Here is a 56232-nt window from a genome sequence, read left to right as displayed (position 1 = left end):
CGTGCTGGAGGCGCCGCTGCTGATCGCGCAAAAGGCGCGGGACATGATGTGGCACTTTGCCAAGGTGATCCTGTCGGAGGGCTACAAGGCCCAGGTGGTCGCCGCCAGCCGGCTCGCCGCGGTGCGCTACCAACAGGCGCTGTGCGAGGCGCGCGACGCGCTGGTGGCGGAGTTGGAGCAGCTGCCCGCGGCCCTGCTCGATCTGTCCGAGGACGCGATCGAGGCACTGGAGGCATCCCAACGCGAGCTGGTGCGACTGCATCCACAGCTGCCAAGGCTGCGGGCGCTGGAGGTGGCCGCGATTATCTCGCCGGATCACAACGATCCGGAGTCCTGGAAGCAGTGGTCGGACAAGGGCAAGCAGGCGGCGCTGATCCAGCGCTTCAAGCGCCGCTTCGATTCACGGCAGACCGACAAGACCGATCCGCTTGGGATGCTGGTGGTCTTCAACATGCTGCTGACCGGTTTCGACGCGCCTGTCGAGCAGGTGCTCTATCTGGATCGCAAGCTGGTCGCGCACGACTTGCTGCAAGCGATCGCGCGGGTCAATCGCACCGCGGGCGCCAAGCCTTGCGGCTATGTGGTCGATTACATCGGTGTTGCCCGGCATTTGAACAAGGCGCTCGAGGAGTACGACGAAGTCGACGTTGCCGGCTCGATGCTGGACATCGCCGTGGAGCTGCCGAAGCTCCTGGATCGTCGCAACCGAGCCGTCGAAGTCTTCCGATCGCGCGGCATCAGGGATCTGTTCGCGCAGGTTCAGCAGTGCGTCCAGCTCTTGGCGGAGCTGCGCATCCGGGCGGAATTCATCAACGCGCTTCGCCAGTTCTACGAGACGCTAAACCTCTTGGAACATCGCCCCGAGGTGCCGCCGGATGTGTTTCGCGATGCCAAGCTGCTGGGCTTCATCAACAAGGTTGCGGCCAATCTGTATCGCGATCCAATGCTCAACCTGGTTGGTGTCGCCGAGAAGGTGAAGAGCCTGATCGACACCCACGTCTCGGCGCGGGGCGTCGACCCCAAGATCCCGCCCACCACCATCACCGATGCCGCCTTCGAGCAGGTGCTGGCCAATGAGCCGAATGGGCGCGCGCGGGCCGCGCAGATGCAGCACGCGGCGCGCTTTCATATTACCGGCTTCACGAGTCAGAATCCCAGCTACGCCCGCCAGATGAGCGAGAAGCTCGAGGCCATCCTGAAACGGTTCAAGGACGACTGGGACGCGCTGGAGCGCGAGCTGAGCCGCTTCATCGAGGAGCTGAAGCGCGGTGACTCCGCCGATTTCCCTGGGCTAGAGCCGAAGACGCAGGTTCCCTTCGTGCGCCTGATGCTCGAGTTCTGTTATACGAATGCCGATGCCGACGATAGCCAGCGACAAGCCCTGATTACGGCAACGCTCGACCTGGTCGAACGCATACGACGCGAGGTCCGCCTGGTCGGTTTTTGGCGCAATGCCGATGCCCGCGAGCGTCTGACCAAGGTGCTGGTGCGCGATATCGATGAAACCGGGCTCTGCCCGCCCGGACAGGAGCGGGATCTCGCCCAACGTCTGGTGGCGCTCGCCAAAGAGAATCACGAGGCGCTGACCCACACGCCAGCCTCATCGCGCACATGAGCGAAACACTGGAACTGGATGGCCTGACCTTCGAGGTGCGACGCAGCGCGAGGCGTCGGACGCTCGGCTTGACCGTTGATCGCGGTGGTCAACTGGTGATGCATGCCCCTGAGACGATCGCCCGCGAGGCGCTCACCCAGTGGGCCGGTCAGCGACTGCTGTGGGTCCATCGGACACTCGCGCGCAAGCAACAAAGCCGTCCCCAACAGGTCGAGCCGGAGTATGTCGCGGGGGAAACCTTTCGTTACCTGGGCAAGCCCTATCCATTGGTGCTGTTGGCCGAGCAGGACAGGCCCCTGGTGTTCGACGGGCATCGCTTCTTGCTGCATCGCCCCCGACGCGCCATGGCCGAGCAGGCCTTTCGGCGCTGGTATATCGATGCTGGCAAGACCTGGGTACCTGAGCGGATCGAGCGTTTGGTACCTCGCGTGGGCCGAGCCCCGAGCAAGGTCGTCGTCCGCGATCTGGGCTTCCGCTGGGGCTCATGCGGACGGACCGGTACCATCAATCTCAACTGGCGGGCGCTGCAGCTACCCGCCCAGTTGATCGACTACCTGCTGATCCATGAGCTGTGTCATCTTATCGAGGCCAAACACAATCAGGCATTCTGGCAGGCCGTCGAGCGCGCCTTGCCCGATTGGCAAGCCCGACAGCAAGCGCTCGACGCCCAGGCTGCTCATGTGTTTTGGTGTCATACCAAGGCAGTCACCACCTATTTCCCAACCACTGCAGGGCGGTAAGTGTCACCTGGTATCAGGTTTGCCTAATTGAGCCGGGAAGTCGCCCTGAGCGTTTTGGCCAACCCCGGTTCGCGGCTGACTGCCGCCTTTGGCGTGGGCCACAATCGGCTCCGCCCAATTGCCTCCAATGGCGATCCCAACCCATCAGTCTCTCCGATACCTGATCCTTCCGTGCTGTTCCACCTGAACATGAGCGACATCCATTTCGGGCTCGAGGATCCGAGCGCGCTCGCTTGGGCGAGGCAGGAATCGCCGATCAGCGTCCTGATGCGTTGGCGATCACCGGCGATCTGACCATGCGCGCCAGGCAGCACGAATTCGACGCGGCCTTTGCCTGGATCCGCGCGCTCGAGGCTCCGGTCACAGTCGAGGTGGACAATCACGATCTTCCGTATTTCAACCCAATCCAGCGTTTCTTTGATCCGTACCAGCGGCATGAATACAAAGCAAATCCGAATATGGTTGACCGTCGCTTTTTTCATCGCTACGGTGGCGTCCGTCAGTATCCTGGAATTGGCGCGCTCCTATCGCACGGCTTTTGACGTGGCCTTTACCGAAGCCGAGCTGTCGGGCTATCTGGTGTCGGAGTGGATCTCCGAGTCCTTCTCCGGAATCGACTATATCCTGAAAGACGCCTTATACGGGTTCGATCAGCACAATATCCTCTCCGCCTCACGCACGGCCGATGAACGTGCGCGGATCAATGAGCGGCTGGTGCGGATGGCCGCGTACCGTGAGGACATGATTTTTCTTGGCCTGTTCGACACCGACTGTGTGATTCAGTATGGCTCGATCCAAGAGATTATTGGCGACAGCAGCGCGGAGCTTCAGCGCGCCTATTGCGACGCGGTGCTGGAAGCGCCGATCCAGCAAATGAAGCTCAGCGGCTTTTTCATTTCCAGCACTGGGGATATGAATGTCTCGGCAACCTACCCGCTGGTGGTTGATGACAATGAGGTCGCTGGCTTTTCCCTGGCCGCGCTCGATCTCTCCTTTTTTCAGCGCTGGCTGAATAGTCTGAGCAATCCCGCCATCACCATCAGCATCATGGACGCGAATCAGATTTTATTGGCTCGAAAACCGAAGTCCAATCAAGTCGGTGAACAGGTCGAGGATGACAGGCTGGCTAAATTCTTACAGACCGGCGATGACTCGGTGTTGTTCAGGCGCGCTTCACCCGTCGACAGGATTGAGCGACTCTGGAGCATTCGCCGAACGCGTAACCTCCCATTCGTGGTCGCCGTGGGCTACGCCTTGGATGATGTCCTGGCCGCCTGGCGGACAAAAATCCTCGCCTATCTCATCGGCAACCTCTTGGTCGCCACGATTTCTCTGTTTCTCGCCTTGGCCTACCACCGCAACCGCGCGAATGCGCAAGCCATGGAAACCTTGGCGATGACTGACCCACTGACTGGCCAGATGAATCGCCGCAGCTTTACAAAAGCCGTCAAGGCCAGGCTGAAAGAGGTTCCCTCCAAACAACAAGGCGACGCCGCTTTGATCATGATTGATGTGGACCATTTCAAGACCATCAATGACAGCCTCGGCCATGATGCGGGGGACAGCATTCTGACGCAGCTCGCCGATGAGCTGAAGGCCTGCTTCCGCTCGTCCGATCTGATCTGCCGCTGGGGCGGAGAAGAGTTTCTTGCCTTCGTGGCCGATGCTGACCTGGAGACCGCCAAAACGCTGGCGGCGCGACTCCAGGCTCGCCTGGCGAAACGGCAATTCCTGGACGGGCTCACCGTCAGCGTCAGTCAGGGCATCGCTACCCTGGAAGCGCAAGACAGCTTCGAGTTGGCCATCAAGCGCGCGGATGACCGGCTCTACGCGGCAAAGGCGAGCGGTCGCAACTGCTTTCGGTTCGCCTAATCATGAGGAGTCCCTTATGTTCGTGAAGGACATCTCCAGCGATCAACTCGTCGAGGTTCTCGCCCTGCGGGATCTGTTCAACCCGATGCAGCCGCGCGTGATCGAGCGGCCAAGCGTTTGGGCAAATCGTCAGCTTCGCTCGGGCCGATGATGGCCAGCAAGGCTCAGGCGGACGTCTTTAGCCCGTATTTGCGCACCCGATAGCGCAGCGTCTCGCGCGTGGTGCCGAGCATGCGCGCGGCGGCGGTGACATTGCGGTCGCTGCGTTCAAGCGCGGTCTGGATGATGGTGCGGTCCATGTCCTCCAGCGCCAAGGAGCCATCGAGCGGGATGATCAGCCGGTCGCCCTCGACGCCGGGGCCGGCGCTGACTGGAGTCTCCGCCACCCCTTGCCCGAGCTGCATCCATTCGAGCGGGAAGACCTCGCCGGTGGCGAGCAGCACAGCGCGCTCGACCACATTGCGCAACTCGCGCACATTGCCGGGCCAAGAGTAAGCGCGCATGCGGGCATAGACTTCGTCGGGAATCTCGCGCACCTGGCGCCCGGAGTGGGCGTTGTTCTCGGCCACCAGAGCCGGAACCAGATCGGGCAGATCGTCGAGGCGCTCGCGTAGCGGCGGCAAATCAAGGCGGAAAACGCTCAGGCGGTGATAGAGATCGCTGCGGAACTCTCCAGTGCGCACTTGCTCAGCCAGGTCGCGGTTGCTGGCGGTAATCAGTTGCAGGTCGACCGGAATGCTCTTTTCGCCACCGAGGCGGCGTACCTGGCGGTCTTCGAGCACGGCGAGCAGCTTGGCTTGCAGATCGAGGTCCATTTCACCGATCTCATCGAGGAACAGGGTGCCTTCGTGCGCCTGTTCCAGATAGCCGCGATGACGGCCTTTGGCACCGGTGAAGGCACCGGCCTCGTGGCCGAAGAGTTCGGATTCGAGCAATTCGCGCGGCAGCGCGGCGCAATTGACTTCGACCATGGGACCGGCGGCGCGCGGGCCGCCGTGGTGCAGAATGCGTGCGACCAGACCCTTGCCGGTGCCGGTCTCGCCGCCGAGGATCAGGGCGCTGAAGGGCACCTCAGCCAATCGTTCGATCAGCGCCCGGGTTTGGGCCGTGACGCTACTGGAACCAAGATAGCTGGCGGGGCTGTATTTGCGGCGCTGGTTGTGGGCCTCCTGGTACAGCCGGCGTTGCGCCAGAGCCGCGCGTTTGGCACCGCCGACCACCAGGGCGAGGCGGTCGAGCGGACAGGGTTTTTCGAGAAAATCATAGGCGCCCAAGCGCAGGGCGCGCACCGAGTCGGTGACCCCGCCATAGCCGGTGAGCAGTATCCACTCGCCCGGCACGCCGCGCCCGCGTACCTCTTCGAACAGGTCCAGCGCATTGCCATCGGGCAGGCTCATGTCGGCGAGAATGACCAGGGGCTCGAAGGTGTCGCCGAGCAGGATGGCGCGCGCCTCGGCCAGGGTGTTGGCGGTGCGCGTGTCCCAGTCCTGACGGGTGAAGTAGCGCTTTAGCTCGTTGGCGAGCAGGGTTTCGTCTTCGAGGATCAGCAGTGGGCTGGACATGCTATTTCGCGATTAGACCTAAGGTGTGTCCGCAGCGGCCTGATTTCATCCGGGGGCGACGGTGCGCAAACGCAACAGCAGCCGACTTGGTTCGATGACCACTTCGCCGCCCTGCTCGGCGGCAAAGCGCCGCAGCCGTTTCAGGCGCAGAAACGCGAGGCCCTGATTCAACATTTCGCCATCCAGGCGCTGGTCGAGCGCTCCAAGCGGATGCTTTGGCGTCAACGACAGCTCGGCAATGGGTGCGGTTTCGGCACCTGCCGGCGTCCCTGTTTTCGCCCCTGTCTCCGCCCCCGTCTCCACCAATCCGAGGCGCACCTGTCCATCGCGGCTTCCGAGCCGGGCGAGCGACAGGGCTTGCCAGAGCGCCATCTCGCAATCGGGTGGCGCGGCGGCAATCCGGACCGACGCTTGGGCGTTATGCGCCCAGTCGAGGCCGTCGGTGTCGGCCAAGCGCTTGCAGGCGTGGGTCAAATCCATCGGCTCGCGGGTCGGCCAACGCGGCACTGCGGCGCCGACGGTCTCATTCAGGGCCTGCTTGAGCTTGGCGCTCGCGCGCAAAACGACCTGCATCCGCTCGGCGATCTCGGAATCCGGTTGTTCCATCACCAGGCTTTCACACACCAGATCAATGGCACCAAGCGGACTGCGCAGCCGGTGCGCCAGCTCCCGCGCCTGCTCTGCCAGCAGCGTCTGGCATTCAAGATCCGCCAGGCATTCAAGATCAGCGAGACCGCCTTGCGTCTTCCGCCTATGACATTCGTGCGCGTCATCGACCCATGCGCCGGTTGACTGTGGTGACGGGTCGGCGTCATCACCTTTTGATTTGGTTCTCGTCTCCATCGGTTCGACTCCCGACCGGTCAGACACCGGCGCGCTGATCTAGGATGCGTTCTAACTGCGCGCTGATCGCATCGCATTTTGCTCTCAAGAATGCAGCAAAGACAATGCCAGAACGGCCCGCGGGCTTGACCCTCGGCCCAGGAAACCGCCTCAGCGCGGTTTTCAGCCACGGCGAGTAGCTGACCCCTTGCACAGGCGGCCTAATCGACTGGATCAGATCGGTTCAAATGCACCGTAACTGGGGCTTATACACCATTGCCGCGACCCCTGCGGCCCAGATCTCCGCTCAAGCGCCCACGTCAGCGTCTAGCAGGAACTGGCACAGCGCATGCAGCATGCGATTGCGACGACGGTCGATCCGACCTGCTCACGTCCGTGACATTCAGAAAACCAACCCATTCAATGGAGATGATCATGACCATTCGAGCATTCCAAATCCTTAGCATCGCCACCCTGATCGCTTTGCCCACTTGGGTGGCGGCCAGTTCGGCGCCTCAATTCGACCCGGACTACTTCAGCCAAGGCCAGTCTCAAGGGCATGCCTGGGTCAGCGGTGGCATTGGTACCCATGAGCGCGAACTGCTCAGCCAGCACTTGGGGCAGGACTACAATCTCAAGCTGGAGTTCGCCCGCGTCAGCGGCCATTACCTGGGCAAGGTCGCGGTCACTATCACCGATGTGCAAGGCAACCCGGTGCTGTCGGCCTCTTCTCCGGGGCCCTGGTTTCTGGCGGAACTGCCCGCAGGTGACTATCGGGTGATCGCTATAGCCGATGAGCGCGCCTTCGAGCACCCCGTGTCCATCCCGGAACAGGGCTCACGCACGCTGATTTTTAACCAATGGCGTCGCGACCAGTAATCATGCGCCGGCCACCGCCGCCCAGCGGCGGCGGTGTGCGTCATGGAGATTTCCCGTTGACCGAAATCCGACTCGATCGACGCCATTTCCTTATCCAGTTGCCTCTGGGGTATCGATCACTTTGATCCCCTGCAAGTCCACAATCTGCTGAGCTGGCAGACGCATCTGGAGACCCTCAAGGAGATGAAGGCGGAGGACCGGGTTCGCTACACCGGTGTGACCACTTCGCACGGGCGGTTTGCGCTTGCTTTCGCGCCGCAAAGCGGGCTGATGCTGGCAAGCGCGGCCTGCGCCGAGGAGTTGACGCTGCCACTGGCGAGCGAGCGGCGTCAGCTCGGCCGCTCCATTGGATACGGGATGCTCGCCTTTGCCGTGGTGTTGCTTCCATTCATCGAGCTTGCTGCTGGGCGCTCTCGGTCGGGACTGTCACTCTTTGGCAGCGCGCCCGTCCCGACTGCCATTGGCACACTCGGCATTGTGGCGATGCTCAGTCCGCAACCCGCCAGGCTCATTGGCCGCTGTTTCGTTCTTGATGGGAGCATGAAGGTGCAATATCGTCTATATTCATATTTGCTAGGAACGAATATTTGGGCCCAATTATGGCAACCACCAGTCTGAGCCTAGGTCGGCAAGTCTCGTGAGGACATTAAGGATGGTTATCGCGGCTACTCGCAAGGGTCGCACGTTATCTTCTACCTTATTCGTGAGTCTTGTATAGGCATCATCGGTGTTCTGCATCAGCGCATGGATGCCTCGAGCCACCTTGATCCGTCGGACCAATAGTTTTGCGCAACCAATTCTGTGGATAATTACCGGCTTGGTAAGGTGCGGTTTTTCTTTGCGAGCAGTCGTTTCAAAAGAGCCGCACCCAAAGAGTTTTAGCGGAAGCCGCATACCCCTGCGTCCCGACGTCATGTCATGTACGCACCCACCTTCGGCTCAAGCCAGCTGAGTTCGCTGCCCCGAAATGACGCAAGTATTCAACCTCATCCTGATCAAGCCAACTCACTATGACGATGATGGGTACGTTATCCAGTGGTTGCGCTCGGCCATGCCGGCCAATAGCCTTGCGGCGCTTTACGCCCTCGCCCGCGACTGCGCCGAGCGCCGGGTGCTCGGGGATAACGTCGACATCCGTATCTGGGCCGCCGACGAGACCAACACGCGCATCCAACCCAAGAAACTAGCCGCGAAGATTCAGCGTGGAGGTGGGCAAGGAATGGTTGCACTGGTGGGGGTGCAGAGCAATCAGTATCCACGGGCGCTGGATTTGGCCAAAGCCTTCCGCAAACTTGGGGTGGCGGTGTGCATCGGCGGCTTTCATGTCAGCGGCTGTCTTGCCATGCTGCCGGATCTTACTCCGGAGCTGCGACATGCGCTGGATCTGGGCGTGTCGCTCTTTGCCGGCGAGGCCGAAGAGAGTCTGGAGAGCTTGTTGCAGGACGCCTGGGCAGGCCAGTTGAAGTCCATCTACAACTTTATGGCGCAGTTACCCGCGCTTGAAAACGTCCCGGCACCCTTTCTGACCCGACAGCAGGTCAAGCATACCGCCGGCCGCCAGACCAGCTTCGACGCCGGGCGGGGCTGTCCCTTCCTCTGCAGCTTCTGCACCATCATCAACGTGCAGGGACGCAAATCCAGGCACCGTGGTGCTGATGATGTTGAGCGCATCATTCTCAGCAATCTGTCCCAGGGCGTTGATCGGTTTTTCATCACCGATGATAACTTCGCCCGCAATCGCAACTGGGAAGCCATCCTTGACCGCCTGATTGCATTACGTCAGCAGCGCCATTTCAACCTGTTCATCCAGGTGGACACCATGTGCCACCGCATTCCGCGCTTTATCGACAAGGCTGCGGCGGCCGGAGTAAAACGGGTGTTTATCGGGCTCGAAAACATCGATGAGGAGAATCTGCAAGCCATCAACAAGAAGCAGAATCGGCTCGCGGAATATCGCGCTACCTTCCTGGCCTGGAAAACAGCGCGGGTGTTTACGCTTGCTGGCTATATCGTCGGGCTCCCCATGGACACACCTGAGTCGGTTATTCGCTGCGTCGAAATTATCAAGCGGGAGCTTCCGGTGGATCTCCTGGAGTTTTTCTTTCTGACACCCCTGCCCGGGTCCGAGGATCATAAAACCCTGTATGCGCGGGGTACCCCGATGGATGCGGATTTGAACAAATACGATCTTAGTCACGCGGTGACCAAACACGACCGTATGTCGGCCGCCGAATGGGAAGCGACCTACCGCAAATGCTGGGATATCTATTACAGTGACGAGCATGTGAACACCTTAATGCGGCGTGCCCATGCCTGCGGTATTAGCCCAAAACGTATTATGGAAAGCGCGGCCTGGTTCTATGGGAGCGTTCTGGCCGAGGGGGTGCATCCGCTGGAAGCCGGCATCCTGCGGCGCAAGTTTCGCGAAGACCGCCGTCCGGGGTTGCCAATCGAAAATCCGATTGTTTTTTATCCCCGTCGCGTGCGGGAGTTTTTCTACACACACTGGACGATAGGGCGCCTGTTGCTGAAGTATCACCGCATGCAGAAAGCGATTCGCTCGCAACCGCACAGTCGTAATTATCAGGATAACGCCATCACGCCAATACCGAGGGCGGGTCCAGGAGAGGGAGGTTGATCCACGAAGGCGGCGGCACCACCGATCAGGCTGCCTTTGTTATCAGCATGTCTATGTTTGCAGGGGGCATCGGCGTCATTGTTCAATCTTTGCGTAAAGGTCCGGTGGGTATCGTGTAGACACGAAGAAAATCGCTATGATACTAGGGCGTGCTACAAGCGCAGGCGTGTTGCCTGAGAACATTTGCCTATTGTTGGGTTGCAGCAAATTGGGCTTTTGGGGGCGCCATTAGTGCCGATTTCGGGTCGTGGTCGATCCGATTGGGCGTGACGGGCCGCTGGGCGGTCTTATGACGCTGCGGCGACCACCTTGTCCAGCGTCTCGGTCAGGGCCTGGATGTTGATCGGTTTGGACAAGTAGTCATTCATCCCCGCAGCCAGGTACTTCTCCCGATCCCCGGCAAGCGCGCGGGCGGTCAGCGCGATGATGGGGATCGACGGATTCAAGTCGCCTGTGGTGTTCTCCCGGATTAGACGGGTGGCCTCGACGCCATCCATCTCGGGCATTTGCACGTCCATGAGCACCAGATCGAACATTTGGCTTCCGAGCAACGCCAATGCCTTGCGACCGTTGCTCGCTATCTGTACTTGATGGCCCAGCTTTTCCAGCAATTTCTGCACGACTTTGGCGTTGGTCGGTTCGTCCTCGGCCACCAGGATGCGCAGGGCCTTGGCCGGTGGCTCTGCCACCTTGAGATCTGTCGCTCCCAGCTCGCTCGTGGCGGTCTCTTCAGCCGATTCGGTTCCCACCATGATCGTGAATTGGACGTGGGTTCCCTCGCCCAGGGTGCTGTCCATCTCGACCTGGCCGCCCATCAGGCCCACCAGTCGCTTGACGATGGACAGGCCCAGACCGGTGCCCTGAAAGCGACGCGTGGGGGAACCGTCGGCCTGGGTGAAGGGCTCGAACAGGAAGTCGATCATGTCCTCCGCGACGCCAATGCCGGTGTCGCGAATGGAGCAGCGCAGGCGGACGTGTTCGGCATCGATCTGCTCCAGCACATCGGCTTGGACGATCACCTCTCCATGCTCGGTGAACTTAACCGCGTTACCCACCAGGTTGAACAGCACTTGGCGCAGCCGCGCCGGGTCTCCAATCAGGATGGTGGGAATCGTGGGGGCAATGCGCGCATGCAGGGCGATCCCTTTGGCAGTGGCTTGATTGGCCAAGGCGGCCATGACCGGTTCCAGCTCGGTGGCGAGCGCGAAGGGCTCTTCCAGGAGGGTCATTCGCTCGGCTTCGAGCTTGGAGAAGTCGAGGATGTCGTTGATCACCCGCAGCAGGAGTTGGGAGGACTTCATGGCCAGATCGACGGACTCGGCCTGTTCCGGCTCGAGTTCCGACATCTCAAGGAGCTGGAGAAAGCCCTGGACCCCATTGAGCGGTGTGCGCAGCTCGTGGCTCATGTTGGCCAGGAATTCGGACTTGGACCGGCTCGCAGCCTCAGCTTGATCTTTGGCCTCGATGAGCTGCGCCTGAACCTGCTTGATGAGCGTCAGATCCAGGGTCTGGGCCACGGAGTACAAAAACTTTCCGTCCGCGTCCCTCACCTTGGAGACGGTGACCAGTGCCCAGCGGATTTCACCGTCCTGGCGCAGATAGCGCGTTTCCAGCTCGTAGCTATTCTGGTCGCCATTGAGGTAGTGCTGATACAGCGCTTTGGAACTCTTTAGATCCTCAGGGTAGGTAATGTCCTTGAAGGTCCTGACGAGCAGCTCCTGCCGGCTGTATCCATACAGCTGACAGGCCTTGTCGTTGACTTCCAGGAAATGGCCGCCCAGGCTGATGAGAGCCATGCCCACGCCGCTGTTGTGGAAGGCGCGGACGAACCGCGCTTCGTTCTCCTTGCGGGCGGCCTCGGTTCTCTTGAGCTGCGAGATGTCGCGCAGGATCAGGACATGCCGGTCGGGCAGGTCATTGGCCAACGCGCTGTATTCCGCGATAACCCGGACGCCGTTCTTGCGGAACAGGATGAATTCTCCCGACAGGCGCCCCGACGCGATAAACCGCGCCCATTCACCAGCAGCCTGAGGGCCAAATCCTTGTGGCGCGAGATCCGATGGCGCGAGGGCGCGTAATTCCTCGCGCGTATAGCCGGTCAGATCGCAGGCTGCCTGATTGACGTCGATGAAACGCCCTTGTGCGTCGGTGACGAAAATGGCTTCCTGAACGTTCTCAAACAAGGTGCGGTACTTGATTTCGCTCTGGCGCAGGGCCGCTTCGGTCTGCTCAGCGGTCTTGCGCTCGGGAATGTCCGCGCATTGGTCCAGCTTGCCCATAGCGTCACGGCCTTCCACCTCGGCGATACGCCGGCGCAGCTGGTCCAGCTTCTCAATCAGTTCCTGTTTGGTTTTGTGCTGGTCGCCAGTCATGGTGTTCAAGGTCTTTGGGAGCGGCGAGGGCGCGATTTGGATCGGCGGGACGCTGTTGGGAAGTCAGGAGGTAGCAAGCGTGCAGGGTACAACTAGATCACAGTGGCTGGCACCTGATGAATGGCGGGCGGCTTTCTTCATCCGCCCTCGGCAGCCCTGCAATCCAGCACCACCCGCAGGGCCTTTGCATCAACAGGCTTGGACAAGTAGTCGTCCATGCCGGCGGCGAGGAACCTTTCCCGGTCTCCCTTCATGGCGTGGGCGGTCAGGGCGACGATCGGGACCGACGGATCCAAGTCGCCGTCCTGATTGTCCCGGATGTGTCGGGTGGCCTCAAGACCGTCCATCTCGGGCATGGATGCATCCATGAACACCAGGTCGAACGCCTGGCTTCTGAGCCTGTCCAGAGCCTGGCGGCCGTTCGCGGCTGTCTGCACCTGGTGACCCAGCCTATTGAGCATCATGCTTAGGACCTTGGTGTTGGTTGGTTCGTCATCGACCACTAGGACCTGCAACGCCTTGGTCGGTGCCAGCCCAGTCCGCAGTCCCGCTCGGACTGGCTCGTGGGGAGCCAGCTCGTCTTCGGCAGCGGTTTCCACTCTGATGTCAAACCGGACCTCAGTGCCCTGGCCCAGGGTACTTGCGATGGTCACCTGGCCGTCCATCAGACCGACCAGTCGCCTGACAATCGCCAGACCCAGGCCGGAGCCCTGGAAGCGCCGGGTGTTGGAGCTGTCCACCTGGGTGAAGGACTCGAAGATGTCGGCGAGCCGGTCCTCGGGGATACCGATGCCGGTGTCGCTGATCGCGAACTCCAGGCGCATCCGCGCCGGATCCTTTCCGGACAGAACACGGGTGTCCAGGCGGACCTCGCCGCGCTCGGTGAACTTGATGGCATTGCCGAGCAAATTGAACAGTACCTGGCGCAGTCGGGCGGCGTCGCCGAGCACCCGCGCGGGCAGGTCCGGGGCCAAGCCGGAGCGCAGGGCCACGCCCTTGTTTGCTGCCTGCTGGCCAAAAGCCGCGATGACCGATGGCAGCAGGGCATTGAGGTCGAAGGGTTCGTGGGCGATGGACAACTTGCCCGCTTCAATTTTCGAGAAGTCGAGAATGTCGTTAATCACGGTGAGCAGGGTCTGGGATGAGCCCATGGCGATGCTCACGGCTTCTTTGAACTGCGTCTCCAGCTCGGCATCGTCGAGCACCTGGAGCATGCCCATCACCCCGTTGAGTGGCGTGCGGATCTCATGGCTCATGTTGGCCAGGAACTCAGATCTGGCCTGGCTGGCGGCCTCGGCTCGCTCTTTGGCCTCGATCAGTTCTTGCTCGAGCGCTTTCTGATTGGTGATATCGATATGCGAGCCGATGATCCGGATGGGGTTTCCCGTGGAATCTTGGTGGATGAAGGCTTGGGCCAGCACCCAGATGTAATGGCCGTCCTTGTGGCGAAAGCGGAAAACGAGCTCATATCGGTCGGCCTTTGTGTTGATTGCCTGATCGAAATGCGCGAGGGCCTTGTCCAAATCATCCGGATGAACCCGGCTTTGCCATTCCTCGAAAGCATCGCCGATCTCGTCGTCGGCGTAGCCGATTTGTCCTTTCCATTCCTCGGAATAGCGGACTTTGTTGGTGATGAAGTCCCAGTCCCACAGGCCAACATTGGCGAATCGAACCGCTTGCTCCAGGTCGTCTTTGGTCTCTTGGAGCGCGAGTTCGGCCTGTTTTCGCGCGGTGATGTCCTGAAAGGCGCCGGTGAGCTTGACCACTTCACCGTCTTTCAGAACTGGCTTGCCGATGGAGCGAGTCCACAGTGCCTGGCCCTTGGCCGTGATAAAGCGGACTTCGATGTCGTAGGGCTGAGCCTGCTCCAGGGCCGCCTGGACAACCGCCGCAATCTTGGGCCGATCTTCGGGGTGATAGAAATCGATGGCCTCTTGGACGGAGGGCATCTGGCCGACGGGAAGCTCATGAATCGCGTACGTCTGCTCGGTCCAGGTCATCTCCAGAGTGCGGGCGTCGAGCTCCCAGCCGCCGACCTTCGCCATGGCTCCGGTCTGCTGGAGCAAGGTCTTTAGTTGCTCCTCGGCCAGCGCTTGGCCGGTCATGTCGCGGGCAAGGTTCACCAAGCCGGTGACCCGGCCCTCTGGGTCGCGCAGCGGCTGATAGGTGACATCCATGTGCCGCCGGCCCAGGACAGGGAACTCGAACCAGCCTGAATACCTGACGACCTCCCCGGCCAAGCAGCGGTCGAGGCGGTCTTTGAGCTGGCTGGAAAAAAACGCTTCTCCAAAAAGATCGGTCACGGAGCGGCCGATAATTTCTTCCTTGGACAGGCCCCACAAGCGCTCGTAAGCCGGGTTGACGCGCTGGTAGACGTAACTTTTGTCCAACACCCCCAGTGCATCCTCGGTGAGCTGCGCCAGCGGGGAACACCAGCGCAATTCTTCCAGCCGCAGCCACTCATCGCCCCCCTCGCTGACACCGCCGCATCTCTCCAGCTCAGCGATACGCCGGCGAGCTTGGTTCAGCTCGTCGATAAGCGCCTGCTTGGTCTTGTGCTGATCGGAAGACATGGCGTTTGCTTCCCTCGAGCGGTGGTCGCTTCATGCAGATTGGTAAGGTGCCGAGTTTACAGGGAAAGCTAGCGGATGAGCCAAAAAAAGGGCAGTGAAATATGCCGGATGATGTTGCCGCGAATTCGCGAATGCCGAGGTTGTCATGTGGTAGGTCATCGAGGCTAATCAAGCAGCCCGAGGATTGCGCTCAGAGGCGTTGCCAACGGACAGCAGAGCAGCGCGCTTGGGATCTTCCAATAATTGGCAGGCGACCAGGTAGCCCGCCGCGCTCCAGGTCTGTTGCCGACGCGCCTGCTGGCCCACCAGGCGGCCGCGACGTCCGTCGTAATATTCCGGCCAGTCGTCGCAACCTCATTGGTCCGGCAGCCTGCCGTGGAGCAGGTGCCGGCAGAGGATCAGGGGCGATTTGTAGAGGTCGCGGAAACAGAGATGATGAGCCTTCATGAAGGCAACATCGCGCGCTATCGCCTGCGGCCTGCTGAGTACCATGCCTGGCGGAAAGGCTGGCTTTGACGGAGTTTGCGCATGCCGCAACCCAGAGAGCACAAGACCGTCCAAGCCCAGATCCTCGACTACGCCCAGGCCTGCGCTCTGCTTCGGGATGTGGCCCGCTGGGAAACAGGCTGCTTCACGGCTCCTTCGGCATCACCGCTAGGCTGCGGTGCGCGACCACCTAGCGCGCATCCTGGCCGATTGGAGCCTCAACCGTAGCCGCAAAGCCTCTTGGAGAACTGCTGCAGCGCGATCACGCGGCTCGTCTCGGCTTGCTGGAGCCAACTTTCCAGTTGCTCGACCAACTGCTCGCGCGAGGCGTTGGAGCGGCCCCAGAGGGCGACCAGTTCCTGGCGCATCGCGTAGAGCATGCGCAACAGCGGACTGGCCGCGAGCGCCTGCTCCAGGATCACGCGTTGCGTTGCGGGCAGATTCTCCACGCCCCGCTGCAAGCCGCTCTGCACGGCTCGCAGCGTCTTCTTGTCGCCAAGACCGAGGGCCGCGCCAACCTGTCTTTGTCGAACCTCTTGCTTGACCGCCGGCTTCAGACTGTCGACAAACCTGGCCAGCACCGCATAGCGATGGGTAATGACGGCCTGCAAAGTGCCGGCATCGCAGTGCTGCTTGGTCGGGTCGATGCGCAACTTGGGCGCCACCCGCCGAACCTTGGCCAGCCCCAAGACCTCGAGGAGGCGGATATACAGCCAGCCGAGGTCGATCTCCCACCACTGATTGGAGAGCTTGGCCGAGGTGGCGTAGGCGTGGTGATTGTTGTGCAGCTCCTCGCCTGCGACCAGGATGCCCCAGGGCACAATGTTTCTGGAGGCGTCATTGGGTGCAAAGCGCCGATAGCCCCAGTAATGGCCGATGCCATTGATCACCCCGGCGGCGAAGAACGGAATCCACAGCATCTGCACCGCCCAGACGGTGAGCCCGATGGGGCCGAACAGCACCAGATCGATCAGCAGCATGAGACCGAGGCCAAGGTTGCTGTGCCGCGTGTAGAGGTGGCGTTCGATTGCGTCATCGGGCGTGCCCTGTCCATAGCGCTCCAGCGTCGCAGCCACCGCAGATTCGCGTCGATAGAGATCGACGCCATCAAACAGAACCTTCTTGATCCCATAGACCTGCGGACTGTGCGGATCATCCGGGGTCTCGCACTTGGCATGGTGTTTACGATGAATGGCGACCCATTCGCGCGTGACGATGCCCGTGGTGAGCCACAGCCAGGCGCGGAAGAAATGGCTGGCGAGCGGGTGCAGGTCCAGGGCGTGGTGGGCCTGATGCCGGTGCAGGAAGATGGTGACGGAGGCGATGGTCACATGGGTCAAGCCCAGGATGACCAGCACAATCCCCCACCAGGGCAGTTCGATGAGGCCAAGCGGCATGGGTGCGGACTCCAAGTCGTGATAGATCGAAATAGATCGTGACAGAAAGAGTTTGACCTCAGCGGCCGCCGGTGTCGGTACGGTAGCGCACATTATGAGAGGCCGCACAGGCGGGCGCGATTAGCTGCATCAGCACTCCCACCACCAGGCGTTGAGCATCGTTGCCACGGCCGCGCAGGAGACCGTCGCCGCCGCAGATCATCTGTTCTCCGATGCCAAAATTCATGATCAGTGCTCCAGTCAGCGCGCTGGTGCGTCGATCAAGATGACATTCGGGAGCATATCCAAAAACGCGCAACTCGCGGCCCTTGCAACGCTCGCGATCTCCGTTCAGCCCCACCGCTGCATGTTGACGGCGCATCTCGCCCTCGCTAGCCTCCTGTCTCAAGCCGCACCTAAACTCGTAAGGGTTGCTCGGTTTTCCTGTCCATATAATCTAACTGACAAATCTTCAGAAAAAATCTCCAGGAGCACCCTATGACCGAGTTCCGTGCCGAAACCGACAGCATTGGGGAGGTCCAGGTCCCTGCCGACAAGCTCTGGGGCGCTCAGACCCAGCGCTCGCTTGAGCATTTCAGCATCGGCGACGACCTCATGCCGCGGGAGATGATCGGCGCCTATGCCACGCTGAAGAAGGCTGCGGCAACGGTCAATCACGCCGGCGGGCGACTGGGCGAGCAGCAGCATGCGCTCATCGTGCAGGCCTGCGACGAGATCTTGGCCGGTCAGCACCAAGACCAATTCCCTTTGCATGTCTGGATGACCGGCAGCGGCACCCAGTTCAACATGAATGTGAACGAGGTGATCTCCAACCGCTGCTGCCAGCTCGCCGGCAGTCCGCTCGGGGCCAAGACCCCGGTGCACCCCAACGATCACGTCAACATGTCGCAGTCGTCGAACGATTCCTTTCCCTCGGCGATGAGCATCGCCGCAGCAGTGGCGACGACCGCAAAGCTTCTGCCCTCTGTGCGCGCGCTGCGTGACGCGCTCGATGCCAAGGCCAAAGCATGGGACGGACTCGTCAAGATCGGTCGTACCCACATGCAGGACGCCACGCCGCTGACGCTGGGCCAAGAGGTTTCCGGCTACGTCGGCATGTTGGATGAAGCCGCCGGATGGATCGAGCAGGCGCTGTCGGGCGTCTACCGCCTCGCCCTCGGGGGGACCGCTGTGGGCACCGGCCTCAACGCGGCACCCAACTTCGACACCGAGGCCGCCACGGAGATCGCCAAGCTGACTGGCCTGCCGTTCGTGACCGCGCCGAACAAGTTCACGGTGCAGGGCGCCCACGACGCCCTCGTGCAGTTGCACGGCAGCTTCAAGACGCTGGCCGTATCGTTGTTCAAGATCGCCAACGACATCCGGCTGCTGTCCTGCGGACCGCGTTGCGGACTCGGGGAGCTCAATATTCCCTCCAACGAGCCGGGCTCCTCCATCATGCCGGGCAAGGTCAACCCGACCCAGTGCGAGGCGCTGGCGATGCTGGCTGCCCAGGTCATGGGCAACGATGTGGCGGTCGGTATCGGCGGTGCCAGCGGCTATCTCGAGATGAACGTCTATAAGCCGCTGATCATCTTTAACGTCGCCAAATCCGCGCGGCTGATCGCCGATGGCTGTCACAACTTCCGCGTCTTCCTAGTCGAGGGCACCGAGCCCAACGAGAAGCGGATCGCAGACTTTGTCGAGCGCTCGCTGATGCTGGTGACGGCCCTGAGCCCAGTGATCGGTTACGACAAGGCATCGCAGGTCGCCCACTATGCCCTGGACCATGACATGACCCTGCGCGAGGCCGCATTGAAGCTCGGCTTCGTCGCTGCAGACGAATTTGACCGGGTGGTGGACCCGAAGAAGATGACCCATCCCTCCATCGCCTAAGCCACCGACGAGGTCAGCGGCATCAGTTAAACGCGCCGCCGATTTTGATGCTCGTTGTCGGCCCCTCGGCTCCGTTCGCTCCTATCAACACGAGAGAGACAGACCATGCCCATGACGACCATCTCCAAGCGCGGTTCAGAGCTGCTTCAAGATCCGTCCTTGAACAAATCCACCGCCTTCACCGAGGCCGAAAGGCAGGCCCTGGGCCTTGTGGGTCTGGTACCCGATGTGACCGAGACCGAGGATCAGCAACTGCGCCGAGTGATGCTGCAGCTCAGCCATAAGCACACCGACCTCGATCGCTACATCTTTCTGGTTAATTTGCTCGACCACGATGAAACCCTGTTTTACCGGACCATCATGTCCGACCCGGCCCGCTTCCTGCCGATCATCTACGACCCGACAATCGGCGAGGTCTGTCTCAAGTTCGGTCACATTTACCGCCAAAGCCGGGGAATGTATGTCTCGATCGAGCGGCGAGGGCAGGTTCGGGACATCCTTGGAAACTGGCCCCAGAAGGACATCCGCTTCATCTGCGTAACCGACGGTGGACGCATCCTCGGCCTCGGTGACCTTGGTGCCAACGGCATGGGCATCCCGATTGGTAAGCTCCAGCTCTACACTGCCGCAGCCGGGGTGCCCCCTCAGTACCTACTCCCGATGTATCTGGACGCGGGCACCAACAACGAGCAATACCGCAATGACCCGCTCTATCTCGGGCTGCGCAAAGCGCGTCCGCCGACGGACGAGCTTTTTTCGTTCGTCGACGAGCTGGTTGAGGCGGTGCAGGAGGTGTTTCCGCGTTGCTGCATCCATTTCGAGGACTGGACGGGGGTGGATGCAGTGCATTTGCTCGAGCGCTACCGCGACCGATACTGCGTCTACAACGACGATGTTCAGGGTACAGCCGGTATCACCCTGGCCGGGATGATCAACGCCGTGAATCTCAAGGGCACCCAGCTCAAGGACGAGAGCTACCTCTTCCTCGGCGCCGGATCGGCGGGCATTGGCCTTGCCAACCTGCTGTGCTCGGCGCTGGTCGCCCAAGGCATGTCGCTCGCCGACGCGCAGGCCAAGGTGCACATGTTTGACGTCAATGGCCTGCTGGAGCCGAGCCGCACGGACCTAGTAGACTTCCAGCGACCCTATGCGCACCCGAACGAGCCCTGCACGGACTTCGCCGCTGCGATCAAGCGCCTGAAGCCGACGACGCTTATCGGGGTCAGCACGGTCGGCGGCGCCTTCACCCAAGAGGTCGTCGAGGCGATGTCGCGGGTGAACGAGCGCCCGGTGATCCTCGCCCTGTCGAACCCGACCGATCACGCAGAATGCACCGCGGAGCAGGCCTACACCTGGTCCAAGGGCAAGGTGATCTATGCCGCGGGCGTCCAGTTCGATCCCGTCCATTATGAGGGGCAGGTCTTTCTGCCGGGACAAGCCAACAATTTTTACATCTTCCCGGCGGTGGGCATGGCGATTTACGCGACCCAAGCCAGTCGCGTCGCCGACGAAATGTTCATCGAGGCAGCAGCGGCGGTCGCGGATCAGGTGCCGCCCGAGATGCTCAAGCAGGGGCTGCTTTATCCGCCTCAGTCGAACATCTTGGAGACCGAAATCCAAACCGCCGCTCGGGTCGCGCAACTCGTTTTCGACCTGGGCCTCGCGCGCGTCGAGCGTCCGACTGATATGGTCGATTTCATTCGCGCCCATGTCTATCGGCCCGAATATCCGACGCTCGTCTGAGCCGTGCAGCAGCCACCGGCGAAATCAGGAATTGGCCTGCCGCAAGTGCATCATTTTGGAATGCGCTCGCGGCGCGCTGAGGCGATGCCTAACAGCGTGATGGTCCCCTTCTTTGGTATGCTCGCTATTTAGTCCGCTCCGTTGCCTTGGTTGAGGATGTTCGATGACATCGCTCATTGTGCCCGCCCAAGGCAGGTTGGAGGAGCGGGGCTGACTGTCCCGTTTTTTAGTGTGTTTGTGTGATAATTCGTGTTTTCCGCAAAGAAAATCCAAGGCTGCGGAATTTCATAAAAATAATATCTTTTCCAAAGGTTATATGCCTTTGAAATGCCATGCCCTTCTACAGCGCTCCATCCACGAGGTGCAAATTGAACTCGAAGAACCTAGCATTCGCGACCATTGGCTCTTTGCTGCTGGTTTCCGCTTTTTCTGCCTCGGCTGAGGAGGAAGTTATCACCAATGGGCTTGATGTCGACGTCCGTCAAACCATCGATGAGTCCCCGCACGGCCAGATTGATCCTGGCGCGGACCAGGGCGTTGCGGATGTCCAGGATTTCGGCGACGGGAGCACCAACGAGGGCGGGCCGCCGGATGGCTATTTCGACTTGCGCGACGCGGCCCTCGACCACGAGCAGAACCTTGGACCTAATGCCCCCGGCTATATCCCCTGACCGGCGAACTTTGATTTCGGTCCGCTAAGGCAGGCGAGCAGAGCTAGTCCCTGGGCTCATGGGCAGTGACGGCTATGGAGATTGACGGCTTGGCCCGGCGAGAAGCAGCGGCTTCGAATTGGCAGTGAGCTTATACCAATCGCAAACTGGTTATCGGTTTTGGGTCGGGTGACGGCCACGGGGGTCTCGGCGGCCCTTGATCGGATCAGGGGCTGCTGGTAATGGCAGCTGCGTCTTCGATGTCCAGCTCAAGACTGGCTAGCAGCATTTCGTCGCCGCTGATCAGTTCGGTCTGGTAGCTGCCGCAGTCTGCGCACAGCAGCCGATTGGGAGTGGCTTCACTCTCAGCGCCGCAGGCGCGACAGCGCACGCGGATGGCGCCTGAGTCGATTTCTAGGTGCGCATGCTCGGCAATGGTTCCGGCGGCAGCGAGTGGGTAGGCATTGGCGAGCAATTGCGGCTCTACACCAGAGAGCGGGCCGATGCGCAGGCGGATGAGGGTCACCCCGCGCGCTTCGTGCTCGGCGGCAATGGCTTTGACCTGGTCAAGCAGCGACAGACAGATAGAGAGTTCGTGCATAGGCTTGGATACGAAATGCTAAAGACTGCCGAGATAGGTGTAACCAAAGAGCCCTACTTTTAGTTCCAGGTAAAAGGCCTCGCGCGTGGCGGGGTCAAGATCGGCTTGTTGCAACAGCCGCTGGTAGCGCGAGAGTAATGCGCGTGGCTCAAAATGCACATAGCGCAGCAGTTCTTCGGTCGAGTCGCCGCGTTCGAGATCGCCCAAGCGATATCCGTCCGGCGCATTGGGGTCGAGTTCGATGTTGACCGCATCGGTATCACCGAACAGATTGTGAATATCGCCGAGAATTTCCTGATAGGCACCGACCATAAAAAAGCCAATCAGGTACTGGTCTTGTCTGGGGTCGAATGCATGCAGCGGCAGACTGGCCTCGATCCCGTCCTGATCGACATACTGGCCGATGCAGCCGTCGGAATCGCAGGTGAGATCATGCAGCAGGGCGCGTTCGCTCGGGGGCTCGTGCAGCCGTTGTAAAGGCAAAATAGGGAAAATCTGATCGATGGCCCAGACATCCGGCAGGGACTGAAACAGCGAGAAGTTGCAGAATACCTTGTCTGCCAGCGCGGCATTGATGGCATCGAGCAGTTCGCGCTGGCGCCTGTTGCTGTGCGACAGACGCGGGCGCAGCGCGCGACCGGTGGCGGCATGGAGTTCATCGGCGCGCGCGCGCACCGCAAGTGGCAGTTCGCCGCGCGCAAACTGCTGCTGCACCCCGGCGCGCAACTCCTGCGCGCGTTCATAGACTTCAAGCGGCGGCTCGCTGCTGGCAGCGGCGAGATTAGCCGCGAGTGCGGCGAGTGGCGGATGCGCGTCATCGAGCGGGTCGCTAGCCGGGCAGTCCCGCCCGGGCGCCTGTTCGCGGTCGACCACATCGGTGATCAGCACTGCATGATGGGCACTGAGCGCCCGACCAGACTCGGTAATCAGATCGGGCTCGGGCAAGTCGCGTGCGCGGCAGCTTGAAGCCACAGCAGCGACAATGGTCTCGGCGTATTGGTCCGGGCTGTAGTTGACCGAACAATAGGCGCGGGTGCGCGTGCCTTCGTAGTCCACGCCCAGACCGCCGCCCACGTCTAGGGTGTCGAGCGCGGCACCCGCCTCGCGCAGCTCGCCGTAAAATTGCGCCAGTTCGCGCACGCCGGTGGCAATGTCCTGCAAGTTGGGAATCTGCGAGCCAAGATGCGCGTGCAGCAGTCGCAACCAGCCCAATGCCTGCTTGGCCCGCAGCCGCTCGACCAGCGCCAGAATCTGGCTCGCCGATAGTCCGAACTTGGCTTTTTCGCCACCGCTGTTCTGCCAGTTGCCAGCGGCCGCTGCGGCCAGGCGCACGCGCACGCCAAGCAGGGGTTCAACCTCAAGCCGCTGTGCTTCCTCAATCACCAGATCAAGCTCGGACGGCTTTTCGATCACAATGAAAATTCGCCGGCCTAAGCGCCGCCCGAGCAGCGCCAGGCGCACATATTCGCGGTCTTTGTAGCCGTTGCAGACGATGGTCTCGTCATCCGGCGTTAGTGCCAGCACTGCGAGCAACTCCGGCTTGCTGCCGGCCTCCAGCCCCAGGCCACCGCCGGCGAGCAGCGCGCGCACCACGCTGTGTTGCTGATTGACCTTGATCGGATAGACCGGTCGGTAGCTGCCCTGGTAGCAGTGTGCCGAAATGGCGGCAGCGAAGGCCCGGTGCAGCCGACGCACGCGGTCGCGCAGGATGTCGTCGAAGCGTACCAGCACTGGCAGAGACAGCCCCTGCTCGCGCAGGCGCTCGGTCAGTGCCGGAAGATCGATGCGGGTGGCGCCTTGCGGGTCGGGGCGCACGGCAAGATGGCCGTTGTCGGCCACCTCGAAATAGCCTTCACCCCAGCGGCTGATGGCATAGATGGAGTCGCCAATGGCGGGTGCCGGGGGCATGTTGCTAGGCGTTCTTGCTCAGGGTGAAGAAGGACATGGACTCCTGTAGCTGCTGCGCCTGGGCGCTCAGTTCCTCGGAGGTGGCCGCGAGCTCTTCCGAGGCGGCAGCGTTCTGCTGCGTGGCCTGGTCGAGCTGGCTCATGGCCTCGTTGATCTGCCTGACGCCGCCGGCCTGCTCGCGCGATGCGCTGGCAATCTCGCCGATCAGCTCGGCGGTTTGGACGATTTTGGGCACGGTGGCCTCGAGTAGTTTGCCGGCATCCTCGGCAATCTGCACGCTACTGCCGGCCAGGTCGTTGATCTCGCGCGCGGTCTCGCCGCTCGATTCGGCGAGCTTGCGCACCTCGGCGGCCACCACGGTAAAGCCCTTGCCATGCTGACCGGCCCGTGCCGCCTCGATCGCGGCATTGAGCGCGAGCAGATTGGTCTTGTAGGCAATTTCCTCAATCATGCCGATTTTGCTCGCAATGTCTTTCATCGCCGCGACAGTGCGATTGACCGCATCGCCGCCCTGACGCGCTTCCTCGGCGGCGGTGCGCGCCATCTCATCGGTGCGCCGCGCATTGTCGCTGTTCTGCCCGACACTGGCATTGAGCTGCTCGATGCCAGCGGAGGTTTCCTCCACGCTGGCAGCCTGCTCGGTTGCGCCCTGGCTAAGCGACTGGGCGGTGGAGCTGACCTGACTCGATGCGCTGGACAGGCTGTCCGCGCCCGAGCGCACTTCGCCGACAATTGTTTTCAGTTCCTCGACCATGCTCGCCATGCCGGCGGCCAGGCTGCTGGAATCACCGCTTTTGAGCTTGAGTGCTTGGCTCAGATCGCCCCGGCCCAGACGCTGGGCGAGCAGTTTCAGGTCAGCCGGCTCGCCGCCGAGTTGCTTAAGGATGCTGGCGGTGATGCCGAGCGCCAGCACGGCGGCCACCAGGACAGAGACAATGGTCACGCCCACCTGGACGCCCTGGGTTGTCTGACCGTCGGCAACCAGCTTTGTCTGGTATTGCTTGGAGTCGCTGTTCACAATCTCGGCCATTTCTGAGAGATCCTTCTGCACCTTGCGCAATTCCGGCAGAGTCGCGTTGTTATAGATGTCGCGCGCCGCGCGCGTGCCAGCAACCTGTGCGCCGGCCATGCTCTGGACCTGATCGAGTCCGGCGCGCACCTTGGCCAGGGAAGGCAGAGTGTCGTCGTTAAAAATCTGCTTGGCGCTGTCAAAATCGCCGATCAGCAACGGCCGTTGCATGGATGCGGCGCTCTCATGCAGGCGCTGGTGCGGGTCTTCAATCGAGGTAAAAACCGCATCGATATCCGGGTGGGCTGTATGAAAGGCCGCGCGTTGCGGACCGTAGAGAAACTTCCCGAGTGCGCATTGGGTGTGGTCGAGCTGGACATCAAGCTGGCGCGCCTGCGTGATGAGCGCGGATTGCACCTCGGACGCCCACTCGATATGGCCGAGTTCAAGTTCTTGAGCGCGCTCGGACAATTGCGGGTCTGCGGGTTGGTAGGTGTCGCGGATGCTGCTTGCGGTTTCATGCAGGGCTGCGTGCGGGGCCTCGATGGACGCGAGCAGGGGCTTGATTGAGGGGAAGAGCGCCTCGGCCTTCTTGCGCCCTTCGCCATAGTACCAGCGCCCGAAGGCGCATTGGCGCGGGTCGAGCTGGAGATCAAGCTTGTCCGAGTCGTCGTTGAAAACGTAACGACTGAGCGTGCTGGCCCAGTTCAGATGATCGATTTCGCGCTGGGCCAGGTCGGTGCGCAAATTATCCGCCTCCACCACCTTGTCGCTCAGACCGAGGATGCTTGACAATCCGAGGTAGCTCCAGCCAGCGGACAGAATCATCAGCACCAGAAGAGTGCCGAAGCCGAGAAGAATCTTGGTGCGCAGCCGCATGCTGCCGCCGCTCCAGGATGCGCCGTTTTTCTGGGTCTTTCCCGTCTTGCTCATGACTGCCTGCCCTTGTGCCAACACTATTGTTTCCAGAGGTCAAATTCCAAGGCTTATCGCGGAGATTTGACTTCCAGTCTCAATCCCAGTCTCAAGCATAGTCGAGAACGGCCGCTGCAACTGCCGAAATTCGCACAATCAGGTGGCCGTTTGCGGATACTGCTATGCTGAAAGACAAGCGTTCTTGCAATATTAGCGGTTGATGATAAAGGAATTGTCGGTAATGCGCTCACCCCCAATGGGTCTTGGCCTTTTTCTGCTTGGCGCCGGGTTGACGGTGGCCTTCTACTTCTTTGCCTCGTCTGAGCTGCGACAAACGCGCACGGGTGCACTCAAGGAGCTTGAAGTGATCGCTGCGCGCGATGCCCAGGCGCTGGAACAATGGCGCGGCGAACGACTGGCTGATGGCAAGACCTTCACTGCCGGTTTGCCGGCTCGGCTGGCCCGCTGGCGCGAGGGGGACTTCTTAGCTGGGCCGACCATCCCGGAGCTGAAAGATCGGCTACAGACCACGCTCGAGGCTTACAATTACGCGGGTGTGCGCCTTTTTGGTGCCAATGGCCAACTCTTGCTCGGTGAGGTCGCGGACGGCATTGCACCAGAGGTGCTCGAGCCGCTGAATCCGCTCAGCGCAACCGATCTTAACGGGCGGCAGCCGATGCTCTCGCTGCTGCGAATCGATGCCACCGGTCCGGCCAGTATGGTGCTCGATATTCCGCTTTGGTACCAGGACCAACTGGGGGGGCATCTGCGCTTTTTGATTCAGCCGCAGGCTTTTCTGACCAAACTGCTTGGGCCCGATATGACCACAGCGACGGGCAGCCATGCCATGTTGCTGCAAACTTCCGATCATGAACTCTTGTGGTTCGCGCCTGAACCGGCATTTGTGGTGCAGGCTGACGCGCTGAAATCCAGCCAGCCCGAACGCCAGCCTGCACTGAAGTGGCGCATGCGCCCGGCACCAGAGGTCGTCGCCCAGGTGCTGGCCCAATGGCAAGAAGATCCCAAGGATGCGCCTGAAATCTTCAAGTACGAGGATGGCGGACGTTTTTTCGTGAATTTTTCCGCGGTCTCCAATAGCTCCTGGTTGGTGATGGCCACCTCCAATCGCATGGCCGTTTGCGGCCCCTGCATCAAGCGACAGATCACCATCGGGCTGGTGTTGTTGCTGTTTTATTCTCTGGCTGCGGCAACCTTTTGGAATTGGCGGCGGGCGCAACAGGGTCGAGAGATCGCGCGACGCAATGAGGTGCTGGGCGCGGCGGCGACGGCGATGCCGGGGGCTCTGTACGTGGCTGAGCCGGACTCATTCAGTACCCTGTTCATTAGCGCGGGTATTCAGCGTCTGCTTGGCTTCGAGCCACAGGATGTTCTGGCAACCCCAGGTTTCTTTATCGATTCCATGCATGAGGATGATCGCGAGGCGGCGGTGTCGGCGCTGCGCACGCTAGTGGCGTCGGAGAACAGCCTTGGCGTGCTCAATTATCGTGTCTGGCGCCAGGACCGTTCTGGTTGGGTGTGGGTTGAAGATCGGATATTTGTCGAGCGCAGCGACAAGAGCAAGGCAAAGCTGCTCTATGGGGTGATGTTCGACATCACCAAGCGCAAACTGGTCGAGCAGCAGTTGGAAGAGAAAAACCGCAGGCTTGAATCCCTGAATGCCGACCTCCAGGAGGCCAACGAGCGTGAGAAAGGACTCGCCGAAAAGGCCTCGGCCGCCAATCTGGCCAAAAGCGAGTTTCTGGCCAATATGAGCCATGAGATCCGTACCCCGCTCAACGCCATTATCGGCATCACCGATCTGCTGTCTGAAGCCGGGCTTGATGAAGAGCAACGCCAGTATGCGGAGACTCTGCGCGGCGCCAGTCGCAGTCTCTTGGCGTTGATTAACGACATTCTCGATTTCTCCAAGATCGAAAAAGGCCGTCTGACGCTGGAATGCATCGCCTTCGGGCTCGATCCGCTGATCGAGGAAGTTGTCACAGTGGCCGCAGTGCAGGCCGAGGCCAAGGGACTTGAGTTTCTGGTCGATGTCGATCAGCGCATTCCGGCCTGGCTGCTCGGCGATTCGCTGCGACTGCGCCAGGTGCTGATTAACCTGCTGGGTAACGCGGTCAAGTTTACCTCCAGCGGCGATGTCACCCTGGCCGTGGAGCTGATCCAAGCCAAGGCGGAGCGCGTGGTTGTGGAGTTTTCGGTGCGGGATACCGGCATCGGTATCGCGCCGGATCGCCAGCAGGCCCTGTTCGATGCCTTCACGCAGGCGGACAGTTCCACCACGCGCAAATTCGGCGGCACCGGGCTTGGGCTGAGCATTGCCGCAGAACTGGTGACGCTCATGGGTGGCTCTCTGCGGGTCGACTCCCAGCCTGAGGCCGGCAGCCGGTTTTATTTCACCCTGCACCTGGATCTGCCCAACCCGGCTGAATCGCCGCAAGATTCGCTCCAGACCCTGGCTGGCAGGCGCGCGCTGGTCGTGGCGGACTATCAACCGCTGCGCGAGCTTCTGCCACGTCATCTGCGGGCCTTGGGTCTGCGGGTTCAAGCGGCGGCGGATGTGGGTGGCGCAGCCTCCTTGCTGGCGAAGGACGGGCCGACAGACCTGGCCATGATCGACTACCACTTTCCCGGTTCTGAGCCGCGTGAGCAGATTCAGGCTTTGCGCGAACGGGCAACGCCTGGCGCCACGCGCATCCTGTTGATGGCCTCCAGCAGGGACTTCGGTGAAGCAGTGGCGCTTCGGACTGCGGGCTTGGCCGATACTGTCATCAGCAAACCCCTGACGCGCGGTGCGCTACGGCGGACGCTCAGCGATTTCGTCCAGGGTGTCTCTAAAGACGCGGGGCAAGACACCCAAACACAGGGCAGCCGTGATCAGAGCAGGGCGAGTGGCGGCATCGGGAACGCCGCCGGTGGCATTAAGGACGCCTGTATTCTGGTGGCAGATGACGAGCCGACCAATCAGATCGTGTTGAAAAAGATACTCGCGAAGCTTGGGCACCGGGTGCTGGTTGCTGCCAATGGTCGCGAGGCGCTCGAGGTGTTATCGCAGCACCCCTGTGATCTGGTGTTGATGGATGTGCGCATGCCCGAAATGAACGGGCATCAGGCTACTCGCGCGATCCGCGCAGCGGACTCGACTGCGCTGAACCCAAAGATCCCCATTATTGCCTTGACTGCCGAGGCGGTAACCGGAGAACGCGAATCCGCCCTGGCGTCGGGGATGGATGATTTTCTGACCAAGCCAATTGAGATTTCGGCACTCAACGAGGCCATTCAGCGTTGGCTGGCGCGGGCAGGCTGATATGAAAAGACCGGGGTGAAAACCCCGGTCTGTCGTTGCGGTTGCGCCCATCATGGGCGGAACCTTTTGGTGCTGAAGCTGGCTTTTGAGGCTGGCTTTTAGCCGGGGCGCCAGGATGACGCCACGGCTGGGATTAGCCCGTCAGCTTCTGCTCCAGTTAGGCCGCTTTGGCGTGCTCAGATTCGATAAAGCCGCGCGGGCTGGCCTGATCGCGACGAATCTCGATCTTGCGTGGCTTCATCGCCTCGGGCACCTCGCGTTCGAGGTCGATGTGCAGCAGGCCGTTCTCCAGCCGGGCGTCGACCACTTTCACATAGTCGGCGAGCTGGAACTTGCGCTCGAAGCTGCGGTTGGCAATGCCCCGATACAGGAACTGCCGATCCTTTGTCTCCTCGCGGCGCTGGCCAGTGACGCTCAGCACGTTTTCTTTGACCTCAAGCCCCAGCTCATCTTCGCTGAAGCCAGCGACGGCCAGGCTGATGCGGTAGTTGTTCTCGCTTTCCAGCTCCACATTGTAGGGCGGATAGCCGCCAGGCTCGCTGCGATAGGCGTTCTCCAGCGAGGAGGCCAGGCGATCAAAGCCGATCATGGAGCGGAACAGTGGTGAGAAGTCGAGAGTGGTCATGTCATATTCTCCATTGAGCAATACGTTTGAGGTTTGGCGTTCGAAATCGAACCGCCGTTTGGACGCTATTGGCCTTTGGTCCTCCGACCGTCACCATCGCTTGATGGCTTCAGGCCAGATCGCCAGCTGTTCGGGTGGCCTTTGGCGCCGCAGCCCCTTTCGGCGACTGCGTTATGTAAAGTAGCAACGAGTTAGCACTCTGTCAAGGGGAGTGCTAACAAAATTTTTTTGCGACCATGTTGTCAGCGGGTAACAGCGGTTTCTCCGTTGTTCGGACAGCGAAGTCATCGACCCCGTCTGTTCTTACTTCAGGTATCATTTTTTTGCCTGGTATGCTGCCAGGCGTGGGCTGAAGCTGGGTGCGCGAGCCTTTGCGTCAGCGGTACCTGTGCAGTAAGAGGGTTGTCATGTCGGATACTATCGCCTGGCTGGCGGGCGCTTTTGTCGGTGGGCTGATCGCACGTCAGCTTGGTTTGCCGCCGCTGGTTGGCTATCTGATTGCCGGCTTCGGGTTGCGGGCGACGGGCGCGGAAGCCACCGAGATGATCGAGCGCTTCGCGGATCTGGGTGTGACCCTGCTGCTGTTTACCATCGGGCTCAAGCTGCGTCTGACCAGCCTGACCGAACCCCATGTCTGGGGCGCGGCTGGCGCTCATGCGTTCATCTTCTTCCTGCTGAGCCTGTCGACCCTGCTAGGACTGGGCTGGCTTGATCTGCCCTATGTGCGCGACATCTCCCCGGTCAGCGCCATGGTCGTGGCCTTCGCGCTAAGTTTTTCAAGCACCGTCTTCGCGGTCAAGGTGCTGGAGGACAAGGGCGAGATGGCGTCCCTCTATGGCACCCTGGCCATCGGTATCCTGATCGTGCAGGATTTGGCGGCAGTGCTCTTTCTGGAGGCCTCGCTGGGCAAGGCGCCAACACTCTGGGCGCTGTTGCTGCTGGCGTTACTGCCGTTGCGACGGGCGCTGCTGTGGCTGCTGGAGCAGTCCGGGCACGGCGAGCTGCTGCTCTTGTTTGGTATCAGCTTCGCACTCGGCGGGGCGCAGCTGTTCGAGTTGGTGCACATCAAGGGTGATCTCGGCGCCCTGTTGCTCGGGGTGCTGATTGCCTCTCATCCCAAGGCAAGTGAGTTGGCCAAGGCGTTGCTTGGACTCAAGGATTTATTCCTGGTCGGGTTCTTTCTCAGCATTGGACTGAGCGCTGCGCCCAACCTGGATATGCTGCCGCTGGTGGCTGCCCTGCTTGCACTGTTGCTGGTCAAGGCATTTTTGTTCGAGCAGCTCTTGCTGGACTTCCGCTTGCGCGCGCGCACCGCGCTGCTCTGTGGCCTGTCGCTGGCCAGTTACAGCGAGTTTGGCCTCATCGTGGCGGCGCTGGCGGTCAAAATGGGCTGGTTGTCGGCCGACTGGCTGGCCATCATCGGCATCACCCTGGCGTTGTCGCTGATCATTGCCTCGGCGCTGAATGCACGCTCGCACAGCCTGTATGAACTCTTCAGCGCCCGACTGCGTCGCCAGGAGCGCCCCCAACGCATTCCCGTTGAGCGTGAGATCGACCCCGGCAATGCCAACGCCATGGTCATTGGTATGGGGCGGGTTGGCACCGGCGCCTATGACAGCCTGGCGCAGGATCGCGGCATGCAGCCCGTGGGTGTGGATGCCGACCCGCAGACGGTGGCGCGCCATAATGCCGTCGGACGCCATCTGGTGCAGGGCAGCGCCACCGATGCCGACTTCTGGCACCGCCTGCATCTCGATGACGGCCATGTAAAACTGGTGCTGCTGGCCATGCCAGCGTTATCAGAAAACGTCTTTGCCGCCGAGCATCTGCGCAAGGAGGGCTATACCGGCACCATTGGCGCCATCGCCAAGTTCCCGGATGACGAGGCCGTGCTGCGTGCCGCCGGCGTTGGGCAGGTGTTTAACCTTTACGCCGAGGCTGGATCAGGCTTTGCGCAGCATGTGTGCGAGGCTCGGCAGGCGGTGGCCAAGGCAGCCGCTTGATCCCGCCGCGAGCGCGGCCAGGCTGATCGCTTGGTGTTGGATCGATCAGCTCTGGATCACGTGGCGGGATCGGTCATTTCTGGCGCATTTGCTCCCGCAGCAGCTCGCCAAGAGTGCCCATCGCAGGTTCTTGCCCCGCTCCGGATGCCTTCTCGCGCGCGGACTTGGCCGCCGCAGACGACACGGGGTCCGGGCTTGCCGTATCGGCAGGCTCGGCGCCTTCGTTTGCCAGTGCGAGCGAGATCCGCCGCCGTTCGGTATCCACCCCCAGCACCCGGACTTCGACTAGTTGATCGCTATTGACTACCTCTTGCGGATGGGCAATGCGCCGACCGCCGCCGAACTCGCTGATGTGAATCAGCCCCTCCAGTCCGGGTGCCAGTTCGACAAAAGCACCGAAGGGCTGCAAGCGGGTGACCTTGCCCGAAATCTGGGTGCCGACCGGGAAACGGCTGTGCGCATCGCTCCAAGGGTCTTGCGCCAGGGCGCGAATTGACAGGGCGATTTTCTCCGGGCGTTTGGGGTTATTGGTCTGCTCGATGCGCAACACCTGCACCTCGATTTGCTGACCCGTGCGCAGCATGTCCTCGGGGTGGCGCACATGGCCAAAGGCCAGTTCGCTGATATGCACCATGCCCTCGACGCCGCCAAGATCAACGAAGGCGCCAAAGTCTTTAAGCTGGGTGACAGTGCCGTATAGCACCGCGCCAACCTCAAGCTTGGCGCGGGTTTCCTCCGCTGCGGCGGCTTGGGCTTCTTCGAGCAAGGCGCGGCGGGAGACCACCAGATCAAGCTTACGCCCGCCGGAGAACTTGGTGATGCGAAACTCGTGGCGCTCACCGACAAGCGTCGAGAGATCCTCGATAAAGCGCAATTCGACCTGAGAGGCTGGGCAGAAGGCGCGATGACCGGCAATCTGCACCTCCACGCCGCCCTTGATAACGCCGGTGATCTGCCCCTCGACCGGCTGACCGGAGTGGAAGGCGGCCTCGAGTTCCTCGCTGCCATGCAGGGCGCGCCCATGGCGCTGGCCGAGGCGCGGCGCGCCGGTGTCGGCATCGATGCTGGTGATCCGCGCATCAATGGTGTCGCCGATCTGCGCCTTGAGGCTGCCATCCTCGGCGGTGAGATTGATGATATCCATCAGCGCCTCGGTCTTGCCGCCGATGGCGACGAAGACCTGATCGGCATCAATGGCGACAATCTCGCCACGCACCTGGTCGCCGACCTTGGGTTCGTGCTGCGCGCGCTTGGCCTTGGGCTCACTTTCCGCGAGCATCGCAGCGAAACTGGTCTCTTCAGTCATGGATAGAATGTCCGTCGCTTGATAGCCGCGAACCGGTCTGGTGGTCGCCGCCTGCAAAGAGGCGAATTGTACCCTTGCGCGGGCACAAAGGCTCGCGCCAGCTTGAATTAGCATTTCCTGATACCACGTCCGGACGATAACCGACTTGGCTGCGACTGGCTGTCTTATGATGGCGAGAAGTGACGACGAAACGCAGGCCGTCAAATTTTTTTAGTTTTTGCGAGCGATAACGGAGCAACCCATGTCCGACCTGACCAAAGAAGTCATCGAAGAAGCCATGAAAGGCTATACAGAACCCCATTTGGGCCGTGACCTGGTGTCCACCAAGTTGATCAAGGCTATTGAGATCGAAGGCGATCAGGTCAAGGTCAAAGTCACTCTTGGCTTTCCAGCTCAAGGTGTTTGTCATGCCATCGCGGCCATTTTGCGCGAGCACATCGAAGCCGTTCCCGGCGTCAGCGCGGCTAAGGTCGATGTCGACTGGGAGATCAAGGCCCACTCGGTGCAGAAGTCACTCAAGCCCATCGGTCAGGTGAAAAACATCATCGCCGTGGCCTCCGGCAAGGGCGGGGTGGGAAAATCGACCACGGCGGTCAATCTGGCGCTGGCGCTGGCGGCTGAGGGTGGGCAAGTCGGCATTCTGGACGCGGACATCTACGGCCCCTCGCAGCCACGCATGCTTGGCATCACCGGCAAGCCGGAATCCAAAGACGGCAACAGCCTGGAACCCATGACCAGCCATGGCCTACAGGCCATGTCCATTGGTTTCCTGATCGACGAGGAAACCCCGATGATCTGGCGTGGCCCCATGGTCACCCAGGCGTTGGAGCAACTGCTCAACGACACCAATTGGGGCGAACTCGACTATTTGGTCATCGACCTGCCGCCTGGCACTGGCGACACCCAACTCACTTTGGCGCAGAAGGTACCGGTCTCGGGCGCCATCATTGTGACTACACCTCAGGACATCGCGCTTCTCGACGCGCGCAAGGGCCTGAAGATGTTCCAGAAGGTGGAAGTGCCTGTGCTTGGCATTGTGGAGAACATGAGCATCCACATCTGCTCCAAGTGTGGCCATGAAGAACACATCTTCGGCCAGGGTGGCGGTGCGTCTATGTCCGAACAATACGGCGTGCAACTCCTCGGCTCTCTCCCGCTGGACATCCACATTCGCGAGGAAGCCGACAGCGGCAAGCCCACAGTGGTGGCGCAGCCAGAATCGCGCATCTCCGAGATCTATCGCGAAATCGCGCGCAAGACGGCTGCCAAGCTGTCGTTGCAGGCCAAAGACTACGCGGCCAAGTTCCCGCGCATTGTGATCGAGAACAACTGATCCCCCACCCTCTGGGCGGCTGTCAATGAGTCGTTTTGGTGTCGACGCAGACGCTGCCGCCCGGACGGGAGTGAAGATCGCTCTGTGGCAAGGACGCTTCAGCCGAGTGTTTCATCCAGCCAGTCCAGCAACACGGCATTGGACAAGGGCAAGTTGCCCAGCTGGCAATGGGCGTCAGCACCTTCTTGAGCCGTAAATTGCCGACTGGTGACAGGCCCGGCTGCTCCCGCGATAAACGCCTCAGTTTGGGCCAATGGGCCGACGCCTTCGCCCTCGCTGACCATGGCCAGCCCCGGCACCTTGATGCGGTCAAGATCAGCGGCAAGGTTGAACTGCTTGAGATAAGTAAACACACCTTTGGCTGTCTCCCGACCGTAGCGGCGGCACATGTTGCCGAGGCTGCGCCTGGCTTCGCGCGGACTGAACCCGCCCGATTCCTGACCCTGGTCAGGGCCTGGTTCGGGAATCTCGATGTCCTCGGGCCGGAAGTCCTCTTCGTCGGGCAGTTCGGCCGGATCGAAAGGCATGAAACCGCACAGGTAGGCGTGTAGGTCCAGTATGGGGGAGTTGGCGGCCACCGCGCGAATGCGGGGCTCGAATGCGGCGGCGCGCAGGACGAAGTAGCCGCCAAGGCTGATGCCGTAGAGGGCCAGTCGCTCAAGATCGACCTCTGGGAATTGGGCTAGTCTGTCAATTACCGCAGCGACGGGTGCTTCGTAATCCGGTCTAAAAGTCAGGTCCGCATAGGCGCGCATGCTATCCACTTGGCCCGGTCCGGCGAATAGGCAGACCGCGTGCCCACGCTCCAGCGCAGCTCGACCGCACTGGAACCACATCTCCTCGCAGGTGCCGTCGAAGCCGGACATGGCCATTAGGGTCACGCCGCTTGGACGGCTGCCGAGTTGACCGGGTGGAAAATAGTACCCAGGCAAACGACACCCCTCGAAAGGGGCGTCGAGAGGCTGGTACTGAATACCGGCGAGACTGAGCGCTCGCTGTAGGCAATCTCTGGAGGCTTGACCGGCCTGCTTGTGCTGCGCAGTCGTCGGGTCGCCGTAGTATTCTGTCGCTCGGTAGCTATTGGCGGCCGCGAACAGGCGCTCGGAGGCGCTGAGCGCACACCCGGTCTGTTCGAGATCGACCGCGTTTTGTTCTTGAGCCCGAGCCAATGTCGCGAATTCGCGCGCCCAGGAATCCGGGTCGCCGTCTGTGATACGCGCAGCAACAGCGATGCATTCCCCCGCCGACGCACCGCCATAAGCCGCGCTGCCAAGATGGCGCAGCAACTGAAAATCCATCTCAGGGCTCTGAAAGCCCGCTATCCGAGTCGCGCCACGTTCAGTCGAATCCGCCATGATTGCCTCCGTTAGTTAGGTCGAGTTAGCTGCATCGCCATGCGCCCCCGCGCTTAGGCTCGTGCGGCAACCGTCGCCGCTGCGGTGCCCTTGCTGGATATTTTGCGCAGATCCGGCAAAAAGACCGCGAGCAGGCCGATTAGTGGCAGAAAGGAGCAGATCTGGTAGACCCTGACGATGCCCCAGAGATCGGCGAGCTGTCCCAGCAGCGCCGCACCGATGCCGCCCAGTCCGAAGGCGAGCCCAAAGAAGAGCCCGGAGACAGTGCCAATGCGCCCTGGGATCAGCTCCTGGGCATAGACCACCATGGCCGGAAAGGCCGAGGCCAATAAGAAGCCGATGATCAGGGTCAGCCCTACCGAGGCGCCCAGCCCGACGTAGGGCAGCGCCAGAGTGAAGGGTGCGACCCCGAGGATCGAAATCCAGATCACCCGTTTGCGTCCGATGCGATCCCCGATCGGCCCACCCAGCAGGGTCCCGGCGGCGACCGCGAACAGGAAGAAAAAGAGGTGATATTGCGCCGTCTGGGTGTCGATCTTGTACTGGTGCATCAAATAGAAGATCAGATAGCTGCTGATGCTGGCCAGGTAGAAGAACTTGGAGAACATGAGTGCGAGCAGAACGGCAAGCGTGCGCGCGACCCGTCCCCGCGGCAGCCCGTGGTGCTCGACAGGGGCTGTGCGTTTCGGGTTGCGGTGCTGGTGGCGATACCAGAAGCCCACGCCTGTCAGCACCAGCATGGCCAGGAGCGCGATCAGCGAGAAGAATGCGATGCTGCCCTGTCCATTGGGCAGCACGATCCAGGCAGCGAGCAGGGGGCCGACCGCGGTGCCAGCATTGCCTCCGACCTGGAAGATCGATTGCGCCAGACCGTGGCGTCCGCCCGAGGCCAGGCGTGCCACGCGTGAGGACTCGGGATGGAAGATCGAGGAGCCCGAGCCCACCAAGGCGGCAGCCATCAGCACCATCGGAAAGCTGGATGCTTGCGACAGGAGCAGCAGTCCGCTCAGGGTACAGCCCATGCCGAACGCCAGCGAGAAAGGCTGGGGATGGCGGTCGGTGTAGTAGCCGACCAGTGGTTGCAGCAAGGATGCGGTGAACTGAAAGGTCAGGGTGATGAGCCCGATCTGGCCGAAGCTCAGGTGCAGTCCGGATTTGAACAGCGGATAGATGGCCAGCATCAGCGACTGCATGGTGTCGTTGAGAAAATGCGCGAAGCTGATGGCGCCAAGCACCCGAAAAGCGGTGCGATCAGCCGAGTCGGCGGAGTGAGTGCGGTCGTTCATAGCCTGGTCGAGGGCGGCAGTAACCCAGGTCCTTTTCGCTACCAATCAATCTCCCGATGCTTGGCGTCGCAGAAGGGTTTGTTTTCTGAGGCGCCGCAGCGGCACAGAGCGACTTTCTCTCCCGCCCAGGCGATGCGGCCACTGGCGGCGCGGATTTTGAAGTTGCCTTTTACCAGCAGGGGGCCGTGGTCGATGGCTTTGAGTTCCAGCGGGCCGCCTTCGGTTTCCAATCCTGGGCCTGAGTCGCCGACGGCGCCATAGTCGCAAAACTTGGCCGCGCGGTGGGAGTTGTCGCAGAAGGGTTTGTTTTGCGACTTGCCGCAGCGGCACAGGGCTGCGCGGGTTTTCAGTCCGGGTTTCTCCGCTGGCGCGCCTTCGATGTGCAGGTCGCCAGTGGCGTACAGGGGGCCGTCGGAGATCACTGTGATGCGATTCTCGGACGGTGGCGTTTCCGGGCCGCCGGTTTTGTCGCTGTAGCTCAGGGCGCCACTCGGACAGCGTTCGACAATCTCGCGTACCTCGGCCGGGGTGCTGGCGTCGGGCATGCACCAGGGGGTGCGGCCTTGTTGGAACAGATCGCCGGTCGCGCGCCCGCATTCGCCGATGCCGATGCACAGGCTTTGGTCGAAGTGGACCTCAATGTCATTGCCGGGGAAATCCGATATTTGGTCGTCTGCCATGGTTGCGGTCCTCAATGAAACTGTTGTTGTTGCCGACGCGGGTGCGGTTCAGGCGCGGTCGTCGGAGTCTGGAATCTCGGCGCCAAGCGCCCGGGCGCTTTGGAGTCCGGCCGCCAAATCTCGGGTGCGCAAAATGGCGATGCGGTCTTTCGTGTGCCTGTCTGGTTGGACCGTGACGCCCTGGTCTTTTGCTGCTTGCATGGCCTCTGGCTCAGGCTCGCCCTCGCCAAAGACCGAGATCACATAGCCGCCGGGGATGGCCGGAGGTGGGCTGAAGCGCTGGCCGTCGACCAAAGCAACCCAGGCGCGCATGAACTCAGCGCCGTAGAGGTCAAAAAAACCATTGGAGCCGCGCAGATGCATTTCAACCGGCTGGCCGCCGATTAGCTCGATGTTGCACAGGCCGGTGTAGCCGGGCAGATGCTTGCGCACCATGCTGCGGAGGATGGGTTCCAGATGCGGCATTTCGGCGCCGACCTCCCAGTAGAGCGGCCTTGCACCATCGCGCACGTCCGAGGCGCGGGTGTGGGCGAACCAACGTGCCTCGCCCTGGTCGACCAGGCAATCGCTGCTGCTCTGCTCGCCTGTGAGTTGTTCGCACCAGAAGCTGCCGGGTTCGTCCGGCACCTGCTCGGCGCGCAGAGCGCGGGCGCCCTTGGCCATGCCGGCCAGGTTGATGATGGGTTTGACGAACAACGAAACCTGGGGACCAATGCCGAAGTCCGCCGGTGGCAGGCCGCAAGGGGCCGCGCGCAGTCCGGCAGCGAGGGCCAGGCTCAGGCGGTCGTAGATCTGGTGATGGGAGGGATTTAAGCGCCAGGCGTTGGTGTCGTTGACCGCCACATCGCGTTGTGGCTGAGGCTTAAAGATTGCCTCGCGTCCCGGCTGAATCCCGATGAAAGCCATGCTCAGGCGGCGGCGGGAAGAGCCGCCTTGACCGTCGTCCCGGCCGCCGGCGCAGGCGCTGCCTGCTGACCAGCCGCCCTGTCCTTCTCAACCTGACATAGGCTCGACTTAAAGGGCGGAAAGCCGCTGATGGGATCGAGCGTGCGATCATCGGTTAGCTCATTGATATTGGCGCCACGCCAAGCATGGGTGCAATGGACCACGCCGGGTTTGACCCGGTCGGTGATCTTGGCGATAAAACCGACCTGACCGCGCGGGGAGCGGACCACGACGGCATCGCCATCCTGAATACCGCGCGCGGCGGCGTCCTGCGGGTGGAGTTCCGCCAGCGGGTTGGGGACGGCGCGACGCATGCGCTCGAGGCGCTGGTGCTGCGAATGGGTGTCGAATTTGGTGCGTGCGCCACTGGTCAGCACCAGCGGATAGTCTTTGAACACCTCGGGTTGCGAGCGCGGACTTTCAGCCGGTTCGCGATACACCGGCAGGCCATCATGGCCGGCTTCCTTCAACTCTTCGGCGTCGAACTCAACCTTGCCGCTGCGGGTGTTGATGCCCTTTAGGCGATAGCTGCGGTCGGCGTCGAGAAAGCCGTGCTCGACCAGCTCCTCAATGATGTCGGCATAAACGGTCACGCCATCGGGGTTGGTGAAGACCTCGGTGCGGATCTCATCCGGGATGCCCTCGCCGGCTTCGGCCCAGGAGGCTTCCAGGTCGCCGTTCCAGAATTGCTCACCCATACCTAAGCGCACGCCAAGCTCCAGAAAGATTTGCGCATCCGGCTTGGCCTCGCCTTTGGGCGCCACCACCGCGCGGCGATAGCGCAACTCGCCTTGATAGGCGCAGCCGGGGTAGGCGATCAGCGCCGGGCGCTCCAGGTTGGTCGCCGCTGGCAGCACAATGTCGGCCTGGAGGGTGGCCTCGTTATGGAAGAAGTCGGTCGCGGCGAAGAAATCCAGTGCGCCCAGGGCTTGCTCCATGCGCTTGGAATTGGGCCACATGGCGGTGTTGATGCCCATTGCCAGCAGGCTATGCACCCGCTGGGGCTCACCGTCGAGAATGCAGTTGGGCAGCAGCATGCTTTGCCCCGCCGGCCAGTAGCGCGTCCAGACGGGGAAGACCTCGTCGCCGATGCGCGGTGGCAGATCGTTCAGACAATGCTCGAACAGCTCAATCGGCTTGGGGCTGACCTTGGTGCTGAAAAAACGGTTGCCGCCTTCGCGATCCAGATTGCCGGTGACGGCGCTGAGCAGAATCAGGGCGCGGTGATTCTGAAACCCATTGGAATGTTGCACTGTGGCGGTGGGCGACAGGGTGATCTGCGCAGGTCGGGTGGTGGCGAAGATCTCCACCGCGCGGCGAAGATCGCTTACCTCAATGCCACAGATGTCGGCGACCCGTTCGGGCGCAAAATCTTTGACGTAGTCGCGGAAGGCGTTGACCCCATTGCACCATTCATCGAGAAAGCCCTGATCCTGCCAGCCGTTGGCGAAAATCAGATGATGGAAGCCGAGCGCCAGCGCGCCATCGGTGCCGGGGCGCAGTTGCAGGTGCACATCGGCCTGTTCGGCCAGCGGTGTGCGGCGCGGGTCGACCACCACCAGTGCGAGCCCCGGCTTGCGATTGGCCAGCGGATGGGTGTCGAACGGCGGAATCGAGCCGCGCGGGTTGGTCGACCAGTTGAGAATGCATTTGGTCTTGGACGAGGCCACGGTGGAGGTGGTCTTCACGCGCGCGCCGAAGGTGACTTTCTCCGCCACCAGGGTGGCCGAGAAGCAGCAGCCGCTTTCGGTCAGGTAATTGGGCGAGCCGAAGGCGTGGGCGAGGCGCTGTAATTGCGGGCGCGCTTCTTTCGTATAACCGGCGAAGAAAGCCACCGCCGGAGCCCCATGCTGCTGACGGGTCTGATCGAGCCGGGTGGCGATGGTGTCGAGCGCCTCGTCCCAGCTGATGCGCTCGAACTGGCCGCTGCCTTTAGGGCCTGTGCGTTTTAGCGGATAGAGCAGGCGATCGGGGTGATTGCGCCGGTCGATCTGCACATAGCAGCGCGGGCAATCCGGGCCTTTCACACCGATGGGTTCGCCGCTGTTGTCGAGCTCGACCGCAATGGCGCAGTTGGCGTCGCATTCGTAGCAGGTGCTGGGGACGTTTGGCATGGGGCGCGGTGCTCGTGGGGGCAAATGGATTTGCCCCGGGTGAAAGACTGATCGCTGACTGGGCGAATCAATTCGCCCCTCCAAATCTTAACTGGCCGGAACTCTTAACTGGCCGGAAAGTCCAGCACGCCGTAGTGGCAAGCGCCTTCGATCACGCCGCTGGTGTAGTAGCCCGACAAGCCCTGGAAGCCGCCCTGGGCGAAATACACCTTGAGATCCGGACTCGCTGCTTGCGCCTGCTTGACGCTGCTGACCAGTTGCTCGTCGGCGTTGCGAACCAGAACGCCGGAAAAGCCGGCGGTGAGCGGGAAAACATCGTTGCCGCTGTCGCCGCAGAAAACCACCGCTGACTTCTCGAGCCCGAGTTTGGCGGCGACGAATTCCAGTGCTGTCTGCTTATTGGCGCTCTTGGGCAGAAAGTCAAGCAGCCCCTCGCCGCTTTGGGAGTCGAAGCTATAGATGGCACTTTCGTCGAAGTGGCCCTTCACGCGCTCATCGACCAGCTCGAGGATCGCATCACTGCGGTCATGATCGACAAAGTAGCTCTGCTTGAAGGGGTTGAGATTCTCAGGTGGCTGTTCGCTCAGGCCGTCAATTTCGGTCACGGCATTCTTGATGCCGGCGACATCCCAGCGCGGGCTTTGCGCGCGCACATGGGCAATCCAGTCATCGTCGAAGCTCCAGTGTCCGTCCCGATACTCGCGGATGGTGGTGCCGACATCGCCGATTAACACATGCGGGTGGCGGATGCCGAATTCGGCGATTGCCTGCTCGGTCAGCGCGAGGCTGCGACCGGTCACATAGATCACATAGGTGTCCTGTTCCCGAGTCAGGCGGTTGAAGAGCTCAATCGCCTGGGGGTCGGCTTCCCAGCGGCCATTGGGTAGCAGGGTGCGGTCAAGGTCAGTGGCCAGTGCCTTCATGGTGTCGTCCTCCTCCGGTAAAAACAGGCTAGCTAAAGGTTACAGATAGGATTTGGACTCTTCTCGCCCGTCTGCATCGGTATAGCGCACATGAAAGGTTAGGTCGCTTAAGTTGGCTTCCAAGTCTGCAGTGAACTCGTCTTTTTGCCAGTGCAGGGAGAGCTGGTTGGCCTCGGTTTTCTCAATGCTCAACTGGCCCCGAAAGGCCGGAGCGCAGTTGCGCATGCGGATTAAATCAAGCTGGTCGAGCACCACGGGTTGGTTTAGCCCTTCTTCAATATCGGCCGTGGTCAAATTGGTGCGGTTGATCTCCTTGTGTCCGGCCGGGCCACCCTGATCGGCCGCCGCGTAGTTATTGCGCCCGGCGAACAGATCCAAATACCAAACCTGCGGAATGCCGGGGATGAACATTTGAATGGCTCGGGCCAGGCGCAGTTTGCGCTCATCCTCGCCGAGTGCACTAAAGAAGGTGGCATTGAGCTGATAGTAGGCAATCTTCTTGCCATCGGCCCCATAGAGATTCTTCACCCGGCCACCGCGTTCGATTAACCGCTCCATGGCGGCCTCGATGTGCGCGTCGTCGAGCAGTCCTGGACGCAAGCCGCCATCAACCTCGACCCCGCGCAGGTCCAGCATCGGGATGCCATCATGGCAGCCGAGCATGTTGATGGTCTGGAACCCTTTGCTGTTGGCCTCTTTAATCCAGTTGATCAGGGCGCGGTTGTCGCCACGATCAAGCGCGTCTATAACCAGTCCGGGAAAGAAAAAGTCGTAGATCGGGAAACCCTTGCCGGCCACATCCGCGTGCAGGCCGCGCCCGTATTCGGTGTGAATTTCGGGGAAAACAATCAGCCCATAATCCAGCGCCAAGTGCTTGAGGCGTTCGAGATAGTCCCAGGTGCCGGGAGTGTTGAAGAAGTTCGCTTCGCCCGGAGCTTTGTGCAGATAGGCAAAGGCGTCGAGGCGAATAATGCGCGCGCCATAGGCCTTGAGTTTGGCGAAAGTCTCGGCATAAAAATCCCATACCTTCTCAGAGCGTGCATTCAGATCCATCTGGCCGAGGTACTCGCGCTTGCTCTCCACAAGGTCGATAATTTGTTGGCGATAGTCACCAAAGGCGCCAAAGTTGATATGATCAATGTGCGACTCGGCGCGAATCGCATGATTGATCATAGTCAATACCTGTTGCCGGGCATCTGCGTCCAGGCCGGGGATGGACTCGAGATCAGCCAGTTCCAGCTCACGATACAGAATCTTCTGATAAAAAGTATTCCAGTAAGGCCGTAGCGAGCCATCCGGAAAGCGCACCATTAAAATCGGCAGCCCGGGTTTGCGCATGAAGAGTTTCTGAAGGCACCAGTCATCCGGGATCATATAGCCATCCGGGCCCATCTGACCGTGGTCTTCCCAGAACTGATTCCAGTCGACAAAAAATTCCCGATACTCCGAGGCATCGCCACGGGCGAGCATGTCCTGAAACTGCGGCGAATTAACCGACAGATGATTCAGCACCAGGTCGAATTTGAACTCGATATTCAGCGCCTTGAGCGCCTCGATATCCTCGGGCTGAACCAACACCCGGTTGATGTCATAGTCGATCACGGAAAAGCCGCGATCAAGATCGCTGTTAAAGAAGGTCGGTAGCAGATAGAGCAGCGAGAAAGCGTCCTTGAACTCGGGTCGCTGTAGCAGGGCGACCTGGTCAGACAGGGTCTCGCCGATGCTGTCGGGATAGGCGTTGAACATGACACCACGGGGCAATGCCTGCGGTGGTGGTGGTGTGGAACTGGTCATGGGGAAAGAAGCCTTTTCGTGTGTCTGTCGCTCTAGCCTAAGCAGCGATCAATGCATGTAAAGTCTCAAGTATATCGCCGCTGCCATTGATCACAAGGTTAAAGTTCTGTTTCCCCAGGACCAAGCCACCCCGCGCGCGCATCGCCTAAAGTCGACCCAGGCAAATTTCTCGAGCGGTCTGAGCGCATTCTCGATGTCCGGACGCCTGGAATACCGGCTGCCGACGATTAGGTCGCCGGGCGGGAACACGACATCTTTCAAGCACTCGATTCTGGACGCAGTCAACCGAAAAATGCAGGCGACTTGCCTAATTGCGCGCAATTGTGTTCTGGTTGCCGATTTGGTGGGCAGCGATTAAGGCCAAAGCCTTAGGATGCCGACGACCAGGCCGCCGGTCCCCATCGTAATGCCGAACGACCATCGCATGAAACTGTCCATGCGTTGCTGTAGGCCGCGGATATCTTGCTGCACACTCTCAAAGCGCTTATCGACTTGCTCGAAGCGCTTGTCAACTTGCTCAAAGCGCCGGTCGATTTGTTCTAACCGCTTGTCGATCTGCTCGAAGCGCTTGTCAACTTGCTCAAAGCGTTTTTCAACTTGCTCGAAGCGCTTCTCCATCTGGTTGAAACCTTCACGCATCAACTCGCGCTGGTTTTTGAGCTCTTCTTCAACGCGCACCATGCGCTCACGCAATTCGATCTCATAGACAACCGGGGGCTTGCCAAGGCTTTGCTCAACCAGCCAGTCGCTGAGATTGTCTTTGACGTAGTCGCCAATTTGCTGCTTGATGAGGTTGAGGTCTTCTTGGGCAAGGGCCATGGTTGTGGTCTCCTTGGATAATCATGAAAATGGTGCAGTGCGAATCCTATCTTACCAGCCATGGGTTAGGCACCGGAGGCCGATCGGCAACGAAGCGACATTGAACGCGGGGCAGCAAACCGAGAATCCAGACAGCCCTATTCGTTCGCCAGCGCGCTCGGCAGAACGCATCATCCGCCCAACGCCAGAACGGTCGGAACTCGGAGATGCAGATTTTCGTAGCATCGCCTGATCGTCTCTTCTATCGCCCGCGCAAAGGCAACCGAGGCGACCAGATAGCCATCGCAATCCAGGCGCATGGTCTCTTCCAGGCTGATGATTCTGTAGTCGAGTAATAGCAGCCCGTGGAGTTTCGGATTACTGTCCACCACGGCGATGATTGCCAGGCCTTGCTCGCGCGCGGCTGTCAGCATGGTCAGGCCGATCTGGCCCGCGCCATTCGGCCTTGAGAAATCCTGGAAACGCCGCCGTGACCATGCCCTGAGGCCAGCGCAGTTCATCATGCAGATAGAGGCTCCGAACAGCCTCTTCGATCGCGTCAAACACCGGACTCGGCAACGTTAGATGAAACTGTTTGCGGCGGCTTTTCAACACCTTGCCGTTATTCCGCAGGATGGCCACGCAGGTCACGCCTGCCCAAGCCGGGTGCGCGATGTGGCATTATGCGGGGCTTGACGCTTATCGTTTGTCCGCCGCCTTATAGACCGCGTTTCGTGCACGCTTACCGATCGCAATGACAACAACCACAAGCTCAGATTTCCGAACCCTCATAGACCAGGCGGAACCCAGCGTTGCGCAGTTTGATCTTGTAGCGACTTGGGTGCCCAGAAAGCTTGGCCGATAGCACACAAGGATTCCCAAGACGCTCGGCGAGCTTTTTCTTGAACTGCCCACGAATGGAACCATCCAGGCGTCGCCACTCATTGAGCGCGTCTTCCTTGAAGCGAAGCTCAAAGCTCATCCAGACTGATCACAATTTCTTTTTGGCTGGCTCGCGCATCAGCGGTGGCGTTAAGCTCCAGGTCCTCAAGCTTTTCCAACAGCGCCTCGAAAACATCGGCTGGCACGCAATAAAAAGCCGGTTCGTTCCGATTGAGGATGGCAACCGGCTCACCTTCACCAGCCGCGAGAATTTCCATGGGGTTGCGCTTGAGTTCGGAGATACTCGCGGCCACACGAGACAGAACAAGATGCGACATGAATATCCTCCTGATACTGAGGACAGCTAGGGAGAAAACCTCACTCGGCGAGGTGCGGATAAGGCATGACCGGGTTCCCATGGTTGCATGGACTCGTCGGATTCAGGAAGTCTAATCGACTAGCCAGCCGGGCGCGAGCGGCAAGATATTTTTGCGGCAATTTCAGAGTCGCCAAGATCATGGACTATCGTGACCAGCTCGAGGCGCTGCTCGAGGAGACCAACCCCTTCGCGCTCGTCACCGTGGCGCACCTGCTCACCCAGCAAACGCGGGGAGACCAGGCCGGGCGTTACGCCGCAAAATGGCGTCTAACGCGGCTACTCTATGAGCGCGATTGCACTAAGGCGCGGCAGACCGCAATGTGGAATCCACCCATCAGATCGCGCGTCTGCTCAGGCCAGCAGCACGCTCCACACCGGCGCGGCTAGGTCATACAGGGGAACGAGCGTTGCGCGGCCTTGGTGCGCGGAAAGATCCCGATAGATGGCCGGCCCCGAGGTTTCGGCGACAATTTGGATGATGCCGGGTTGCAGGTGCTCGATGGCCTCCGGGCCGACGATGGGCCAGTGGCGCAGGGTCTTGCCAGCCAAGCGACGGTCGGCAAAACCAAGCAGCCGGACAGCTGTTGCCTCGGCCAACACTGGGTTGATCTGATCCACCATCTCGCCCTGGGCGCCATAGATCAGCAAGGTCTCGCCGGTGCGCGCGAGCAGGGCCAGCAACGCGCGCAGGGGCTGAAGATAGGCTGCTTCGGTCAGAAAAGAGGCGTCAGCACTGGTGGTCAGGATGACATCGTTCACCAAGCGGCCCGTTGGCAGCGGGTCCAGCGCGTGCAGCGCGTCCAAATCACCGCTGTGATAGGCGCGCAGCACTGCGGCGGCCTGATGGGGACGGTCCAACAGGTTGCACAGCGGGGGCGCGCGCAGTTCCGGATTGTCGTTCACGAGCTGGAACGTGCCGCAGCCGGCGACCTCGAAATGCCGCAGCTTGGTCTGCGGGCGCCCTTCCCCATCGGCGCTTAAACCGGTGCTGACCACGATTCGCGCCTGGTGATAAATGCTTACCAATTCATCCTGTTCGGGAAATCCGCGATGCCGGCGGTGCAGGGTCGGGTGGTGATCCCAACCATGGCCAAAGAGCGCAAAGTCAATCCCTTGCCGCTGACAAATGGCATCAAGCCCGACCAGCGTCTGCTGGCGGTCCCAGCCCTCGCGCACATAGTGCTCCGGGTTATTGCGCTGGCTCATGTTGGCGCCGGCAAACACCACGTCATAGCGCTTTCCCGCCCGCGCGGCGGCACCTGAGCCTGGATGAAACAGCGCCGGGTTGTAACCCCAGGGCAGATACGCGACCTGTGCCCGGCAGCCTCCCGCGCGAGATAGCGCCAGACGCCGCTCCACCCCGGCGCGCGAGGGCGAGTAGATGCGGTCATAGCGATGATCGTAGGCTGCGTTCTGCTGAAACCAGACCTCGGGGTCGTCATCGGCGTGAAAAGCGATCACCTCCAGACCGGCACCGCGCGCCCGCTCGAAAAAGGTGTCGCTAAACTCGGCCTGCACCGCCTCGGAATAGAAGAACAGCCGCGCGAAGCCGCCTTGCTGAATCAGCCGGTAGAGATATTGCTCCGTCAACTCGCGGGAATAGGCGCTGCGCAGCGGCGCGACATCCACAAAAGCCGCGTCATAGGACTGTCGCAGCGGCGCCACCCATTTGTCCCGCACAAAGCGGATCGACAGCTCGCCGACCATTAAGATTCGGCCGTTCGCGGGCGCCTCAGAGCCGGGCATCAGGGACGGCATGATCTCGGCCGGCGCTCATAAGGGTCGCATCGTCCCGTCCATGGTGGGCGCTTTGCGCTACCAAAACCGGTGATCCGTCAGGAAAAGCCAGCGTCATCCGCTCCCGCAGCGCGGCGCGGAAAGCGGCCGAGTCCAGAATCCGCTCGCGCGCCCGCGCCACCAGCCGGTCGCGGTAGCCGCGCCGCACATAGGCTTCGAGCTGGTCTTGCGTCAGGGTATCGGTGCGCGCCACCGCCCTGCCGGCGCCATCAAGGCGCTCCCAGTCTCCCGCTTGCAGCCAACCCTTCGCCACAAAATGGTCATACATCTTGGTGCCGGGAAAGGGCGTGGCGATGGAGAACTGCACGCTATCCGCCGGCAGGCGCGTCGCGAGCGCGATGGTCTTTTCGATGCTCGCGGCCGTGTCGTTCGGGTGGCCGAAGGTGAAGGTTAGATACACTCGAATCCCCAGCGCCTTGGTCGGTTCGACCTGCTCGATCACCTCCTCGATGCGGATGCGTTTGTCGATGGCATCCAGAACCGCCTGATCCGCCGACTCCACCCCATATTTAACCGTGTGCAGCCCAGCGGCCTTCAGCTCCGTCAGCACCTCTTCATCCATGCGATCAGCTCGACACATGGCGCCCCAGGGCAGATCGGTGATGCCGCGCGCTTGCAATTCCCGCGCGAAGGCAAGCACATGGCGGCGATCGATATTGAAGGTATCGTCATCAACATAGAAGCTGCGATAGGCAACCTTGGCGAGATTGGCCTCGCCCCCATCGACCACGCCTTTCGGATCGCGACGGCGGTAGGAATGGCCCCTGTAAACCATCTACGGCCACACACAAAAAATGCAGCCGTAAGGGCAGCCGCGCGAGGTCATGATTTGCAGCTGTGGCCGCCCGAGCCCACCGGCCTGGTCGAAATAATGCTCCGCCGGCAGCATGTCCCGCTCCGGCCAGGGGAGATCATCCAGCGGCGCTAGCGCGGCAGCCGGTGCTTTGACGATGCGCTCGGGTCCACCGCCGCCACGATCGCGATAGAGCAGATGTCCAATGCGGTCGCAGCCACCGCTCGCGCGTCGTCCCGTTCTTTACTTGCTTGATCATGCTCTTAAGGCGCGCTCCAACACCTCATGGAGTTCAGCATCCAGCGGGCGGCAATCCAGCCATTGCTGGCAGAAAGACACTAACCGCGCAGCAATCTGTACCAGTTCCGGCAATTCCGCATGAATTTGGTTGAAGTGCGCGGCCGTGACAGCCGGCTGAAGATCATAGTCGTGGGCCGCTTGGTTACGCATTTTTCGCACTCTGTGCCATTGTGCCACCGAGGTAATCACGCGGTGTTTCTCAAAAAAAACCAGGACACTTAAAAATGTCGGCGCGGGTTCCGCCAGCATGAACGCCGTATGACGCATGACTGAACCCAACACATCCTGCAGTTTGGCAAAGAGTTCATTCAACGCGGCTAATGGCTCGAACCAGTCGCCATCCAGGCGATGTTCGCGCAAGGCTGCTACCGTCAGAGGCCAAGTGACTTTACCATCGACCAGCAGCGCAAAGTAGGCGCAGCGCTCAAGTGCGGTGAGTTGTTCGGCCAGATACAAGTGTTCCGCGGACTCGGCGTTCATCTAACATCCTCCTGAACTGGCGGGATGTCACGCGCACGCGCTAGCGCCAACTGCTCGAAGGCGGTGCGCGGCCCTTGTTGATCAATCACCAAAATATCCACTGGCAGCCCTAGTTCCAGCTCCAGTTGCCAACCCAGATCAGCCTTTTGAGCGAGTGAAACGGGCGTTTCTGCACGCAAGAGCAAATCCACATCACCGCCATAAGCGGCATCGTTCAGGCGTGATCCAAAGAGCTGCACCCGCACGCGCTCCCCAAGCTGCTCGCGGGTCAAGCGGTGAATCGTCTGGCGTTGTTCGGCATTCAAGCGCATAGAGTTTATTTCTGTTGGCCCCATGCGAATCAGATCATCGCTCAATCGGCTTTCGTCGGCAGCTGGTGGGCGTCGAACCAGGCGTCCAGCTCGGCGGGGGCGCTCCCAGGCGGGTGCCTAGAGCCTAGCCGCGAGTTGGTCCTTAAAGGCATTGTGTTCCGGGGTTTTTAGGCCGGTCGCCGCGGTTGCTAGCACATCTTGCATTTCCATCTCAAGAAGTGAGGAAACGTTTAGCCACAGACCTGGAAACACTTGGCTTTTGAGGGTGCCGTTTTGGTCAGCATCCAAGGATAGGTATCGGCCATCTGTCAGAAAAAACCAGTCAAGGCGCTGGTCCTCGACCTGCCATAGCACATACTCTGCAACGCCGTTGCGGCAGTAGACGCGCATTTTTTGGTGCCGATCATAAGAGGCGCTGCTGCTGGCGACCTCGACGATCAGCTCCGGCGGGCCGGCAAGATAATCGTCCTCGGTCATCCGTGATTGACCACCCGCGCGTTCGTCAATGCGCATCAGGGCATCTGGCTGCACTTCGTTAGTGGCATCAAGCCGCAGAGTGGCATTATCGGCAACTTCCACCGCAGGCAGGGCGGCGGCGTAGTAGCCGAGCCAGGTCATGATCTGGCTATGTGGGCGTGCATGGTGGCGGTAGCGTAAGGGCGATGCCGTATACACAATCCCTTCGACCAATTCAGCCTTTTTTTGTCTGGGCATCGCTTGATAGCGGCGCTCAAATTCCTCGCGGGTGAGGTGGTCGCCATTTTCAAGCCAGGCGGTTGGATCATGCACGGCGACTGCTAAGCCACTTGCGTCACCAGCCGTGCTTACCCCGCCCTTATGCATAAGACTGGGAGTACTCATGCTTCTTGGAGAACAACTCGTCAAGGGCTAAAGCAGCGGCTGGGCTATCGGCCTCAATGTAGTCATAAATATCATCGCGGTCTCTGATCGCCTGCGGCGTCCAAAACAACTCCATCATTCAGATGCATCAAGTTGACGGCGCGTTGCAGCGCGTCGAGCTGCAAACTTCGCCTCCACCTCAGCTGCAGGCACCAATTTGCCGGCGTTCGCTGAATCCAATCCGATTTTTACCTGGCGGAGAAACCAATCCTCATGTTCGGACGTCTCTTGATGCTGTCGCACAAACTCGCGCATGAATTCCCGAAGAAGCTGTGCCCCGTTCTGATCACAAGATTTAGCTGCCCGCGTGAATTGATCTTTAAGGACGTCATCGACTCGGAACCTAAAGGTTGCTTCGCTCATGGCTGCCCCAGCATATTCAGAAACTTAAACAACGTATCAACAGCACTATCGTAGCGACCTTCCACTGGCCATAAATCTCCCCTCGCAACGAACCATCAACACCCCACCAGCAAGCCGCACTCCGCCGCCAGCGGCAGACCAACGCGACGGCAGAAAACGGGGACGGGTTCGGTTTTTGCGCTTAAATTGAGTGCCATTCGGATCTGGGTCCTTTGATTTTATTATTCTCAATGATCACGCCGCAGTTTAGCCAGCCAGGCTTCGATGGTGGCTGGTTCAAGTCCCCGGAGCCGGTCCTCGGGATCAAGCCCCCGGAGCCGGTCCTCGGGATCAAGCCCCCGGAGCCGATCCTCGGGATCAAGCCCCCGGAGCCGGTCCTCGGGATCAAGCCCCCGGAGCCGATCCTCGGGGTCAAACCGCTTGAGAATCGCTTCGGGATCGCTGCGGATGGCCTCGTCGATGACCATCTCGTGGGTCTCGCGCAGAAATTGTTTCATCGTGTAGGCCATGTCAGGCTCCTCGCGTCGGTAGAGTCGATACAGGTGTTCGAGCAGCTCCCAGTAGCCCTCGTCTTCCGCATGCGTGTGGCGTGCGCGGTAGTGCGCCAGCCCTTGGCGCATCCGATCTTGTTCGCTGGCAAAGAGTTCCCATGCGGCGTTGCGCGGGTGCGGTTCAATGCGGTTGAGCACGATGACCCGCACCACATGACCGCCCCAGGGCAGGTCATAGACGCCGCCCCAGTTGGTGGGTTGCAACGGATGCGCGTGCGTGAGCTGCTCGGGGTAGCGTGCGGCCACCGCATACAGGCCAAAGGCATCGGTCGGGTAACGCTTGCCCTCGTCATCAAGCCGCTGCTTGCGGTAGTTGACATAGTGCCCGGTCAGTTCGTCAAGCACCCAGGCGGTGAGCGCTTCGTGATGGGATTTATACGTCAGCAGGTTGTGCGCGCGCAGGTTCTCCAGGCCATCGGGCAATTCGGGCGGTTCCTGGCGGGGCGTCTCCTGGCTCGCCGATTCGATGATCGCAACATCAAGCAATTGGCTTTTTAGGGCCATTTCCAGTTCCAGCTCAACGACCCAGGGGGCCTCGGCGAAGACATCCATCAGCGCAATGCCGAAGGCCCGATGCCACTGGCGCAGCGGGTCTTTGTCTGACGGGGTAGGCATGTCACTGTCCATGCCGTTAGTCTAGCCGATTCCCTTCCGCCGTTGGCGGCTTGGGGTGGGATTTAACTAGCATTGGCGCGAGCCGTGGCTGCTGCCAGCAATGGGTTGTTCAATACTCGGCGCTTTCTCTGGAGGCGCTCTAGCATCAGGCGCGCATCGAGCAGAGTGATTCTTAGCCATGGTGCCGGTCGGTCAGCCGCTCGGCGGCGGCGATGGCTTCCCGCTCCTCATCGTGCTCCAGGTAATACCGCAGTTTGGCCTCCAGTTCCGCCATATCGCGGTAGAAGACCATTTCCCGGTCGGGCTCGAACAGCTCGCGCAATTCCGGATTGTCGTTCACCAGCTGAAACGCACCGCAGCCGGCCACCTCGAAATGTCGGAGCTTGGTCTGCGGGCGCCCTTCCCCATCGGCGCTGAATGAGGTGTTGACCACGATTCGCGCCTGGTGATAAATGCTTACCAATTCATCCTGCTCGGGAAAGCCGCGATGCCGACGGTGCAGAGTCGGGTGGTGATCCCAACCCCATTGCGGTGATGATCGCCATGGCCTGCTAGTGAAATCCGGCCAGGCTGCGATCATGCTCGGTCCCCGTCCTTAATTGTCCAAAATTCGCGACAGCGCAAATGTCTCACCCCAAGTTGCATACCGTATAGTCACGCTATACCATGACGCCATGATCCGAAGTTTTCGCCACAAAGGGCTTGAAACCTTCTACCGAACAGGCAGCAAGGCTGGCATTCAACCGCACCACGCCAAACGCCTGAGCGCTCAGTTATCTGCCCTAGACGCGGCAACCTGTCCAGAAGACATGGGTTTTCCTGCTTGGCGCTTGCACCATTTGTCAGGCGAGTTTTCTGGCTTCTGGTCTGTATCCGTCAACGGCAATTGGCGCGTAATCTTTCGATTTGTTGGCGAAGAACCAGAACTCGTTGATTATCTGGACTACCATTGACTGAGGAACGACGAGTCATGCATTCTATGCATAACCCTGCCCACCCCGGCGAAATACTCAAGGATGGCTGGCCCGAAGCGGTCACCATCACAGAGGGAGCGAAACAACTCGGAGTAACACGCGCCGCTTTATCAAGAATTCTGAATGGCCATGCCAGCATCAGTGCCGACATGGCTCTACGCCTTCAAGATTGGCTTGGAATTGATGCGGCGATGTGGCTGCGCATGCAATCCGCTTATGATCTTTGGCGAGCCAAGCAGAAGCAAAATCGCCCACCGATTCAGCTGCTTAGTTCTCAAATCCACGCCCCACCACAATGATGGATGAATGGGTCGCGAACGACCATGACACGCTGCTCGCCTAGCCGCCCTGCGAGGCTGATTATGTGAGGATACCTCAGGGACGGGTTCGGTTTTTGCGCTTAAATGAGTGCCATTCGGATCTGGGTCCTTTGATTTTATTATTCTCAATGATCACGCCGCAGTTTAGCCAGCCAGGCTTCGATGGTGGCTGGTTCAAGCCCCCGGAGCCGATCCTCGGGATCAAGCCCCCGGAGCCGGTCCTCGGGGTCAAACCGCTTGAGAATCGCTTCGGGATCGCTGCGGATGGCCTCGTCGATGACCATCTCGTGGGTCTCGCGCAGAAATTGTTTCATCGTGTAGGCCATGTCAGGCTCCTCGCGTCGGTAGAGTCGATACAGGTGTTCGAGCAGCTCCCAGTAGCCCTCGTCTTCCGCATGCGTGTGGCGTGCGCGGTAGTGCGCCAGCCCTTGGCGCATCCGATCTTGTTCGCTGGCAAAGAGTTCCCATGCGGCGTTGCGCGGGTGCGGTTCAATGCGGTTGAGCACGATGACCCGCACCACATGACCGCCCCAGGGCAGGTCATAGACGCCGTCCCAGTTGGTGGGTTGCAACGGATGCGCGTGCGTGAGCTGCTCGGGGTAGCGTGCGGCCACCGCATACAGGCCAAAGGCATCGGGCGGATGGCGCTTGCCATCGTTTGCAACCCGCTGCTTGCGGTAATTAACGTAGTGCCCGGTCAGTTCGTCAAGCACCCAGGCGGTGAGCGCTTCGTGATGGGATTTGTACGTCAGCAGGTTGTGCGCGCGCAGGTTCTCCAGGCCATCGGGCAATTCGGGCGGTTCCTGGCGAGGTGTCTCTTGACCTGCCGATTCGATGATAGCGACATCAAGCAATTGGCTTTTTAGGGCCATTTCCAGTTCCAGCTCAACGACCCAGGGGGCCTCGGCGAAGACATCCATCAGCGCAATGCCGAAGGCCCGATGCCACTGGCGCAGCGGGTCTTTGTCTGACGGGGTGGGCGCGTCACTGTCCATGCCGTTAGTCTAGCCGATTCCCTTCCACCGTTGGCGGCTTGGGGTGGGATTTAACTTGCATTGGCGCGAGCCGTGGCTGCTGCCAGCAATGGGTTGTTCAATACTCGGCGCTTTCTCTGGAGGCGCTCTGGCGTCAGGCGCGCATCGAGCAGGGTGATTCTCAGCCATGGTACCGGTCGGTCAGCATTGGTTCGGCGGGCAGTCAGGTGCGACCATGTCACCACGAAGGGCGCGAGCGTTCCCACCCGGGCGGAAGCGCTCGACCATCGCGTTACGGGACTGCTCAGGGCAGCAGCACGCTCCACACCGGCGCGGCCAGGTCATACAGGGGAACGAGCGTTGCGCGGCCTTGGTGCGCGGAAAGATCCCGACAGATGGCCGGGCCCGAGGTTTCGGCGGCAATCAGGATGATGCCGGGTTGCTGGTGCTCGATGGCCTCCGGGCCGACAATGGGCCAGTGGCGCAGGGTCTTGCCGGCCAGGCGGCGGTCGGCGAAGCCAAGCAGCCGGACAGCCGTTGCCTCGGCCAACAATGGGGTGATCTGATCCACCATCTCGCCCTGGGCGCCATAAATCAGCAAGGTCTCGCCGGTGCGCGCGAGCAGGGCCAGCAACGCGCGCAGGGGCTGAAGATAGGCGGCTTCGGTCAGAAAAGAGGCGTCAGCACTGGTGGTCAGGATGACATCGTTCACCAAGCGGCCAGTTGGCAGCGGGTCCAGCGCGCGCAGCGCATCCAAATCACTGCTGCGATAGGCGCGCAGCGCGGCGGCGGCCTGATGGGGCCGGACCAACAGGTTGCATAGCGGATAGAGAAATTCGGCATCCTCCAGACAGCTCAGGTTAGCGCGCAGGAGATCGAGCAGCCGTGGTTGGCAGCGGGTCTTATCCACCCGTTCGTGCAGCACCAGGCCGCGGATGTCCTGCTTGCGACGATGCAGGCGATTGCCGTGCAAACGCGCGAGTTGGACGAAGGTGCGCACGCCCCAGGCATCGACGGGGGCCTGATCCCAGCCGGGGTTCAGCACTGTCAGCTCACGGGTGAGCAATTCGAGTGCCGGATCGAGAAACAAAAGGGCGGTCGCGTGGGCGAAATCACCGGCCGCGATCTGGCCTTCCAGCCGTTCCAGTTCCGTCTCGGTGGCCGGCACGGGGAGCTGCTCGACGATCGGATGGGCGGCTGGTCTTGACTTGATAGAGAGTCTTGGCTGGGCCGATGTTATTGGCTGTGTGAATGGTCTTTTCTGTGCGGACGGTATTGGCTCTGTGGATGGCTCTGGCTGGGCAAATGGTTGCGGCGGCGGACCGAAAATTGCCGCCACTCGCTGCGTCTGGGTATGCTCCCGCCGCGCGCGCCGCTCGGCGGCAGCGGCGATGGCTTCGCGTTCCTCATCGTGCTCCAGGTAATACAGCAGCTTGGCCTCCAGCTCTGCCATATCGCGGTAGAAGACCATCTCCCGGTCGGGCTCGAAGAGCGCGCGCAATTCCGGATTGTCGTTCACCAGCTGAAACGTGCCACAGCCAGCCACCTCGAAATGCCGCAGCTTGGTCTGCGGGCGCCCTTCCCCATCGGCACTGAAACCGGTATTGACCACGATTCGCGCCCGATGATAAATGCTGACCAATTCATCCTGCTCGGGAAATCCGCGATGCCGGCGGTGCAGGGTCGGGTGGTGATCCCAACCATGGCCAAAGAGCGCAAAGTCAATCCCGTGCCGCTGACAAATGGCATCAAGCTCAACAAGCGTCTGCTGGCGATCCCAGCCCTCGCGCACATAGTGCTCCGGGTTATTGCGCTGGCTCATGTTGGCGCCGGCAAACACCACGTCATAGCGCTTGCCCGCCGGAGCGGCGGCACCTGAGCCAGGATGAAACAGCGCCGGGTTGTAACCCCATGGCAGATACGTGACCTGTACTCGGCAGTCCCCGGCGCGGGCTAGCGCATGACGCCGCTCCACCCCGGCACGCGAGGGCGAGTAGATGCGATCATAGCGATGATCGTAGGCGGCGTTTTGCCGAAACCAGACCTCGGGGTCGTCATCGGCGTGAAACACGATCACCTCCAGACCGGCCCCGCGTGCCCGCTCGAAAAAGGTATCGCTAAACTCGGCCTGCACCGCCTCGGAATAAAAGAACAGCCGCGCGAAGCCGCCTTGCTGAATCAGCCGGTAGAGATATTGTTCCGTCAACTCGCGGCAATAGGCGCTGCGCAGCGGCGCGACATCCACAAAGGCGGTGTCATAGGACTGTCGCAGCGGTGTCACCCAGTTATCCCGCACAAAGCGGATCGACAGCGCGCCGACCATCAAGATGCGGCCGTTCGCGCGCACCTCAGGTGCGGGCATCAGTGACGACATGATCTCGGTCGACGCTCATAAGGGTCGCATCGTCCCGTCCATGGTGACCCCGATGATCCAATCTCCCACCGCAGCGCG

The 56232-nt window shown here is 60.9% G+C and carries 53 protein-coding genes and 1 pseudogene (2 of these 54 only partly in view); 18 read left to right on the top strand and 36 right to left on the bottom strand.

Annotated elements, in window-relative coordinates; translation table 11 throughout:
• On the top strand, positions 1-1615 hold the 3' portion of the coding sequence (locus Thiofri_RS23880) for a type I restriction endonuclease subunit R (protein WP_009149188.1). It extends 1967 nt beyond the left edge of the window; only the last 1615 of its 3582 coding nucleotides appear in the window; the start codon falls outside the window, past its left edge; it ends in the stop codon at positions 1613-1615.
• Positions 1612-2355 (top strand): M48 family metallopeptidase, encoded by a 744-nt coding sequence (locus tag Thiofri_RS23875; protein ID WP_009149186.1) that lies wholly within the window; start codon positions 1612-1614, stop codon positions 2353-2355. The genes Thiofri_RS23880 and Thiofri_RS23875 overlap by 4 nt, the downstream gene beginning before the upstream one ends.
• 23 nt (positions 2356-2378) lie before the next feature.
• Here the strand turns inward: Thiofri_RS23875 and Thiofri_RS23870 are convergent, their stop codons facing one another.
• Entirely contained in the window at positions 2379-2837 is a 459-nt protein-coding gene (locus Thiofri_RS23870) for a hypothetical protein (protein ID WP_190275815.1), read from the bottom strand.
• On the opposite strand from Thiofri_RS23870, the gene Thiofri_RS23865 reads away from it, so the two are divergent.
• A complete protein-coding gene (locus Thiofri_RS23865; RefSeq protein ID WP_190275814.1) occupies positions 2818-4227 on the top strand; it encodes a GGDEF domain-containing protein in 1410 nt (469 codons plus the stop codon). The two genes, Thiofri_RS23870 and Thiofri_RS23865, sit on opposite strands and share 20 nt — an antisense overlap.
• Before the next feature lie 22 nt (positions 4228-4249).
• Positions 4250-4378 carry a hypothetical protein gene (locus Thiofri_RS23860; RefSeq protein WP_255324724.1) on the top strand — a complete coding sequence of 43 codons (129 nt, stop codon included), beginning with the start codon at positions 4250-4252 and terminating at the stop codon, positions 4376-4378.
• A gap of 13 nt (positions 4379-4391) precedes the next feature.
• On the opposite strand, the gene Thiofri_RS23855 is transcribed toward Thiofri_RS23860, so the two are convergent.
• Both Thiofri_RS23855 and Thiofri_RS23850 read right to left on the bottom strand, forming a co-directional pair.
• Positions 4392-5789, bottom strand: a complete 1398-nt coding sequence (locus Thiofri_RS23855) for a sigma-54-dependent transcriptional regulator (protein WP_009149149.1) — start codon at positions 5787-5789, stop codon at positions 4392-4394.
• Between the two features lie 45 nt (positions 5790-5834).
• Complete coding sequence (locus Thiofri_RS23850; protein ID WP_009149148.1) at positions 5835-6632, bottom strand: hypothetical protein; 798 nt, start codon at positions 6630-6632, stop codon at positions 5835-5837.
• 414 nt (positions 6633-7046) lie between these two features.
• Between Thiofri_RS23850 and Thiofri_RS23845 the strand changes: the two genes are divergently transcribed.
• The 5 genes from Thiofri_RS23845 to Thiofri_RS23825 all read left to right on the top strand — a co-directional run bounded on the left by Thiofri_RS23845 (position 7047) and on the right by Thiofri_RS23825 (position 10247).
• Positions 7047-7490 carry a hypothetical protein gene (locus Thiofri_RS23845; RefSeq protein WP_009149147.1) on the top strand — a complete coding sequence of 148 codons (444 nt, stop codon included), beginning with the start codon at positions 7047-7049 and terminating at the stop codon, positions 7488-7490.
• 183 nt (positions 7491-7673) lie between these two features.
• Positions 7674-8108 (top strand): hypothetical protein, encoded by a 435-nt coding sequence (locus tag Thiofri_RS23840; RefSeq protein ID WP_009149146.1) that lies wholly within the window; start codon positions 7674-7676, stop codon positions 8106-8108.
• A 27-nt stretch (positions 8109-8135) separates the two neighbouring features.
• Positions 8136-8273 (top strand): type II toxin-antitoxin system RelE/ParE family toxin, encoded by a 138-nt coding sequence (locus Thiofri_RS23835; RefSeq protein WP_143741950.1) that lies wholly within the window; start codon positions 8136-8138, stop codon positions 8271-8273.
• Positions 8274-8457: 184 nt separating this feature from the next.
• Positions 8458-10128, top strand: coding sequence for a B12-binding domain-containing radical SAM protein (locus Thiofri_RS23830; RefSeq protein ID WP_009149145.1), 1671 nt, complete (start codon positions 8458-8460; stop codon positions 10126-10128).
• Positions 10125-10247 (top strand): hypothetical protein, encoded by a 123-nt coding sequence (locus tag Thiofri_RS23825; protein WP_255324723.1) that lies wholly within the window; start codon positions 10125-10127, stop codon positions 10245-10247. Before Thiofri_RS23830 ends, Thiofri_RS23825 begins: the two co-directional genes overlap by 4 nt.
• A gap of 168 nt (positions 10248-10415) precedes the next feature.
• On the opposite strand, the gene Thiofri_RS23820 is transcribed toward Thiofri_RS23825, so the two are convergent.
• The 5 genes and pseudogenes from Thiofri_RS23820 to Thiofri_RS23800 all read right to left on the bottom strand — a co-directional run bounded on the left by Thiofri_RS23820 (position 10416) and on the right by Thiofri_RS23800 (position 17317).
• On the bottom strand, positions 10416-12500 hold the full coding sequence (locus Thiofri_RS23820) for a PAS domain-containing hybrid sensor histidine kinase/response regulator (RefSeq protein WP_009149144.1): 2085 nt from the start codon (positions 12498-12500) through the stop codon (positions 10416-10418).
• 137 nt (positions 12501-12637) lie between these two features.
• Positions 12638-15073, bottom strand: coding sequence for a PAS domain-containing sensor histidine kinase (locus tag Thiofri_RS23815; RefSeq protein WP_009149142.1), 2436 nt, complete (start codon positions 15071-15073; stop codon positions 12638-12640).
• Positions 15074-15241: 168 nt separating this feature from the next.
• A pseudogene (locus Thiofri_RS23810) lies at positions 15242-15421 on the bottom strand (glycoside hydrolase 100 family protein); the annotation flags it as partial.
• A gap of 356 nt (positions 15422-15777) precedes the next feature.
• Positions 15778-16956 carry a DesA family fatty acid desaturase gene (locus tag Thiofri_RS23805; protein ID WP_009149136.1) on the bottom strand — a complete coding sequence of 393 codons (1179 nt, stop codon included), beginning with the start codon at positions 16954-16956 and terminating at the stop codon, positions 15778-15780.
• A gap of 58 nt (positions 16957-17014) precedes the next feature.
• A complete protein-coding gene (locus tag Thiofri_RS23800) occupies positions 17015-17317 on the bottom strand; it encodes a hypothetical protein (protein ID WP_009149135.1) in 303 nt (100 codons plus the stop codon).
• A gap of 116 nt (positions 17318-17433) precedes the next feature.
• On the opposite strand from Thiofri_RS23800, the gene fumC reads away from it, so the two are divergent.
• The 3 genes from fumC (at position 17434) to Thiofri_RS23785 (ending at position 21245) form a co-directional block, all read left to right on the top strand.
• Positions 17434-18831 (top strand): class II fumarate hydratase, encoded by a 1398-nt coding sequence (fumC, locus tag Thiofri_RS23795; RefSeq protein ID WP_009149133.1) that lies wholly within the window; start codon positions 17434-17436, stop codon positions 18829-18831.
• Positions 18832-18936: 105 nt separating this feature from the next.
• A complete protein-coding gene (locus Thiofri_RS23790; RefSeq protein ID WP_009149132.1) occupies positions 18937-20574 on the top strand; it encodes an NAD-dependent malic enzyme in 1638 nt (545 codons plus the stop codon).
• Between the two features lie 368 nt (positions 20575-20942).
• The gene (locus Thiofri_RS23785; protein WP_040855900.1) at positions 20943-21245 is read left to right on the top strand and encodes a hypothetical protein; all 303 of its coding nucleotides are present in this window, start codon (positions 20943-20945) and stop codon (positions 21243-21245) included.
• Positions 21246-21450: 205 nt separating this feature from the next.
• Here Thiofri_RS23785 and Thiofri_RS23780 read toward each other — a convergent pair whose 3' ends face one another.
• From Thiofri_RS23780 to Thiofri_RS23770, 3 genes are read right to left on the bottom strand one after another with little or no spacing between them, the layout of a single operon-like run.
• Positions 21451-21825 carry a hydrogenase maturation nickel metallochaperone HypA/HybF gene (locus tag Thiofri_RS23780; protein ID WP_009149129.1) on the bottom strand — a complete coding sequence of 125 codons (375 nt, stop codon included), beginning with the start codon at positions 21823-21825 and terminating at the stop codon, positions 21451-21453.
• Positions 21826-21843: 18 nt separating this feature from the next.
• Positions 21844-23733, bottom strand: a complete 1890-nt coding sequence (gene speA / locus Thiofri_RS23775; RefSeq protein WP_009149127.1) for a biosynthetic arginine decarboxylase — start codon at positions 23731-23733, stop codon at positions 21844-21846.
• A 4-nt stretch (positions 23734-23737) separates the two neighbouring features.
• A complete protein-coding gene (locus tag Thiofri_RS23770; RefSeq protein WP_009149125.1) occupies positions 23738-25675 on the bottom strand; it encodes a methyl-accepting chemotaxis protein in 1938 nt (645 codons plus the stop codon).
• A 223-nt stretch (positions 25676-25898) separates the two neighbouring features.
• Between Thiofri_RS23770 and Thiofri_RS23765 the strand changes: the two genes are divergently transcribed.
• Positions 25899-28979, top strand: coding sequence for a PAS domain-containing hybrid sensor histidine kinase/response regulator (locus Thiofri_RS23765; protein WP_009149124.1), 3081 nt, complete (start codon positions 25899-25901; stop codon positions 28977-28979).
• Positions 28980-29136: 157 nt separating this feature from the next.
• Here Thiofri_RS23765 and Thiofri_RS23760 read toward each other — a convergent pair whose 3' ends face one another.
• Entirely contained in the window at positions 29137-29604 is a 468-nt protein-coding gene (locus tag Thiofri_RS23760) for an Hsp20 family protein (protein ID WP_009149123.1), read from the bottom strand.
• A 407-nt stretch (positions 29605-30011) separates the two neighbouring features.
• On the opposite strand from Thiofri_RS23760, the gene Thiofri_RS23755 reads away from it, so the two are divergent.
• Complete coding sequence (locus Thiofri_RS23755; RefSeq protein WP_009149122.1) at positions 30012-31607, top strand: cation:proton antiporter family protein; 1596 nt, start codon at positions 30012-30014, stop codon at positions 31605-31607.
• A gap of 73 nt (positions 31608-31680) precedes the next feature.
• On the opposite strand, the gene Thiofri_RS23750 is transcribed toward Thiofri_RS23755, so the two are convergent.
• Positions 31681-32913: a 30S ribosomal protein S1 gene (locus Thiofri_RS23750; protein ID WP_009149121.1), complete on the bottom strand. Its 1233-nt coding sequence runs from the start codon at positions 32911-32913 to the stop codon at positions 31681-31683.
• 241 nt (positions 32914-33154) lie between these two features.
• Here Thiofri_RS23750 and apbC point away from each other — a divergent pair, with 241 nt between their 5' ends.
• Positions 33155-34246 (top strand): iron-sulfur cluster carrier protein ApbC, encoded by a 1092-nt coding sequence (gene apbC, locus Thiofri_RS23745; protein WP_009149120.1) that lies wholly within the window; start codon positions 33155-33157, stop codon positions 34244-34246.
• A gap of 98 nt (positions 34247-34344) precedes the next feature.
• On the opposite strand, the gene Thiofri_RS23740 is transcribed toward apbC, so the two are convergent.
• From Thiofri_RS23740 to Thiofri_RS23690, 11 genes are all read right to left on the bottom strand, one after another.
• Positions 34345-35601 (bottom strand): alpha/beta hydrolase family protein, encoded by a 1257-nt coding sequence (locus Thiofri_RS23740; RefSeq protein ID WP_009149119.1) that lies wholly within the window; start codon positions 35599-35601, stop codon positions 34345-34347.
• 53 nt (positions 35602-35654) lie between these two features.
• Positions 35655-36887, bottom strand: a complete 1233-nt coding sequence (locus Thiofri_RS23735; RefSeq protein ID WP_040855898.1) for an MFS transporter — start codon at positions 36885-36887, stop codon at positions 35655-35657.
• Between the two features lie 38 nt (positions 36888-36925).
• Entirely contained in the window at positions 36926-37567 is a 642-nt protein-coding gene (locus Thiofri_RS23730) for a CDGSH iron-sulfur domain-containing protein (RefSeq protein WP_009149115.1), read from the bottom strand.
• 48 nt (positions 37568-37615) lie between these two features.
• A complete protein-coding gene (locus tag Thiofri_RS23725) occupies positions 37616-38473 on the bottom strand; it encodes a hypothetical protein (protein ID WP_009149113.1) in 858 nt (285 codons plus the stop codon).
• 2 nt (positions 38474-38475) lie between these two features.
• The gene (locus tag Thiofri_RS23720) at positions 38476-40626 is read right to left on the bottom strand and encodes a molybdopterin-containing oxidoreductase family protein (RefSeq protein ID WP_009149111.1); all 2151 of its coding nucleotides are present in this window, start codon (positions 40624-40626) and stop codon (positions 38476-38478) included.
• Between the two features lie 104 nt (positions 40627-40730).
• Positions 40731-41549: an HAD-IIB family hydrolase gene (locus Thiofri_RS23715; RefSeq protein ID WP_009149109.1), complete on the bottom strand. Its 819-nt coding sequence runs from the start codon at positions 41547-41549 to the stop codon at positions 40731-40733.
• 39 nt (positions 41550-41588) lie between these two features.
• Positions 41589-43343, bottom strand: coding sequence for an alpha-amylase family protein (locus Thiofri_RS23710; RefSeq protein WP_009149107.1), 1755 nt, complete (start codon positions 43341-43343; stop codon positions 41589-41591).
• Positions 43344-43697: 354 nt separating this feature from the next.
• Positions 43698-44162 (bottom strand): hypothetical protein, encoded by a 465-nt coding sequence (locus Thiofri_RS23705; RefSeq protein ID WP_009149103.1) that lies wholly within the window; start codon positions 44160-44162, stop codon positions 43698-43700.
• A gap of 170 nt (positions 44163-44332) precedes the next feature.
• A complete protein-coding gene (locus Thiofri_RS23700) occupies positions 44333-44665 on the bottom strand; it encodes an MDR/zinc-dependent alcohol dehydrogenase-like family protein (protein WP_009149101.1) in 333 nt (110 codons plus the stop codon).
• Between the two features lie 248 nt (positions 44666-44913).
• Positions 44914-45123, bottom strand: coding sequence for a type II toxin-antitoxin system RelE family toxin (locus tag Thiofri_RS23695; protein ID WP_009149092.1), 210 nt, complete (start codon positions 45121-45123; stop codon positions 44914-44916).
• Positions 45113-45361, bottom strand: coding sequence for a type II toxin-antitoxin system Phd/YefM family antitoxin (locus Thiofri_RS23690; RefSeq protein ID WP_009149090.1), 249 nt, complete (start codon positions 45359-45361; stop codon positions 45113-45115). The genes Thiofri_RS23695 and Thiofri_RS23690 overlap by 11 nt, the downstream gene beginning before the upstream one ends.
• A 179-nt stretch (positions 45362-45540) precedes the next feature.
• Between Thiofri_RS23690 and Thiofri_RS23685 the strand changes: the two genes are divergently transcribed.
• On the top strand, positions 45541-45789 hold the full coding sequence (locus Thiofri_RS23685) for a hypothetical protein (protein ID WP_040855894.1): 249 nt from the start codon (positions 45541-45543) through the stop codon (positions 45787-45789).
• Here Thiofri_RS23685 and Thiofri_RS23680 read toward each other — a convergent pair.
• From Thiofri_RS23680 to Thiofri_RS23640, 9 genes are all read right to left on the bottom strand, one after another.
• Complete coding sequence (locus Thiofri_RS23680; protein ID WP_009149087.1) at positions 45754-47160, bottom strand: glycosyltransferase family protein; 1407 nt, start codon at positions 47158-47160, stop codon at positions 45754-45756. The genes Thiofri_RS23685 and Thiofri_RS23680 overlap by 36 nt on opposite strands.
• Positions 47135-47974, bottom strand: coding sequence for a B12-binding domain-containing radical SAM protein (locus Thiofri_RS23675; protein WP_323705747.1), 840 nt, complete (start codon positions 47972-47974; stop codon positions 47135-47137). The genes Thiofri_RS23680 and Thiofri_RS23675 overlap by 26 nt, the downstream gene beginning before the upstream one ends.
• 273 nt (positions 47975-48247) lie before the next feature.
• A complete protein-coding gene (locus tag Thiofri_RS23670; protein WP_143741894.1) occupies positions 48248-48748 on the bottom strand; it encodes a hypothetical protein in 501 nt (166 codons plus the stop codon).
• A 20-nt stretch (positions 48749-48768) separates the two neighbouring features.
• The gene (locus Thiofri_RS23665; RefSeq protein WP_009149083.1) at positions 48769-49083 is read right to left on the bottom strand and encodes a nucleotidyltransferase family protein; all 315 of its coding nucleotides are present in this window, start codon (positions 49081-49083) and stop codon (positions 48769-48771) included.
• A 117-nt stretch (positions 49084-49200) separates the two neighbouring features.
• Complete coding sequence (locus tag Thiofri_RS23660; RefSeq protein WP_040856895.1) at positions 49201-49872, bottom strand: Uma2 family endonuclease; 672 nt, start codon at positions 49870-49872, stop codon at positions 49201-49203.
• A gap of 46 nt (positions 49873-49918) precedes the next feature.
• Positions 49919-50059, bottom strand: coding sequence for a type II toxin-antitoxin system RelE/ParE family toxin (locus tag Thiofri_RS23655; RefSeq protein WP_083848508.1), 141 nt, complete (start codon positions 50057-50059; stop codon positions 49919-49921).
• Entirely contained in the window at positions 50059-50346 is a 288-nt protein-coding gene (locus Thiofri_RS23650) for a hypothetical protein (RefSeq protein WP_009149077.1), read from the bottom strand. Before Thiofri_RS23650 ends, Thiofri_RS23655 begins: the two co-directional genes overlap by 1 nt.
• Positions 50347-50573: 227 nt before the next feature.
• On the bottom strand, positions 50574-51524 hold the full coding sequence (locus Thiofri_RS23645; RefSeq protein WP_323705746.1) for a hypothetical protein: 951 nt from the start codon (positions 51522-51524) through the stop codon (positions 50574-50576).
• A gap of 160 nt (positions 51525-51684) precedes the next feature.
• Positions 51685-52092 carry a glycosyltransferase family protein gene (locus Thiofri_RS23640; RefSeq protein WP_040855882.1) on the bottom strand — a complete coding sequence of 136 codons (408 nt, stop codon included), beginning with the start codon at positions 52090-52092 and terminating at the stop codon, positions 51685-51687.
• A gap of 94 nt (positions 52093-52186) precedes the next feature.
• Between Thiofri_RS23640 and Thiofri_RS23635 the strand changes: the two genes are divergently transcribed.
• Positions 52187-52465, top strand: coding sequence for a type II toxin-antitoxin system RelE/ParE family toxin (locus Thiofri_RS23635; RefSeq protein ID WP_009149069.1), 279 nt, complete (start codon positions 52187-52189; stop codon positions 52463-52465).
• Positions 52466-52482: 17 nt separating this feature from the next.
• Entirely contained in the window at positions 52483-52785 is a 303-nt protein-coding gene (locus Thiofri_RS23630; RefSeq protein ID WP_009149068.1) for a HigA family addiction module antitoxin, read from the top strand.
• 146 nt (positions 52786-52931) lie between these two features.
• On the opposite strand, the gene Thiofri_RS23625 is transcribed toward Thiofri_RS23630, so the two are convergent.
• From Thiofri_RS23625 to Thiofri_RS23615, 3 genes are all read right to left on the bottom strand, one after another.
• Positions 52932-53801 carry a hypothetical protein gene (locus tag Thiofri_RS23625; protein WP_009149065.1) on the bottom strand — a complete coding sequence of 290 codons (870 nt, stop codon included), beginning with the start codon at positions 53799-53801 and terminating at the stop codon, positions 52932-52934.
• 283 nt (positions 53802-54084) lie between these two features.
• Positions 54085-56154: a glycosyltransferase family protein gene (locus Thiofri_RS23620; protein ID WP_009149064.1), complete on the bottom strand. Its 2070-nt coding sequence runs from the start codon at positions 56152-56154 to the stop codon at positions 54085-54087.
• Positions 56155-56169: 15 nt separating this feature from the next.
• A protein-coding gene (locus Thiofri_RS23615) for a B12-binding domain-containing radical SAM protein (protein WP_009149062.1) crosses the window boundary here: on the bottom strand, positions 56170-56232 show its end. 1776 nt of this gene lie beyond the right edge of the window; the window shows 63 of its 1839 coding nt (coding positions 1777-1839); the start codon falls outside the window, past its right edge; its stop codon occupies positions 56170-56172.

The sequence above is a fragment of the Thiorhodovibrio frisius genome, from assembly GCF_033954835.1.
GTDB lineage: Bacteria > Pseudomonadota > Gammaproteobacteria > Chromatiales > Chromatiaceae > Thiorhodovibrio > Thiorhodovibrio frisius.
Note: the sequence above shows the minus strand (reverse complement) of the source record. Positions and strands in the feature narration are given on the sequence as shown.

Bases quoted from the DNA above. Each gene is read 5' to 3' on its own strand.
- Thiofri_RS23875 (WP_009149186.1), top strand. From the start codon at position 1,612: ATGAGCGAAACACTGGAACTGGATGGCCTGACCTTCGAGGTGCGACGC.
- Thiofri_RS23870 (WP_190275815.1), bottom strand. From the start codon at position 2,837: ATGAAAAAAGCGACGGTCAACCATATTCGGATTTGCTTTGTATTCATG.
- Thiofri_RS23855 (WP_009149149.1), bottom strand. From the start codon at position 5,789: ATGTCCAGCCCACTGCTGATCCTCGAAGACGAAACCCTGCTCGCCAAC.
- Thiofri_RS23850 (WP_009149148.1), bottom strand. From the start codon at position 6,632: ATGGAGACGAGAACCAAATCAAAAGGTGATGACGCCGACCCGTCACCA.
- Thiofri_RS23845 (WP_009149147.1), top strand. From the start codon at position 7,047: ATGACCATTCGAGCATTCCAAATCCTTAGCATCGCCACCCTGATCGCT.
- Thiofri_RS23840 (WP_009149146.1), top strand. From the start codon at position 7,674: ATGAAGGCGGAGGACCGGGTTCGCTACACCGGTGTGACCACTTCGCAC.
- Thiofri_RS23830 (WP_009149145.1), top strand. From the start codon at position 8,458: ATGACGCAAGTATTCAACCTCATCCTGATCAAGCCAACTCACTATGAC.
- Thiofri_RS23820 (WP_009149144.1), bottom strand. From the start codon at position 12,500: ATGACTGGCGACCAGCACAAAACCAAACAGGAACTGATTGAGAAGCTG.
- Thiofri_RS23815 (WP_009149142.1), bottom strand. From the start codon at position 15,073: ATGTCTTCCGATCAGCACAAGACCAAGCAGGCGCTTATCGACGAGCTG.
- Thiofri_RS23805 (WP_009149136.1), bottom strand. From the start codon at position 16,956: ATGCCGCTTGGCCTCATCGAACTGCCCTGGTGGGGGATTGTGCTGGTC.
- Thiofri_RS23800 (WP_009149135.1), bottom strand. From the start codon at position 17,317: ATGCGCCGTCAACATGCAGCGGTGGGGCTGAACGGAGATCGCGAGCGT.
- fumC (WP_009149133.1), top strand. From the start codon at position 17,434: ATGACCGAGTTCCGTGCCGAAACCGACAGCATTGGGGAGGTCCAGGTC.
- Thiofri_RS23790 (WP_009149132.1), top strand. From the start codon at position 18,937: ATGCCCATGACGACCATCTCCAAGCGCGGTTCAGAGCTGCTTCAAGAT.
- Thiofri_RS23780 (WP_009149129.1), bottom strand. From the start codon at position 21,825: ATGCACGAACTCTCTATCTGTCTGTCGCTGCTTGACCAGGTCAAAGCC.
- speA (WP_009149127.1), bottom strand. From the start codon at position 23,733: ATGCCCCCGGCACCCGCCATTGGCGACTCCATCTATGCCATCAGCCGC.
- Thiofri_RS23770 (WP_009149125.1), bottom strand. From the start codon at position 25,675: ATGAGCAAGACGGGAAAGACCCAGAAAAACGGCGCATCCTGGAGCGGC.
- Thiofri_RS23765 (WP_009149124.1), top strand. From the start codon at position 25,899: ATGCGCTCACCCCCAATGGGTCTTGGCCTTTTTCTGCTTGGCGCCGGG.
- Thiofri_RS23760 (WP_009149123.1), bottom strand. From the start codon at position 29,604: ATGACCACTCTCGACTTCTCACCACTGTTCCGCTCCATGATCGGCTTT.
- Thiofri_RS23755 (WP_009149122.1), top strand. From the start codon at position 30,012: ATGTCGGATACTATCGCCTGGCTGGCGGGCGCTTTTGTCGGTGGGCTG.
- Thiofri_RS23750 (WP_009149121.1), bottom strand. From the start codon at position 32,913: ATGACTGAAGAGACCAGTTTCGCTGCGATGCTCGCGGAAAGTGAGCCC.
- apbC (WP_009149120.1), top strand. From the start codon at position 33,155: ATGTCCGACCTGACCAAAGAAGTCATCGAAGAAGCCATGAAAGGCTAT.
- Thiofri_RS23740 (WP_009149119.1), bottom strand. From the start codon at position 35,601: ATGGCGGATTCGACTGAACGTGGCGCGACTCGGATAGCGGGCTTTCAG.
- Thiofri_RS23735 (WP_040855898.1), bottom strand. From the start codon at position 36,887: ATGAACGACCGCACTCACTCCGCCGACTCGGCTGATCGCACCGCTTTT.
- Thiofri_RS23730 (WP_009149115.1), bottom strand. From the start codon at position 37,567: ATGGCAGACGACCAAATATCGGATTTCCCCGGCAATGACATTGAGGTC.
- Thiofri_RS23725 (WP_009149113.1), bottom strand. From the start codon at position 38,473: ATGGCTTTCATCGGGATTCAGCCGGGACGCGAGGCAATCTTTAAGCCT.
- Thiofri_RS23720 (WP_009149111.1), bottom strand. From the start codon at position 40,626: ATGCCAAACGTCCCCAGCACCTGCTACGAATGCGACGCCAACTGCGCC.
- Thiofri_RS23715 (WP_009149109.1), bottom strand. From the start codon at position 41,549: ATGAAGGCACTGGCCACTGACCTTGACCGCACCCTGCTACCCAATGGC.
- Thiofri_RS23710 (WP_009149107.1), bottom strand. From the start codon at position 43,343: ATGACCAGTTCCACACCACCACCACCGCAGGCATTGCCCCGTGGTGTC.
- Thiofri_RS23705 (WP_009149103.1), bottom strand. From the start codon at position 44,162: ATGGCCCTTGCCCAAGAAGACCTCAACCTCATCAAGCAGCAAATTGGC.
- Thiofri_RS23700 (WP_009149101.1), bottom strand. From the start codon at position 44,665: ATGATGAACTGCGCTGGCCTCAGGGCATGGTCACGGCGGCGTTTCCAG.
- Thiofri_RS23695 (WP_009149092.1), bottom strand. From the start codon at position 45,123: ATGAGCTTTGAGCTTCGCTTCAAGGAAGACGCGCTCAATGAGTGGCGA.
- Thiofri_RS23690 (WP_009149090.1), bottom strand. From the start codon at position 45,361: ATGTCGCATCTTGTTCTGTCTCGTGTGGCCGCGAGTATCTCCGAACTC.
- Thiofri_RS23685 (WP_040855894.1), top strand. From the start codon at position 45,541: ATGGACTATCGTGACCAGCTCGAGGCGCTGCTCGAGGAGACCAACCCC.
- Thiofri_RS23680 (WP_009149087.1), bottom strand. From the start codon at position 47,160: ATGCCGTCCCTGATGCCCGGCTCTGAGGCGCCCGCGAACGGCCGAATC.
- Thiofri_RS23675 (WP_323705747.1), bottom strand. From the start codon at position 47,974: ATGGTTTACAGGGGCCATTCCTACCGCCGTCGCGATCCGAAAGGCGTG.
- Thiofri_RS23665 (WP_009149083.1), bottom strand. From the start codon at position 49,083: ATGCGCTTGAATGCCGAACAACGCCAGACGATTCACCGCTTGACCCGC.
- Thiofri_RS23655 (WP_083848508.1), bottom strand. From the start codon at position 50,059: ATGGAGTTGTTTTGGACGCCGCAGGCGATCAGAGACCGCGATGATATT.
- Thiofri_RS23650 (WP_009149077.1), bottom strand. From the start codon at position 50,346: ATGAGCGAAGCAACCTTTAGGTTCCGAGTCGATGACGTCCTTAAAGAT.
- Thiofri_RS23645 (WP_323705746.1), bottom strand. From the start codon at position 51,524: ATGGACAGTGACATGCCTACCCCGTCAGACAAAGACCCGCTGCGCCAG.
- Thiofri_RS23640 (WP_040855882.1), bottom strand. From the start codon at position 52,092: ATGATCGCAGCCTGGCCGGATTTCACTAGCAGGCCATGGCGATCATCA.
- Thiofri_RS23635 (WP_009149069.1), top strand. From the start codon at position 52,187: ATGATCCGAAGTTTTCGCCACAAAGGGCTTGAAACCTTCTACCGAACA.
- Thiofri_RS23630 (WP_009149068.1), top strand. From the start codon at position 52,483: ATGCATTCTATGCATAACCCTGCCCACCCCGGCGAAATACTCAAGGAT.
- Thiofri_RS23625 (WP_009149065.1), bottom strand. From the start codon at position 53,801: ATGGACAGTGACGCGCCCACCCCGTCAGACAAAGACCCGCTGCGCCAG.
- Thiofri_RS23620 (WP_009149064.1), bottom strand. From the start codon at position 56,154: ATGTCGTCACTGATGCCCGCACCTGAGGTGCGCGCGAACGGCCGCATC.